50 protein-coding genes, 2 tRNA genes and 1 pseudogene (1 of these 53 only partly in view) are annotated in these 57671 nt (G+C 68.1%); 38 read left to right on the forward strand and 15 right to left on the reverse strand.

Annotated features, from left to right (window positions below; translation table 11 throughout):
* Positions 1 to 165: 165 nt before the first annotated feature.
* Together U0R18_RS10985 and U0R18_RS10990 are read left to right on the forward strand one after the other, a co-directional pair.
* Complete coding sequence (locus U0R18_RS10985) at positions 166 to 1371, forward strand: Ig-like domain-containing protein (RefSeq protein WP_526368309.1); 1206 nt, start codon at positions 166 to 168, stop codon at positions 1369 to 1371.
* An 86-nt stretch (positions 1372 to 1457) separates the two neighbouring features.
* Positions 1458 to 2648, forward strand: coding sequence for a DUF8462 domain-containing protein (locus U0R18_RS10990; protein WP_526368188.1), 1191 nt, complete (start codon positions 1458 to 1460; stop codon positions 2646 to 2648).
* 48 nt (positions 2649 to 2696) lie between these two features.
* On the opposite strand, the gene U0R18_RS10995 is transcribed toward U0R18_RS10990, so the two are convergent.
* Together U0R18_RS10995 and orn are read right to left on the reverse strand one after the other, a co-directional pair.
* Positions 2697 to 2769: transfer RNA gene (locus U0R18_RS10995), tRNA-His, on the reverse strand.
* A gap of 31 nt (positions 2770 to 2800) precedes the next feature.
* On the reverse strand, positions 2801 to 3436 hold the full coding sequence (gene orn / locus U0R18_RS11000; RefSeq protein ID WP_526368310.1) for an oligoribonuclease: 636 nt from the start codon (positions 3434 to 3436) through the stop codon (positions 2801 to 2803).
* 85 nt (positions 3437 to 3521) lie between these two features.
* Here orn and U0R18_RS11005 point away from each other — a divergent pair, with 85 nt between their 5' ends.
* Positions 3522 to 5108 (forward strand): helicase HerA-like domain-containing protein, encoded by a 1587-nt coding sequence (locus U0R18_RS11005; protein WP_526368189.1) that lies wholly within the window; start codon positions 3522 to 3524, stop codon positions 5106 to 5108.
* 4 nt (positions 5109 to 5112) lie between these two features.
* Here U0R18_RS11005 and cmrA read toward each other — a convergent pair whose 3' ends face one another.
* The gene (gene cmrA, locus U0R18_RS11010; protein ID WP_526368190.1) at positions 5113 to 5919 is read right to left on the reverse strand and encodes a mycolate reductase; all 807 of its coding nucleotides are present in this window, start codon (positions 5917 to 5919) and stop codon (positions 5113 to 5115) included.
* Positions 5920 to 5941: 22 nt separating this feature from the next.
* Between cmrA and U0R18_RS11015 the strand changes: the two genes are divergently transcribed.
* Positions 5942 to 7243, forward strand: coding sequence for an MFS transporter (locus U0R18_RS11015; RefSeq protein WP_526368191.1), 1302 nt, complete (start codon positions 5942 to 5944; stop codon positions 7241 to 7243).
* On the opposite strand, the gene U0R18_RS11020 is transcribed toward U0R18_RS11015, so the two are convergent.
* Entirely contained in the window at positions 7226 to 8065 is an 840-nt protein-coding gene (locus tag U0R18_RS11020; RefSeq protein ID WP_526368192.1) for an MmpS family transport accessory protein, read from the reverse strand. The two genes, U0R18_RS11015 and U0R18_RS11020, sit on opposite strands and share 18 nt — an antisense overlap.
* Before the next feature lie 134 nt (positions 8066 to 8199).
* Between U0R18_RS11020 and U0R18_RS11025 the strand changes: the two genes are divergently transcribed.
* The 3 genes from U0R18_RS11025 to U0R18_RS11035 all read left to right on the forward strand — a co-directional run bounded on the left by U0R18_RS11025 (position 8200) and on the right by U0R18_RS11035 (position 10584).
* Positions 8200 to 10095 carry an alpha/beta hydrolase family protein gene (locus U0R18_RS11025; protein ID WP_526368311.1) on the forward strand — a complete coding sequence of 632 codons (1896 nt, stop codon included), beginning with the start codon at positions 8200 to 8202 and terminating at the stop codon, positions 10093 to 10095.
* Between the two features lie 76 nt (positions 10096 to 10171).
* Positions 10172 to 10372, forward strand: a complete 201-nt coding sequence (locus U0R18_RS11030) for a hypothetical protein (RefSeq protein WP_526368193.1) — start codon at positions 10172 to 10174, stop codon at positions 10370 to 10372.
* A 56-nt stretch (positions 10373 to 10428) separates the two neighbouring features.
* A complete protein-coding gene (locus tag U0R18_RS11035; protein WP_526368194.1) occupies positions 10429 to 10584 on the forward strand; it encodes a hypothetical protein in 156 nt (51 codons plus the stop codon).
* On the opposite strand, the gene U0R18_RS11040 is transcribed toward U0R18_RS11035, so the two are convergent.
* A complete protein-coding gene (locus U0R18_RS11040) occupies positions 10581 to 11216 on the reverse strand; it encodes an SACE_7040 family transcriptional regulator (RefSeq protein ID WP_526368312.1) in 636 nt (211 codons plus the stop codon). The two genes, U0R18_RS11035 and U0R18_RS11040, sit on opposite strands and share 4 nt — an antisense overlap.
* Positions 11217 to 11288: 72 nt before the next feature.
* On the opposite strand from U0R18_RS11040, the gene U0R18_RS11045 reads away from it, so the two are divergent.
* The 8 genes from U0R18_RS11045 to U0R18_RS11080 all read left to right on the forward strand — a co-directional run bounded on the left by U0R18_RS11045 (position 11289) and on the right by U0R18_RS11080 (position 20766).
* Positions 11289 to 12842, forward strand: a complete 1554-nt coding sequence (locus tag U0R18_RS11045; RefSeq protein WP_526368195.1) for a carboxyl transferase domain-containing protein — start codon at positions 11289 to 11291, stop codon at positions 12840 to 12842.
* Positions 12843 to 12847: 5 nt separating this feature from the next.
* Positions 12848 to 14830, forward strand: a complete 1983-nt coding sequence (locus tag U0R18_RS11050) for an acetyl/propionyl/methylcrotonyl-CoA carboxylase subunit alpha (RefSeq protein ID WP_526368196.1) — start codon at positions 12848 to 12850, stop codon at positions 14828 to 14830.
* Complete coding sequence (locus U0R18_RS11055; RefSeq protein ID WP_526368197.1) at positions 14823 to 15983, forward strand: acyl-CoA dehydrogenase family protein; 1161 nt, start codon at positions 14823 to 14825, stop codon at positions 15981 to 15983. The genes U0R18_RS11050 and U0R18_RS11055 overlap by 8 nt, the downstream gene beginning before the upstream one ends.
* Before the next feature lie 84 nt (positions 15984 to 16067).
* Positions 16068 to 16568 carry a MaoC family dehydratase gene (locus U0R18_RS11060; protein WP_526368198.1) on the forward strand — a complete coding sequence of 167 codons (501 nt, stop codon included), beginning with the start codon at positions 16068 to 16070 and terminating at the stop codon, positions 16566 to 16568.
* Positions 16568 to 17368 (forward strand): HpcH/HpaI aldolase/citrate lyase family protein, encoded by an 801-nt coding sequence (locus U0R18_RS11065; protein WP_526368199.1) that lies wholly within the window; start codon positions 16568 to 16570, stop codon positions 17366 to 17368. The genes U0R18_RS11060 and U0R18_RS11065 overlap by 1 nt, the downstream gene beginning before the upstream one ends.
* A gap of 116 nt (positions 17369 to 17484) precedes the next feature.
* Positions 17485 to 18555 carry a pyruvate dehydrogenase (acetyl-transferring) E1 component subunit alpha gene (gene pdhA, locus U0R18_RS11070; protein ID WP_526368200.1) on the forward strand — a complete coding sequence of 357 codons (1071 nt, stop codon included), beginning with the start codon at positions 17485 to 17487 and terminating at the stop codon, positions 18553 to 18555.
* Position 18556: 1 nt separating this feature from the next.
* Positions 18557 to 19585, forward strand: a complete 1029-nt coding sequence (locus U0R18_RS11075) for an alpha-ketoacid dehydrogenase subunit beta (protein WP_526368201.1) — start codon at positions 18557 to 18559, stop codon at positions 19583 to 19585.
* Positions 19582 to 20766, forward strand: coding sequence for a 2-oxo acid dehydrogenase subunit E2 (locus U0R18_RS11080; RefSeq protein ID WP_526368202.1), 1185 nt, complete (start codon positions 19582 to 19584; stop codon positions 20764 to 20766). Before U0R18_RS11075 ends, U0R18_RS11080 begins: the two co-directional genes overlap by 4 nt.
* On the opposite strand, the gene U0R18_RS11085 is transcribed toward U0R18_RS11080, so the two are convergent.
* The 6 genes and pseudogenes from U0R18_RS11085 to U0R18_RS11110 form a co-directional block, all read right to left on the reverse strand.
* Entirely contained in the window at positions 20761 to 21618 is an 858-nt protein-coding gene (locus U0R18_RS11085) for a hypothetical protein (RefSeq protein WP_526368203.1), read from the reverse strand. The two genes, U0R18_RS11080 and U0R18_RS11085, sit on opposite strands and share 6 nt — an antisense overlap.
* A gap of 124 nt (positions 21619 to 21742) precedes the next feature.
* On the reverse strand, positions 21743 to 22498 hold the full coding sequence (locus U0R18_RS11090) for an enoyl-CoA hydratase (RefSeq protein WP_526368204.1): 756 nt from the start codon (positions 22496 to 22498) through the stop codon (positions 21743 to 21745).
* 31 nt (positions 22499 to 22529) lie between these two features.
* Positions 22530 to 22748, reverse strand: a complete 219-nt coding sequence (locus U0R18_RS11095; RefSeq protein ID WP_526368205.1) for a hypothetical protein — start codon at positions 22746 to 22748, stop codon at positions 22530 to 22532.
* A 156-nt stretch (positions 22749 to 22904) separates the two neighbouring features.
* Positions 22905 to 24038: an alpha/beta fold hydrolase gene (locus tag U0R18_RS11100; RefSeq protein WP_526368206.1), complete on the reverse strand. Its 1134-nt coding sequence runs from the start codon at positions 24036 to 24038 to the stop codon at positions 22905 to 22907.
* A 63-nt stretch (positions 24039 to 24101) separates the two neighbouring features.
* A pseudogene (locus U0R18_RS11105) lies at positions 24102 to 24215 on the reverse strand (maleylpyruvate isomerase family mycothiol-dependent enzyme); the annotation flags it as partial.
* 131 nt (positions 24216 to 24346) lie between these two features.
* Positions 24347 to 24422 (reverse strand) — tRNA-Arg (locus tag U0R18_RS11110).
* Between the two features lie 245 nt (positions 24423 to 24667).
* Between U0R18_RS11110 and U0R18_RS11115 the strand changes: the two genes are divergently transcribed.
* From U0R18_RS11115 to U0R18_RS11170, 12 genes are all read left to right on the forward strand, one after another.
* On the forward strand, positions 24668 to 25900 hold the full coding sequence (locus tag U0R18_RS11115; RefSeq protein WP_526368207.1) for an alpha/beta hydrolase: 1233 nt from the start codon (positions 24668 to 24670) through the stop codon (positions 25898 to 25900).
* Between the two features lie 91 nt (positions 25901 to 25991).
* Positions 25992 to 27461: a wax ester/triacylglycerol synthase family O-acyltransferase gene (locus U0R18_RS11120; protein WP_526368208.1), complete on the forward strand. Its 1470-nt coding sequence runs from the start codon at positions 25992 to 25994 to the stop codon at positions 27459 to 27461.
* Positions 27458 to 29095, forward strand: a complete 1638-nt coding sequence (locus tag U0R18_RS11125; RefSeq protein WP_526368209.1) for an HAD-IB family hydrolase — start codon at positions 27458 to 27460, stop codon at positions 29093 to 29095. The genes U0R18_RS11120 and U0R18_RS11125 overlap by 4 nt, the downstream gene beginning before the upstream one ends.
* Complete coding sequence (locus U0R18_RS11130; protein WP_526368210.1) at positions 29092 to 31440, forward strand: glycerol-3-phosphate 1-O-acyltransferase; 2349 nt, start codon at positions 29092 to 29094, stop codon at positions 31438 to 31440. The genes U0R18_RS11125 and U0R18_RS11130 overlap by 4 nt, the downstream gene beginning before the upstream one ends.
* Positions 31441 to 31461: 21 nt before the next feature.
* Positions 31462 to 33495, forward strand: a complete 2034-nt coding sequence (locus tag U0R18_RS11135; protein WP_526368211.1) for a bifunctional copper resistance protein CopD/cytochrome c oxidase assembly protein — start codon at positions 31462 to 31464, stop codon at positions 33493 to 33495.
* A 326-nt stretch (positions 33496 to 33821) separates the two neighbouring features.
* Complete coding sequence (locus U0R18_RS11140; RefSeq protein ID WP_526368212.1) at positions 33822 to 34271, forward strand: single-stranded DNA-binding protein; 450 nt, start codon at positions 33822 to 33824, stop codon at positions 34269 to 34271.
* A 122-nt stretch (positions 34272 to 34393) separates the two neighbouring features.
* Positions 34394 to 34654: a type II toxin-antitoxin system VapB family antitoxin gene (locus U0R18_RS11145; RefSeq protein WP_526368213.1), complete on the forward strand. Its 261-nt coding sequence runs from the start codon at positions 34394 to 34396 to the stop codon at positions 34652 to 34654.
* 5 nt (positions 34655 to 34659) lie between these two features.
* Positions 34660 to 35076, forward strand: a complete 417-nt coding sequence (locus U0R18_RS11150; protein ID WP_526368214.1) for a type II toxin-antitoxin system VapC family toxin — start codon at positions 34660 to 34662, stop codon at positions 35074 to 35076.
* A gap of 194 nt (positions 35077 to 35270) precedes the next feature.
* Positions 35271 to 36944, forward strand: coding sequence for an energy-dependent translational throttle protein EttA (ettA, locus tag U0R18_RS11155; RefSeq protein WP_526368215.1), 1674 nt, complete (start codon positions 35271 to 35273; stop codon positions 36942 to 36944).
* 60 nt (positions 36945 to 37004) lie between these two features.
* A complete protein-coding gene (locus U0R18_RS11160; protein ID WP_526368216.1) occupies positions 37005 to 41843 on the forward strand; it encodes an NAD-glutamate dehydrogenase in 4839 nt (1612 codons plus the stop codon).
* Entirely contained in the window at positions 41840 to 42256 is a 417-nt protein-coding gene (locus U0R18_RS11165; protein ID WP_526368217.1) for an acyl-CoA thioesterase, read from the forward strand. The genes U0R18_RS11160 and U0R18_RS11165 overlap by 4 nt, the downstream gene beginning before the upstream one ends.
* Positions 42253 to 42930, forward strand: coding sequence for a DUF8010 domain-containing protein (locus U0R18_RS11170; RefSeq protein WP_526368313.1), 678 nt, complete (start codon positions 42253 to 42255; stop codon positions 42928 to 42930). The genes U0R18_RS11165 and U0R18_RS11170 overlap by 4 nt, the downstream gene beginning before the upstream one ends.
* A 20-nt stretch (positions 42931 to 42950) precedes the next feature.
* On the opposite strand, the gene U0R18_RS11175 is transcribed toward U0R18_RS11170, so the two are convergent.
* Together U0R18_RS11175 and U0R18_RS11180 are read right to left on the reverse strand one after the other, a co-directional pair.
* A complete protein-coding gene (locus U0R18_RS11175) occupies positions 42951 to 43343 on the reverse strand; it encodes a globin (RefSeq protein ID WP_526368218.1) in 393 nt (130 codons plus the stop codon).
* Positions 43340 to 44353: a sensor domain-containing protein gene (locus tag U0R18_RS11180; RefSeq protein ID WP_526368219.1), complete on the reverse strand. Its 1014-nt coding sequence runs from the start codon at positions 44351 to 44353 to the stop codon at positions 43340 to 43342. Before U0R18_RS11180 ends, U0R18_RS11175 begins: the two co-directional genes overlap by 4 nt.
* Before the next feature lie 130 nt (positions 44354 to 44483).
* Between U0R18_RS11180 and U0R18_RS11185 the strand changes: the two genes are divergently transcribed.
* The 3 genes from U0R18_RS11185 (at position 44484) to U0R18_RS11195 (ending at position 45862) form a co-directional block, all read left to right on the forward strand.
* Complete coding sequence (locus tag U0R18_RS11185; RefSeq protein ID WP_526368220.1) at positions 44484 to 45122, forward strand: HNH endonuclease signature motif containing protein; 639 nt, start codon at positions 44484 to 44486, stop codon at positions 45120 to 45122.
* Between the two features lie 67 nt (positions 45123 to 45189).
* A complete protein-coding gene (ctaJ, locus tag U0R18_RS11190) occupies positions 45190 to 45402 on the forward strand; it encodes an aa3-type cytochrome oxidase subunit CtaJ (protein WP_526368314.1) in 213 nt (70 codons plus the stop codon).
* Positions 45389 to 45862 carry a DUF5130 family protein gene (locus U0R18_RS11195; RefSeq protein ID WP_526368221.1) on the forward strand — a complete coding sequence of 158 codons (474 nt, stop codon included), beginning with the start codon at positions 45389 to 45391 and terminating at the stop codon, positions 45860 to 45862. Before ctaJ ends, U0R18_RS11195 begins: the two co-directional genes overlap by 14 nt.
* An 86-nt stretch (positions 45863 to 45948) precedes the next feature.
* Here U0R18_RS11195 and pepN read toward each other — a convergent pair whose 3' ends face one another.
* Positions 45949 to 48573, reverse strand: a complete 2625-nt coding sequence (gene pepN, locus U0R18_RS11200) for an aminopeptidase N (RefSeq protein ID WP_526368222.1) — start codon at positions 48571 to 48573, stop codon at positions 45949 to 45951.
* 127 nt (positions 48574 to 48700) lie between these two features.
* Between pepN and U0R18_RS11205 the strand changes: the two genes are divergently transcribed.
* From U0R18_RS11205 to U0R18_RS11235, 7 genes are all read left to right on the forward strand, one after another.
* Complete coding sequence (locus U0R18_RS11205; protein WP_526368223.1) at positions 48701 to 49312, forward strand: DsbA family oxidoreductase; 612 nt, start codon at positions 48701 to 48703, stop codon at positions 49310 to 49312.
* 150 nt (positions 49313 to 49462) lie between these two features.
* Positions 49463 to 50854, forward strand: a complete 1392-nt coding sequence (locus U0R18_RS11210) for a purine-cytosine permease family protein (RefSeq protein WP_526368224.1) — start codon at positions 49463 to 49465, stop codon at positions 50852 to 50854.
* Positions 50851 to 51297 (forward strand): nucleoside deaminase, encoded by a 447-nt coding sequence (locus U0R18_RS11215; RefSeq protein ID WP_526368225.1) that lies wholly within the window; start codon positions 50851 to 50853, stop codon positions 51295 to 51297. Before U0R18_RS11210 ends, U0R18_RS11215 begins: the two co-directional genes overlap by 4 nt.
* 7 nt (positions 51298 to 51304) lie before the next feature.
* Positions 51305 to 52264 carry an isopenicillin N synthase family dioxygenase gene (locus tag U0R18_RS11220; RefSeq protein WP_526368226.1) on the forward strand — a complete coding sequence of 320 codons (960 nt, stop codon included), beginning with the start codon at positions 51305 to 51307 and terminating at the stop codon, positions 52262 to 52264.
* 164 nt (positions 52265 to 52428) lie between these two features.
* On the forward strand, positions 52429 to 52908 hold the full coding sequence (locus U0R18_RS11225) for a ribose-5-phosphate isomerase (RefSeq protein WP_526368227.1): 480 nt from the start codon (positions 52429 to 52431) through the stop codon (positions 52906 to 52908).
* A 6-nt stretch (positions 52909 to 52914) separates the two neighbouring features.
* On the forward strand, positions 52915 to 53724 hold the full coding sequence (locus tag U0R18_RS11230; RefSeq protein ID WP_526368228.1) for an Fpg/Nei family DNA glycosylase: 810 nt from the start codon (positions 52915 to 52917) through the stop codon (positions 53722 to 53724).
* A gap of 197 nt (positions 53725 to 53921) precedes the next feature.
* A complete protein-coding gene (locus U0R18_RS11235) occupies positions 53922 to 55610 on the forward strand; it encodes a cation:proton antiporter (RefSeq protein WP_526368229.1) in 1689 nt (562 codons plus the stop codon).
* A gap of 19 nt (positions 55611 to 55629) precedes the next feature.
* Here U0R18_RS11235 and U0R18_RS11240 read toward each other — a convergent pair whose 3' ends face one another.
* Entirely contained in the window at positions 55630 to 56469 is an 840-nt protein-coding gene (locus U0R18_RS11240; RefSeq protein ID WP_526368230.1) for a DUF1542 domain-containing protein, read from the reverse strand.
* Positions 56470 to 56648: 179 nt separating this feature from the next.
* Here U0R18_RS11240 and U0R18_RS11245 point away from each other — a divergent pair, with 179 nt between their 5' ends.
* Positions 56649 to 57671, forward strand: the start of a protein-coding gene (locus tag U0R18_RS11245) for a M4 family metallopeptidase (RefSeq protein ID WP_526368231.1). 1806 nt of this gene lie beyond the right edge of the window; only the first 1023 of its 2829 coding nucleotides appear in the window; it begins with the start codon at positions 56649 to 56651; the stop codon falls past the right edge of the window.

Below are 57671 nucleotides of genomic sequence, written 5' to 3' on the forward strand. Positions count from 1 at the left end.
TGAACTGCGAAGGCGACTTTAACAGGCTCGCGGCCGGTGAGTGAAATCCGCACGTCGCCGACGGGGTGCGGGGAATCGGCGGCAGCGGTCCCGAAAATCGGCCCATAGACTGGAGTGGATTCACAGGAAGTCACAAGCCATCGGACAGGAAGGGCGGTGCAGGTGATGCGCGTCGGTTCGACGGTCGGGTTGCGCCGAAAGGTGGCGGTGGTCCTGATCATGGCCCTGCTGGCCGGCCTGACCGGCTGCACAACCGGGCCGACGCGGCCCGACATGCAACGCATCGCCGAGAAGGGCACGCCCTACCGCGATCTGCTGCTGCCCAAACTCACCTCGTCGGTCACGGACGGCGCCGTCGGCGTCCCTGTCGACCGGCCCATCACCGTCACCGCCGAGGGCGGCGTCCTGGGTGCGGTGACCATGACGAGCCAGAACGGGACGGCTGTTGCGGGCCGGCTGAGTCCGGACGGGCTGACCTGGACCACCAACGAGCCGCTCGGCTACAACAAGCACTACACCGTCGACGCACAGTCGATGGGCCTCGGTGGGCAGACCACGCGCAGGTTCGCCTTCGAGACGCATTCGCCGGCCAACCTGACCATGCCCTATCTGCTGCCCGGCGACGGGCAGACGGTGGGCATCGGACAGCCCATCGCGGTCCGGTTCGACGAGAACATCGGCGATCGCCGAGCAGCGGAGAAGGCCGTCACCGTCACCACCGAACCGGCCGTTGAGGGCGCGTTCTACTGGCTGAGTGATCGCGAAGTGCGTTGGCGCCCAAAGGATTACTGGGCACCAGGCACGACGGTGACCGTCGAGGTGAACACCTACGGCGTGGACCTGGGCGGCGGGTTGTTCGGCCAGGACAACGCCCGATCACGCTTCACCATCGGCGACGCGGTGATCGCGACGGCCGACGACGACACCAAGACGCTGACCGTTCGGGTCAACGGTGCTGTGGTCCGGACGATGCCCATCTCGATGGGCAAGGACAGGACGCCCACCTACAACGGCACATACATCATCGGCGATCGGTACTCACACCTGGTGATGGATTCGTCGACCTACGGGGTGCCGGTGAACTCGCCGAACGGGTACCGCACCGAGGTCGACTTCGCCACCCAGATGTCCTACAGCGGTATCTACGTCCACGCCGCACCGTGGTCGGTGGGCAGCCAGGGCTACGACAACGTCAGCCATGGTTGCCTCAACGTCAGCACGGCCAACGCGCAGTGGTTCTACAACAACACCAAACGCGGCGACATCGTCGAGGTGCAGAACACGGTGGGCGCGACGTTGCCGGGTGTCGACGGCCTGGGCGACTGGAACATCCCCTGGGAGCAGTGGGAGGCCGGTAACGCGACGGCGTGAGGGCAGGCAGCGGGTTTCCCTCTCCGCCCTTTATACTTCTTTATAAATCCGCCGAAAAAGTCGGTGATCTATAAGGAAGCATAAAGTTGGCCAACGCTCAGCAGCGCAGTCCGTATACGCCCGGTTCCATTGCGCACAGACTGCCGGGCCGCGACGTTCACCTGGAGCGCGTCAATGTACATCTGACCAATCTCAGCATTTACCGACAGCTCGATGGTCGCGTTCATGTGTTCGTCGGGCCACGCGGCGTGGGTAAGACCAGCCTCCTGCGCGCCGCGCAGCGCGACGCCCAGAATCGGACCTTCACCACGGTATGGGCGACGGGCGGGGATTCGGTCTCGTTGTCGGTCGACCTCGCCAACGAATTCCACAAGCTGATCACCGCGAAGTGGACGGCCACCGCGACAGCCGCCCTCACCGAGACGTTGAAGACCGTCCGGCTCAATTTCGGGGTGGCCTCGCTCCAACTCGCGGCGGGCAAGGACAAGGACGAGCACAAGGACAGTCCCGAGTTCGTCGGCGCCGCCCGTGCCCTCCAGCAGGCCATCACCGCGGCGGCGGAAGGGGTTGTCGAGGCAGGCAGCGCGGGCCTCGTCATTTTCGTCGACGAACTCCAAGCCGCTGACCCCGTGGGGATCCGTGCCCTCGCGTATGCCTGGCAGCACATGCAAGCCGAAGCGCCCGAACTTCCCGCCGCCGTGTTCGCCGCCGGCCTGAGCCACACCCAGGACACGGTGGCAACCGCGGTCAGCTTCGGTGAGAGGTTCGAATACCGACACCTCAACAACTTGTCCAGCGACGACGCGGCGATGGCGCTGACGGCCCCCGCGCAGGACGCCGGTGTGGGATGGCAGCCGAGTGCGCTCGAATCGGTGCTCCGTGACACCCAGGGGTATCCGTACTTCATCCAGGAGTTCGGCGACAAGATGTGGGAAGCCGCTGGATACCCGGGCCCCGGCGGGGTGCTGGCGATGCAACACTACGACGCCGCACTGGCCGAATTCGAGGTCGCGCGGAACACCCTGTTTCGCTCGCGCTGGGCGCAGGCGACCACCGCCGAACAGAAATTGATCATCGCCATGGCGTCCCTGAGCGACGGGGATGTCAAACGCAAGGAGGTTGCCGAGGCGATGGGCGTCACGTCGACGGCCATCAGCATGGCGCGGCAGTCCCTCATGGACAAGGGACTGATCGAAGCGACGTCACACGGCAAGATGCGGTTCACCGCTCCGGGGCTCGCGGCGTACATCCGCGACTACGTCGACGACGACGAGTGACGGAGAAGAAAAAAGTCAGGGGCCCTCGAAAGGGCCCCTGACCTGCTGGGTGGCTGACGGGACTCGAACCCGCGACAGCCAGGATCACAACCTGGTGCTCTACCAACTGAACTACAGCCACCATTGCCACCCGATGAGCGGCGTTGACGATCTTAACCGGTCGATGGCTCCGCGGCCGAATCGTTTGGTCCGGGCGGCCCCAGCTCCGCGGCGACCGCGGCGATATCGGCCGACGACGGCCCGGGCTGCGGCACGAAGGCGGTACGCCGGTAGTACTGCAGCTCGCGGATCGATTCGTGGATGTCGGCCAGGGCGCGGTGCGCCAGGCCCTTCTCGGGCTGACCGAAGTAGATCCGCGGATACCACCGCCGGCACAGCTCCTTGATGGAGCTGACGTCGATCATCCGGTAGTGCAGGAAGTCGTCGAGTGCGGGCATGTCGCGCGCGATGAAGCCGCGGTCGGTGGCGATGGAATTGCCGGCCAGCGGTGCGGTCTTGGGCTGTTTGACGTGGGTGCGGATGTAGTCGAGGACCATGGCCTCGGCGGTCGGGACGTCGATGGTGGAGGCCTTGACCTCGTCGATCAGCCCGGAGCGGGTGTGCATGCGGGTGACCACGTCGATCATGCCGCCGAGCGCGGCGTCGTCGGCGTGGATGACGACGTCGACGCCCTCGCCGAGAATGTTGAGCTCGGCGTCGGTGACCAGCACCGCGATCTCGATCAACTTGTCCGAGGCGAGGTCCAGCCCGGTCATCTCGCAGTCGATCCACACCAGTTCGTCCCGCACAGCGCTCACAGTATGCCCACGTTAGTGCCCTGGCCTGCAGGATGGTCCGTCGCACCCCCAGGGCGGGCAAGTAAGGTCAGGCACCGTGAGCACAGAATCGGCCGGGACTCCTTCCGCCAGCGCTGCCCAGACCATTGCCGCCGGGTACGCGGTGGAAGGTCAGGCATTGGACCTCGGCAGTGTGGTCGTCGACGGCACCGTCGACCCGAGCGCCCAGATCCGCATCCCGCTGGCGACGGTGAACAGGCACGGCCTGGTGGCCGGCGCCACCGGCACGGGCAAGACCAAGACACTCCAGGTGATGGCCGAGCAGCTCTCCGCGGCCGGCGTGCCGGTGCTGATGGCCGACGTCAAGGGCGACCTGTCGGGGCTGTCCCGGCCGGGGGAGTCCAACGACAAGGTGACCCAGCGCGCTGCCGACACCGGTGATTCGTGGGCGCCGTCGGCGTTCCCGGTCGAGTTCCTGTCGCTGGGCACCACCGGGCGCGGCGTGCCGGTGCGCGCGACGATCAGCAGCTTCGGCCCGATCCTGCTGTCAAAAGTGCTGGGGCTCAACCAGACCCAGGAATCGACGCTCGGCCTGATTTTCCATTGGGCCGACCAGAAGGGTCTGGCGCTGCTGGATCTGAAGGATCTGCGTTCGGTCATCCAGTTCCTCACCAGTGACGAGGGCAAGCCGGAACTGAAGAACCTCGGTGCGGTGTCGGCGACGACGGCCGGGGTGATCCTGCGCGCGCTGGTCAACCTCGAGGCCGACGGCGGCGACACGTTCTTCGGCGAACCCGAGCTGCGGCCCGAGGACATCATGCGAGTCGCCGGTGGCCGAGGGGTGATCACCCTGCTCGAGATCGGGGATCAGGCCTCCCGTCCGGTGATGTTCTCGACATTCCTGATGTGGGTGCTGGCCGATCTGTTCACGTTCCTGCCCGAGGTCGGCGACCTCGACAAGCCCAAATTGGTGTTCTTCTTCGACGAGGCCCACCTACTGTTCACCGACGCATCCAAGGCGTTCCTGGAGCAGGTGGAGCAGACCGTCAAGCTGATCCGCTCCAAGGGCGTCGGCGTCTTCTTCTGCACCCAGTTGCCCACCGACGTGCCCAACGAGGTGCTCTCCCAGCTCGGTGCCCGCATCCAGCACGCACTGCGGGCGTTCACCCCCGACGACCAGAAGGCCCTGTCGAGGACGGTGCGGACCTACCCGAAGACCGATGTGTACGACCTGGAGTCGGCGTTGACCTCGCTGGGCATCGGTGAGGCGATCGTGACGGTGCTCTCCGAGCGCGGCGCGCCGACGCCGGTGGCCTGGACCCGGCTGCGTGCACCGCGGTCACTGATGGACACCATCGGACCGGACGCCATCGCGGCCGCGGCGAAAGCCAGTCCGCTGCAAGCGATCTACGGCCAGACGATCGACCGCGAATCGGCCTACGAGATGCTGGCCGCCAAACTAGCCCCGCCGCCCGCGGCCGCGCCTGCGCCCGCGCCCGATCTGCCGCCGGCGCCGGCGCCGGTCGACGTTCCGCCGATGCCGCCACCGGCCGCTCCGCCGCAACCCGGCTTCTTCGACAAGATGGTGGACAGCCCGGCTTTCAAGAGCGCGATGCGCTCGGCGGGCACGGTGTTGGGCCGGGAGATCACCCGCAGCATCTTCGGCACCGGCCGGCGGCGCTGAGCCCTCAGTCTCCGCCGAGCTTCTTGTAGACCGCGCCGACGATGGGTGCCACCACCGCGCGCGGCGCGTAGCCGCTGGCGACCGACATGGCCTTGGACGTCAGGCCGGGTACCACCCGCATCCTGTTGTGCTCCAGGGCATCCAGCGACACCCGGGCGGTGTACTCGGTGTCGATCCAGAGGAACTCCGGGATGAGCTTCTCGACCAGCGAACGCTCCGAGGCGTCGGGCAGTTCGGTGCGGACCGGACCCGGCGCGAGCAACGTCACGTGCACGCCGTCCTTCTTCACCTCTCCGCGCAGCGATTCGCTGAAGGTGTTGGCGAACGCCTTGCTGGCGGCGTAGGTGGCGTTGTTCGGGATCGGTGAGTTTCCGGCCGCCGATCCCGAGATCAGGATGCCACCGCCGGCCCGGCCGATCATCCCCGGCAGCACCGCCAGGGTCAGGTCGTGCACGGCATTGACGTTGAGCGCCACCTGATCTCGTTCGCCCTCGGGGTCCAGGGCGGCCACGGGGCCGAAGGTGGCGGTGCCGGCGTTGTTGCACAGGATCGAGATATTGCGTTCGGCCAGTTCGTTGCCGAGGTCGCGCCGGGCGTTGGGGTCGGTCAGGTCGACGGGACGGATCTCGACGGTGACGCCGTAACGCGCGGTGATGCGATCGGCCACCGTCTGCAGCACGTCGCCGCGGCGCGCGGTGATGATCAGATGATGTCCGCGGGCAGCGAGCTCGTTGGCGAGCGCTTCGCCGATACCTTGCGAGGCCCCGGTGACGACCGCGCGCGCGTCCGGGCTGGGTGAGGGTACGGGCATGCGGTCATGGTAGACAACCGGCATGAGCAGTCCCACCAGGTCCCGGATCGCGGCGTGGGCGTCATGGGACTGCGGCGCCACCGGCATGTCGGCCATCGTCACGACATTCGTGTTCTCGGTCTACCTCACCGGGTCGGTCGGCGTACACGTGCCCGGCCAGCCGTCGCCGGCCAGTTGGCTGGGCCGGGCGCTGGCGTTGGCCGGGTTCGTCGTCGCCGTGCTGGCACCCGTTACCGGCGTCCTGGTGCAGGCCGCATCGCGGCGCCGCACCGCCCTGACCCTGCTGACCCTCTCGGCCGCCACGCTCACCGCCGCGATGAGCCTGATCCGGCCGCACCCGTCGTATCTGTTCGCCGGGCTGGCGCTGCTGGCGGCCACGGCTGCCTGCCTCGATCTGGCGACCGTGCCCTACAACGCGATGCTGCGCCAGCTCTCGACGCCGCTGACATCCGGCCGGATATCCGGATTCGGTGCAGCGGCAGGCTATTTCGGCAGCGTTCTGCTGTTGCTGGTGGTGTACTTCGGATTCGTCGTCGGCTCCGGTCCGCACCGCGGGCTCCTGGGAATCGCGGCTGACGACGGCCAGAACGTCCGGGCCGCGATGCTCCTGACGGCCGCGTGGCTGCTGATATTCGCGACGCCGCTGATGTTCACCGCGCACCGCATCGGCACTCCGGATGCCGTTCCGGCCGAACGAATCGGGCTGATGGGCGCCTATCGGAAGGTGTGGGCCGACCTGATCGCCGAGTGGCGGCGTGACCGCAACCTCGTCTACTACCTGATGTCCAGCGCCATCTTCCGCGACGGCCTCACCGGCGTCTTCGCCTTCGGGGCGGTCCTGGGCGTGAGTGTGTACGGACTGTCGCAAGCCGATGTGCTGCTCTTCGGCGTCGCGGCGTGCGTGGTGGCGGCCGCCGGTGCGGTGGTGGGCGGCCACGTCGACGACCGCGTCGGCTCCAAGCCGGTCATCGTGACGTCGCTGATCTCGATGATGGTCATCGGTCTGATTCTGCTGACACTGTCGGGTTCGATCGCGTTCTGGGTGTGCGGGCTGTTGCTGTGCCTGTTCGTCGGCCCCACCCATTCGGCAGCCCGCACGATGCTGCTGCGAATGTGCGCCCACGGCCGCGAGGGGGTGGCGTTCGGTCTGTACACGATGACCGGGCGGGCGGCCACATTCCTGGCGCCCTGGATGTTCTTCACCTTCGTCGACGCCTTCGGTACCGACCGGGCGGGCCTGGCGGGGCTGCTGGTGGTGCTGGGCACCGGACTGATCGCGGTGCTGTGGGTACGTTCGCCCGCTCGGCTACCCGCCGATCGATGAGCAGATGGTCAGTCCGCTACCCGAGCGCTGCTGGGTCTGGGCACCGTTCAGCGTTATGCTGCAACTGATTTCACGCCCCACGTTGATGACGGTGACGCTTGCGGCCTTGACGGAGGACGGCGTCAGCGACACTTCGCGGGTCCACGGCAGGGCCACGTTGAATTCCATCTGCAGGATCCCGCCGGTGTCGACGTAGGTGATGCTGATGGCCCGGCCCTCACCGGTGACGTTGTAGACGACGGACTCGGTGGCGGCTTCGTCGGTGGTGGTTGTTCCCGGTACGCCGGGCGCCGTTGTGGGTTCGGTGGCCGATGGTTCGGTGGTCGGCGGCGTCGTGGTGGGTCGCGGCGTCGTGGTCCGGGTTGTCGTGGTCTGCGGAACGGTGGTGCTGGGCTCGGGCATCGGAGGCAACGGCGCGATGGCCGTGTCGTCGCGGGTGGAGCTGTAGGCGACCACCAGCGCGATCACCAGGCCGATGACGAGCGCGACGGCGCCGCCGGCGACCAGCCACAGCCAACGGGGCGACCTCGGCGGCTCGGGCGGCTCATCGGTGGGCGGCGGAGGCGGCGGTTGGTACTGCGTCTGGGTCCAGTAGGGCGGCAGGACCTGGGTTGGGTCGGGCGGGAAGGTTCCCGTTGGGTCGGGCGGGAAGGTTCCCGTCGGGCCGGACGCGGGCGGCGGATAGCTGGGGTAGGTGTACTGGCCGCCGTAGGCCGGGTCGACGGGTGGGTAGGGGACACCCATCTGCTCGGTCGGTTGTGACCATTGCGGCTGGTTGGGGTCGGGGCCCCCGGGGCCAAAGCTGCTCCGTGGATCGCTCATGCCCACCTCATGCCCTGCACGCTACCTGCGGATCCGCTCGAACTGGAGGCCGGTCGGCGAACCCGCAGGTCAGGGGTTCCTGGAAGCGGCCGTCGCGTCTTGTCGTTACGGTCGTGACCGAGGAGGTTCCCACCATGGACGCAGCGGCGCCGCCGCGCGCACCGCAGGTCAGGGCGATCTACGGGGCGTCGCTGGCCCCGGATGCCACCGCCGTCGCCCACCTCGTCGACGACGGCGGCTATCCCCGTGCGGTACAACGCTTCCTGCGCGGCTGGCGGGCCAGCTCATGGCGGGACGTCGATCTGCCGGTCGTGGGGCCGGTGACCAAGGTGCTGCATTCGGCCGACGGCCACTGGCTGGCCTGCGAGGTCGCACCCGATGGTGGCTCACGCACCCAGCTGTGGGTGGTCACCACGGACCCCGACGACCGCGCGGCCCGGCGGATCGATTCCGGCGGCGGGCATTCCGCGGACCACAGCACCGCCGAGCTGATCGCCTGGGACGGCACCCTGGTGGCCGCCATCCTCACCGGTGACGACGGCGTCGGGATTTCATGCCTGATCGATCCGGCGACCGGCGAACAGACCGTGCTGGACCGCCGGTCGGCCGGACGTCTGGTCGACGCGTGGGCGGGATCGGCACTGATCCGCGTCGGGCCGCGGGGCTACCGGGACTTGCTCATGCTGCACGGTGGGACCGAAATCGCGCTGCTCCCTTACGATCCGGGCTCCACCACCGACTTCGGGGTGATCCTCGACGACCACGTGCCACGGCGGCTGCGGCACGGGACGGAGGGCGAGGCCACCAGGCTGTACAACCCGTCGTACATGCACGGGCCCGGCAGTTCCGAGGGCTTCGTGCGCGCGCTAATCCGCAGCGACAACGGTACCGACCACGCCCGGCTGCTCGAGGTGACGGTCACCGCCGACGGCGTTTCCTACCACGTCGTGGCCGAGCGTCCCGGCTTCGAACTCGACGAGTTCGTCGTCAGCGACGATCTGTCAACGGTCGCGATGTTGTGGAACAACCATGGCTGCAGTGAACTTCAGGTCCTGCAGTACGGCGACAACACCCTGCAGCCGCCCATTCCGCTGCCCGGGCTGGTCGCCGGTGAGCTCTCCATCAGCGCCGGCGGCTCGATGGTCGCGTTGACGGTGGAGGGCCCGGCGCAACCCCGCAACGTCGAGCTCGTCGACACCCGCACCTGCGAATGGGAGCGGGTCGACCGCGAACCGATGCGCGGTCCGCGCGCCGGATCTCCGGTGCTGGAGATCATCACCGCCCGGGATGGCATGACGTTCTCGGGGTGGCGCTATCCGCCGCCACCCGGGGTGGCCGAAGTGGGCGCCATGATCTACCTGCACGGCGGACCGGAGGGGCAGTCCAGGCCCGGCTACAGCGAGGTGTTCCCGCGCCTGCTCGACGCAGGCATCACGGTCCTGGCACCCAACGTGCGCGGGTCGGGCGGGTTCGGGCGCACGTTCATGCACGCCGATGATCGCGAGAAGCGTTTCGCGGCAATCGATGACGTCGCCGACTGTGTGCAGCACCTGATCGAGAACGGGTACGCCGAGCGGGAGCGGATCGCGTGTGCCGGCTGGTCCTACGGCGGCTACCTGACGTTGGCCGCGTTGACGTTCCACCCACGGTTGTTCGCCGCCGGGGTGAGCATCTGCGGGATGAGCGACCTGAACACGTTCTACCGCAATACCGAGGCGTGGATCGCCGCGGCGGCCTACCCGAAGTACGGGCACCCGATCTCCGATCAGGACCTGCTGGACGAACTCTCGCCGCTGTCCCGGGTGGATGCCGTGAGGGCGCCGCTGTTGTTGATCCACGGCGGGCATGACACCAATGTCCCGGTCGGCGAATCCGAACAGATGCTGCGGGCGCTCCAGCGCCGGGAGCGTCCGGTGGAATACCTGCTGTTTCCCGACGACGGACACGACATCGCCAAACGTGAGAACAGGACCGTGATGGCGGCGGCGATCCGGGACTGGTTGCTGGCCGCATTCTCCGAGCAGCGCTGACCGGGCCGGGATGTTTGGAAATTTTGCCGCGGGGTAAATCTCTGTCCGCCAGCGGTGCGGAAGAACGGAGGGTGCCATGCGTCTGATCGGCATCATCGCGGTGGTCTGGCTCCTGATCGGAGTCTTTGCCACCTATCAACGCGGTTACTTCAGCAACACCGAAACAAATTGTGCCACTTCGGGTTCGATTGCCCTGACCGTCCTGGCCGGGCCGTTGAACTACGCGGGGGTCAATCCGAAAGTGGAGGCGTGCAACCTGCCCCAGCCCAGTCCGTGATCCCTAGGGATCTGCTCGGTTATTCGCGGTAACTCACTCTTGGAAATGGAGTCGACATGATTGTCCTGGGAGCTATTCTGCTCATCCTCGGCTACGTCCTGCACATCAGCATCCTGTGGACCATCGGCGTTGTCCTGCTGGTCATCGGCGCGGTGCTGTGGATCCTGGGCGCCGTCGGCCGTCCCGTCGGCGGCCGAAAAGTCTGGTACTAGTCGCGCGCGGTCAGTGCGGCCAGCGCCATCGACCGCAGCACCGCGCGTGAGCGCACGCCGGCCGGCTTTCCACCGGCCGGCTTCGTGCTGTACGGGGTCGAGTTGAGCAACCCGAATGCCGCATGCGCCATGAGCCGGGCGTCGGACTCCGCCAGGTGGCAGTTGATCTCGCGTAGCACCCGCACCCAGATCTCGACGTACTGACGCTGGCTGGTGCGCACCTGCCGCAGGGCAGCGGGGGGCAGTTGCGTCAGGTCACGGTCCTGGATGCGGATCAGTTCGGGCTCGTTGAGCGTGAAGTCGAGGTGAAAGTCGATCAGGTCCTGCAGCGCCGAGGCCGGGTCGGCCGCCCGCTCGAGGACGTCACGTCCTCCGGCCAGCAGTCGCGTGCTGATCTCCACCAGCAGTTCGACGAGCAGCGCCTCCTTGTTGGGGAAGTGCCGGTAGATCGCCGGGCCGCTGACGTCGACCGCCGCACCGATGTCCTCGAGGCGGACGGCGGCGAATCCGCGCTCGGCGAACTGGCGGGCGGCCGCGGCGAGCAGCCGGGATCGGCGGTCGGACTTCAGCAGGCTGCGCCTGGTCGGTTCGGGTTCGGCGGCGACCACTGGGTGACCTCCTCCTGCCGACATCGACGATCGGGTGTGGACAATCGAGTTAATGGTGATTAACATACCACGAGTTAGCCGTCATTAACTGATCTGATGGGCGGTCCGATGACCTCGAACCGGCAGGCGCACCTGGCGTTGGTGGAGCAACTGCGCGCCAAGCTCGCCGTCGCCGCGCTCGGCGGCCCCGAACGGGCCCGTGAGCGCCACGTCGCCCGGGGCAAGTTGCTGCCGCGCGACCGGGTGGACGGACTGCTCGACCCGGGCAGTCCACTGCTCGAGGTCGCCCCGCTGGCCGCCGACGGCATGTACGACGACGAATGTCCCGGCGCGGGAATGATCGTCGGCATCGGCCGGGTGTCCGGGCGCGAATGCATGATCGTCGCCAACGACGCCACCGTCAAAGGGGGCACGTACTACCCGGTCACCGTGAAGAAGCACCTGCGCGCGCAGGAGATCGCGCTGCAGAACCAGCTGCCCTGCATCTATCTGGTGGACTCGGGCGGCGCTTTCCTGCCCAAGCAGGATGAGGTGTTCCCCGACCGCGAACACTTCGGCCGCATCTTCTTCAACCAAGCGACCATGAGCGCCAAGGGAATTCCGCAGATTGCCGCGGTGCTCGGCTCGTGTACCGCCGGCGGCGCCTACGTGCCGGCCATGAGTGACGAAGCCGTCATCGTGCGCAACCAGGGCACCATTTTCCTCGGCGGCCCGCCCCTGGTGAAGGCCGCCACGGGTGAGATCGTCACGGCCGAGGACCTCGGCGGCGGGGACCTGCACTCGAAGGTCTCGGGCGTGACCGATCACCTGGCCCACGACGACCGGGACGCCCTGCGCATCGTGCGGCGGATCGTGGCCACGCTGGGGCCGCGCACACCGCGGCCGTGGGAGGTGGCCGCGACGGTCGAGCCGGTCGCCGACCAGCGCGAGCTCTATGACGTGGTGCCGGTTGACGCCCGGGTGCCCTACGACGTCCACGACGTCATCACCCGCATCGTCGACGGGGGCGAATTCTCCGAGTTCAAGGCCGAGTACGGCACCACCCTGATCACCGGGTTCGCCCGGATCCACGGCCATCCGGTCGGCATCGTCGCCAACAATGGCGTCCTGTTCGGCGAATCCGCCCTCAAGGGAGCGCATTTCATCGAGCTGTGCGACAAGCGCACCGTCCCGCTGCTGTTCCTGCAGAACATCACCGGCTTCATGGTGGGGCGCGATTACGAGGCAAGCGGGATCGCCAAGCACGGTGCCAAGATGGTCACTGCCGTGGCCTGCGCCCGGGTGCCCAAACTCACCGTCGTGATCGGCGGATCCTACGGCGCGGGAAACTATTCGATGTGCGGGCGGGCGTATTCGCCGCGCTTCCTGTGGATGTGGCCCAATGCGCGGATCTCGGTCATGGGCGGCGAACAGGCCGCGTCGGTGCTCGCGACGGTCCGCGGCGACATGACCCCCGAGGAGGAGGAGGCCTTCAAGGCGCCGATCCGGGCCCAGTACGAGGATCAGGGGAACCCCTATTATTCGACGGCTCGGTTGTGGGATGACGGCGTGATCGATCCCGCGGACACCAGAACCGTTCTGGGGCTGGCGCTCTCGGCGGTCGGCAACGCACCGGTGGAACCGGTGTCCTACGGCGTCTTCAGGATGTGAGTGGCGTGTTCGACACAGTATTGATCGCCAACCGCGGCGAGATCGCCGTGCGGGTCATCCGCACCCTGCGCCGCATGGGCATCCGTTCCGTCGCGGTGTACAGCGAGGCCGATACCGGTGCCCGCCACGTCGCAGAGGCCGATATGGCCGTCCTGGTGGGGCCCGCGCCGGCCCGGCAGAGCTACCTGAACATCCCGGCGGTGGTCGAGGCCGCTGTGCGCACCGGCGCCCAGGCCGTGCACCCCGGCTACGGATTCCTCTCGGAGAACGCCGAGTTCGCGGCCGCGCTGGCACGGGCCGGCATCGTTTTCATCGGCCCGCCGGCGTCGGCCATCGCCACGATGGGCGACAAGATCACCGCCAAGGACACCGTCACCCGCTTCGGTGTTCCGGTGGTGCCCGGTATCTCGCGGCCCGGACTGAGCGACGACGACCTGATCGCGGGGGCGGCTGAGGTCGGCTACCCGGTCCTGGTGAAACCGTCGGCCGGTGGTGGCGGCAAGGGCATGCGGATGGTCACCGAGCCCGGTGAGCTAGCGGCCGCCCTCGCCTCCTCGCGCCGCGAATCCGCGGCGGCCTTCGGTGACGACACATTGTTCCTCGAACGATTCGTGTTGCGGCCCAGGCATATCGAGGTGCAGGTCCTCGCCGACACGCACGGCAGCGTGATCCACCTCGGTGAGCGCGAATGCAGCCTGCAGCGCCGCCATCAGAAGGTGATCGAAGAGGCGCCGTCGGCCCTGCTGGACGCGCTCACCCGGGATCGGATCGGCCGGGCGGCCTGCGACACCGCCCGCAGCGTGGACTACGTCGGCGCCGGCACCGTCGAATTCATCGTGTCGGCCGACCAACCCGACGAGTTCTTCTTCATGGAGATGAACACCCGCCTGCAGGTCGAGCATCCCGTCACCGAGATGGTGACGGGATGGGACCTGGTCGAGTGGCAGGTGCGCATCGCCGCAGGCGAACCGCTGACCGCCACCCAGGGCGACATCGAACTGACCGGCCACGCCATCGAGGCGCGGGTGTACGCCGAGGACCCGGCCAACGGATTCCTGCCCACCGGCGGCACGGTGCTGGAACTTATTGAGCCAGAAGGCGTTCGGGTTGATTCCGGCATCTACACCGGGACCGTCGTCGGCAGCGAGTACGACCCGATGCTGGCCAAGGTGATCGCCCACGGCGACGACCGCGATCAGGCGCTGCGCGGACTGGACCGGGCGCTGGCGGATACCGCGGTACTCGGCGTCGTCACCAACGTCGACTTCCTGCGCTTCCTGCTCGCCGACGCCGACGTCGCCGCCGGGCGACTGGACACCGGGCTGCTGGACCGCCGGGTCGGCGATTATCGGGCCGTCGCCGGGACCGACACCGACCTCATCGCCGCGGCCGCCTACCGCTGGGTGCAGCGGTGGGCCGGAGCCGCCGATGACCTGTGGACCAGGCCGACGGGCTGGCGGATGGGTGCGCACGCACCGACGCTGATCCGGCTGTGCTGTGGGGACCGGACCGATCATGTCGGCATCACCGGTACCCCGACGACGGCCCACGCGCGCATCGAGGACGGCGAAATGCGTTCGCTGACAGCAACACTCGGCGGTGACCTGCTGACCGTCGTGGTGGACGGTCTGCGCACGGAGTACCGCGTCGCCGACGCCGGCCATCAGATCTGGCTGGCCGGGCCCCACGGTGTCGCGGTGGTCGATGAGGTACGCGAGGCGCCCGTGCGGCCCGACGACGAGCACGCCGGGGACGCCGAACTGGTCAGCCCGATGCCCGGAGCCGTCGTCGCGGTGAACGTCACCGACGGCGCCGAGGTGACCGCCGGGGCCGTTGTCGTCGCGGTCGAGGCGATGAAGATGGAGCACTCGCTGAAATCACCGGTCGACGGTGTGGTGGAACTACTTGTCGCCGTGGGCGATCAGGTCAAGGTGGGTCAGGCGCTGGCCCGTATCAGAGCAACCGACGGGAAGACCACAGATGACTGACTACCTATCGACGGGCAATCTGCCCGATGAGTATGCCCAACTGGCGAAGACGGTCCGTGAATTCGCGCAGAGCGTGGTCGCGCCGGTATCGGCCAAACACGATGCCGAACACAGCTTTCCGTACGAGGTTGTCGCCGGAATGGCCGACATGGGCCTGTTCGGACTGCCGTTCCCCGAGGAGTACGGCGGCATGGGCGGCGACTACTTCGCGCTGTGCCTGGCCCTCGAGGAGCTGGGCAAGGTCGACCAGAGCGTGGCCATCACGCTCGAGGCCGGTGTCTCCCTGGGGGCGATGCCGGTCTACCGGTTCGGCAACGATGCGCAGAAGCAGGAGTGGCTGCCGCTGCTGACCTCCGGCAAGGCGCTGGGCGCATTCGGTCTGACCGAGGCGGGCGGCGGCAGCGACGCCGGCGCCACCAAGACCACCGCGAAGCTCGACGGGGGCGAGTGGGTGATCAATGGCTCCAAGCAGTTCATCACCAACTCGGGCACCGACATCACCCGCCTGGTCACCGTCACAGCGGTCACGGCGGGCTCGCCGGACAAGCCCGAGATCAGCACCATCCTGGTGCCCGTTCCGATCGCGGGCTTCACGGCCGAACCCGCCTACGACAAGGTCGGCTGGAATGCGTCGGACACCCATCCGCTGAGCTTCGACGACGTCCGGGTGCCCGCGGAGAACCTGCTCGGAGAGCGCGGTCGCGGGTACGCCAACTTCCTGCGGATCCTGGACGAGGGCCGCATCGCGATCGCCGCGCTGTCGGTGGGCGCTGCGCAGGGCTGCGTCGACGAGAGCGTCAAGTACGCCAAGGAGCGCCAGGCGTTCGGGCAGCCGATCGGCAGGTACCAGGCGATCGAATTCAAGCTGGCCCGGATGGAGGCACGGGCGCAGGCGGCCCGGGCGGCCTACTACGACGCGGCGGCACTCATGCTGGCGGGCAAGCCGTTCAAGACGCAGGCGGCGGTCGCCAAGCTGGTCTCCAGCGAGGCCGCAATGGACAACGCCCGCGACGCCACCCAGATCCACGGCGGCTACGGTTTCATGAACGAGTACGCCGTGGCCCGGCACTACCGCGACAGCAAGATCCTCGAGATCGGCGAAGGGACATCCGAAGTGCAGCTGATGATCATCGCCCGGCAGTGGGGGCTGTGACGATGCCGGCGAGCGTCCGCGTTTGTCCGCGTGACGCAGCGTGTCACCGTACAAACACGGCCGCTCGGCGGAAAGGGGCGGTCGGTGCCTGAGGAGTCCGACGAGAAGGTCGTGCGCCAGCGCGGGCTGTGGTTCGAGGAACTCGAAGCGGGCGTGCGCTACGTGCACGCACCCGGACGGACCATCACCGAGGCGGACAACGTCCTGTTCACCACCGTCACGATGAACACCCAGGCGCTGCACCTGGACGCGGCGTGGTCCGACGAGCAGCCACCGTTCAACCAGCGGTTGGTCAACTCGATGTTCACGCTGGCCACCCTGGTCGGTCTGTCGGTCACCCAGATGACCCAGGGCACCACCGTCGGCAACCTCGGTTTCTCCGACATCGCGTTCCCCAAGCCGATGTTCCACGGCGACACGCTCTACGCGGAGACGACGGTCATCGACAAACGGGAATCCAAGAGCCGGCCCGGCGAGGGCATCGTGACCTTCGTGCACACCGGCCGCAATCAGCACGGCGACATCGTGGCGACCGCCACCCGGAAGGCGATGATGCGCAAGAAGCCGATGGAGGACACCAACTAGTGGCGCTCGACAACGCCGGTCCGGCGTGGATCTTCTGCCCGGCCGACCGCCCGGAACGCTTCGAGAAGGCCGCTGCCGCAGCCGATACCGTCATCCTCGACCTCGAGGACGGGGCGGGCGACAAGCCCAGGGCGCGATCAGCCATTGTCGATACCCCGCTGGATCCGGCGCGCACCGTCATCCGGATCAACGCCGCCGATTCCGGCGAGCAGCAGGCGGATCTCGCCGCGCTCGCCAAGACCGCGTACACGACCGTGATGTTGCCCAAATGCGAAGCAGTCGACCAAGTTACCGCGTTGGCACCGCTGGATGTCGTGCTGATCGTCGAAACGCCGCTGGGCGCGCTGAAGGTGGATCAGACCGCGGCGGCCGCAAACACCCTGGGGGTGATGTGGGGCGCCGAGGATCTGTTCGGATTCCTGGGTGGAACCGCGAATCGGTTCGCCGACGGCAGCTACCGCGACGTGGCGACGTATGTGCGTTCCCGGTCGCTGTTGGCCGCCAAGGCCTATGGCAAGCTCGCCCTGGACTCGGTCTACATCGACATCAAGAACCTCGACGGTCTGCGGGCCGAGGTGGACGACGCGGTGGCCGTCGGATTCGACATCAAGGTGGCGCTGCACCCCACGCAGGTGACCGTCATCCGCGAGGGTTACGCACCGTCGCCGGAGCAGGTGGACTGGGCGCGACACGTTCTGGCCGCCGCCGCTGATCACCGGGGTGCGTTCGCCTTCGAGGGCATAATGGTGGATGCGCCAGTGCTACGGCGAGCAGAGCGAATCGTGCAACTCGCGCCCTGACCCCGGGACGCCGCTGCCGACCGCCACAAGCGGGGCTGCTCCGCTGGCCCGGCTCTGGAGCTGACCTACAGGTCTGACGGCGAAACATGCCGGACAGCGACCTCGAGGAGGCTGCCATGGGTGTGTCCGCTGCCGGTCCGGTGCAACTCGTCGCCCCCGACGGAACCCCGACTTCCGAGACGCGATTCGATCGTGAGCTGCCGCCCGAGACACTGGCGTGGCTCTACGAAATGATGGTCGTCACCCGTGAACTCGATATCGAGTTCGTAAATCTTCAGCGTCAAGGTGAACTCGCCCTGTACGCGTCGTGCCGTGGCCAGGAGGCCGCGCAGATCGGCGCCGTGGCCTGCCTGCGCAAGACGGACTGGCTCTTCCCGCAGTACCGGGAGATCGGGGCCTTCCTGATCCGAGGCATCACGCCCGCCCAGATGGGTGCCGTGTGGCGGGGCAGCTGGCACGGCGGCCTGGGCTTCACCGCCAAATGCGTCGCGCCGATCTCCATCCCGATCGGCACCCAGCAATTGCATGCCGTCGGTGCCGCGATGGCCGCGCAGCGGCTCGGCGAAGATTCCGTCACGGTGGCGTTCCTGGGCGACGGGGCCACCAGCGAGGGCGACGTCCACGAAGCGCTCAATCTGGCAGCGGTGTTCTCGGCACCGTGCGTGTTCTACGTCCAGAACAACCAGTGGGCCATCTCCGTTCCGGTCGACCGGCAGGTGGCCGGGCCGTCGATCGCCCAGCGCGCCGACGCCTACGGCATGCCCGGCATCCGGGTGGACGGCAACGACGTGCTGGCCTGTTATGCCGCGATGTCCGAGGCGGCCGAGCGGGCGCGTTCCGGTGCCGGCCCCACCCTGATCGAAGCGGTCACCTATCGCATGGGGCCGCACACCACGTCCGATGACCCCACCCGTTACCGCGATGCCGACGAACTCGCCGAGTGGGCCGCCCGCGACCCGATCTCGCGCTACCGGATCTACCTGCAGAGCGTCGGGGTGTGGACCGAACGCGTCGAACAACGCGTCGGCGCCCATGGTGCCCGATTGCGTACCGAATTGCGGGACAACATCTTCGGTGCCCCTGATCCCGACGTGCTCGAGATGTTCGACACCGTCTACGCCGACATCACGCCGGAACTGGCGGCCCAACGAGAACGGCTGCGCACCGAACTGACGAGGGAGGCGTGACATGACGCAGATATTCGAGCGGCCGCCCCTGCTGACGCCGGTGCCCACCGCCACCAACCTCACGATGGTGCAGGCGATCAACCGGGCCCTGCACGATTCGATGGCCACCGATGACCGGGTGCTGGTTTTCGGGGAAGACGTCGCGCGCCTCGGCGGGGTGTTCCGGGTGACCGACGGGTTGAGCGAAACCTTCGGTGAATCACGGTGTTTCGACACCCCGCTGGCCGAATCTGCCATCATCGGCATCGCGATCGGGATGGCGGTGCGGGGCCTGGTGCCAGTGCCGGAGATCCAGTTCGACGGGTTCAGCTATCCGGCATTCGACCAAATGGTGTCGCATCTGGCCAAGTACCGGATGCGCACCCACGGCGACATCGACATGCCGGTGACCGTCCGCATCCCGTCCTTCGGCGGCATCGGCGCCGTCGAGCATCATTCGGAATCCACCGAGACCTATTGGGCGCACACCGCTGGTCTCAAAGTCGTTGTGCCGTCGAATCCCTCGGATGCCTATTGGCTGCTGCGGGAGGCGATCGCCAGCCGTGATCCGGTGATCTACCTCGAGCCGAAGCGGCGGTACTGGACCCGCGGTGACGTCGACACCACGGTCGCCGCCCCGCCGATGGGGCAGGCGGCAGTCGTGCGGCCGGGTGCCGACGTCAGCGTCATCACCTACGGCGGACTGGTCACGACGGCGCTGAACGCGGCGCAGGTGGCAGCCGAACATCACGGGTGGGACCTCGAGGTGATCGACCTGCGCTCGCTGAACCCGCTCGACTTCGACACCATCGCCGATTCGGTCCGCAGAACCGGGCGGTGCGTGGTGATGCACGAAGGTCCGCGGACCCTGGGGTTCGGTGCGGAGTTGGCGGCCCGGATCTCCGAAGAGCTGTTCTACGATCTCGAGTCACCCGTGCTGCGCGCCACCGGATTCGACACCCCGTACCCGCCGGCGCGGCTGGAGAAGCTGTGGCTGCCCGGGGTCGACCGGCTACTCGATTGCGTCGAACGCGCAATGGACATGCCATGAACGAGTTCCTGGTGCCCGACCTCGGCGAGGGCCTCGAGGATGCCACGGTGTCGAGCTGGTGCGTCGCGGTGGGCGACACGGTGGAACTCAACCAGACGCTGTGCACGCTGGAAACGGCCAAGGCCGAGGTCGAGATTCCCAGCCCGTACGCCGGGCGGGTGAGCGAACTCGGCGGTGCGGTCGGCGATGTTCTCCCGGTCGGGTCGGTGCTCGTGCGTTTCGACATGGCGCCGACGGCGACGGCGGAGTCAGGAGCGCCGGCACCGGTCAATACCAATGGGACGCAACGCAATCCCGTTCTCGTGGGCTACGGCACCGACGCCACCGCCGACTCGAGCCGCCGCCGGGGACCCCGCGGACCCCGTGCCAAGCCCGCGGTGCGCAAGCTGGCGGCCGAACTGCTGGTCGACCTGGCCGACGTGCCACCCGGACCCGACGGGATCGTCACCCGCGAGGCCGTACTGGCCGCGGCCGGTGTCCATGGTGGGCAGCGGCCCGGCATCAGCCATGACGTCCTGCCGGTCCGCGGTGTCCACGCCGAGATGGCCAAGCGGATGACGTTGTCACGCAATCAGATTCCGGATGCACACGCCGTCGTCGACGTCGACGGCACCCGGCTGGTCGAGTTGCGGGACGCGTTGGGCGTGACTCCGTTCGCGTTGACGATGCGGTTGCTGGTGCTGGCGCTGGCCAACCACCGGATCCTCAACTCCACGTGGGTCGACGGACCCGACGGACCGCAGGTGCACACCCGGCACGCGATCCACCTCGGTGTCGCGGTGGCCGCTCCGCGCGGTCTGCTGGTTCCGGTGCTCCGCGATACGCAGGAGATGACCACGCGACAGCTGGCCGATGAGCTGACTCGGGTGATCGACGCGGCGCGTGAGGGCACGCTCCGTCCCACGGAGTTGGCCGGTTCGACGTTCACGGTATCCAACTTCGGTGCGCTCGGGCTGGACGAGGGCGTGCCGGTGATCAACCACCCGGAGGCGGCCATCCTGGGCATCGGATCGTTGCGGCCGCGAGCGGTGGTGGTCGACGGTGCACTGGCGGTGCGCTCGACGATGAAGCTGACGTGCGCGTTCGACCACCGGGTGGCCGATGGGGCGCAGGTCGCCGGATTCCTGACGCAGTTGCGCGATCTGATCGAGACGCCGGAGTCCGCGCTGCTGGATCTATAGCGCCGACGGACCGGTGGTGGGCTGCAGGAGCCTTCGGGTCTGCGCGCTGACGGCGTCCAGCAATCCGTCGGGCGGGTCCAGGTCGAGCACGGCCGGTTCCAGTTCGATGTCGCCCTTCAGATAGGGCAGCAGCTCCTGCGCCTGCGCGACCCGATCACGCAATGTCACCATGAAGGTGTCCATGTCGACGAGCGGGTGCAGGAAGTACGCCCAGGCGTCGTGGGCAAGGCTGACGGCCTCGGTCTCGACGCCCAGCGTGATGCAGACCTCCGTTTGCTCCAACAGGTCATCGTGATGGTCCATCAGCCGATTGGCCATCTGCACGATCGCGTCCGGATCCGCGTCATCCCGATCGCCGTCGTACCCGAAGGCCGCCCGGAAGCCCGGGCTGGACATGAACCGCTCCATCTGCCGGAGCAACTCGAAACGGTCCAGCAGCAGTTGGCTGATCAACATCGCATAGGCCCGCGCACGCATCGGGTCGCCGGTCGGCTGATATCCCAGGGAGCACGTCCGCAGGCGATCTCGAACTTTTTCCCGACGCTGCAACAGCACCGAGGTGAACAACGCCCACTGCCAGAATTGGGGTTTGTCCGTGCGAAGCTCCGCGATGTCCGCGGCGGTCGATGCGATGTGGGCGATATCGGGGTTGTCGTGGATCGGCAGGAGCCGTGCGGGCATCGGATCGATCCGGCGGCCGAGCCGTCCGACGGCGTCGAAGTAGTCCTGCGGCCAGTCCCACGGCGGCAATTCGACTGGTTCGACTGGTTTCGTGCGGGAGGCCGCCAGGCCGATCAACAGCGCACCCACCAGTACGACGATGGCCACCGGGATCCACCAGGACCCGGACACTCCGCGGAGAACCAGTATGAGGAGGAAGAGCCACCCCAACGTCGCGCCGACGCTCTGAGGCTTTGCACCTGATCTGGACCCACCCATGCCGGGATGCTAAGCGCGGCCCCCGACAGGTAACGTGTCAGCGCTGCTGGGCGGCCCGCAGACGTTCCTGGAACTCCGGCGACTGGATCGACGTTGCCTGCGGGCCCAGCTCGATGCGCATGGCGTTGTAATGCAGATCGGCGTCGACGGAACCGGGTGCATAGGTGGCCCGCATGCTCGCCTTGGTGGCCAGGACCACCTCGCGGGGTGCGGACGCCGGGCCGGCCGCCAGCTCCAGCGCCACGGCGACCGGGTCGTCGGCCTTGCTCAGCGCCAGCCCGTGTGCCACGGCGGTGTCGGCGTCGAAGCGCATACCGAACAGCAGTGCGGCTCGGGCGACCTGAGGTCCGACCCCGCGCTGCAGCATCCACGTCGCGCCGCCGCCGGGGTGGATGCCCAGTTTCTGGAAGCGGGGATCGAACAGTGCGTGCGGGCCCGCGATGCGGACGTCGGCGGCCAGCGCCAGATTCAGGCCGGCGCCCACCGCTGCGCCGTTGACCGCGGCGATGGTGGGCAGGACGCAGTTCGCGACCGCCATGAAGCCGTCGTAGATCCGCAGCAGGCCCTCCTCGGCGGCCGCGCCGAGAGCGCTCAGATCCGCTCCCGCGCAGAACGCCTTCCCGGCACCGGTGATCACGACGGCGTGCACGTCCTGGTCGGCCTCGGCGTGCTGCACCGCGGCCCGCAGCAGCGCGGACATTTCGTCGGTGACCGCGTTGCGGCGGTCGGGGTCGTTGACCGTGATCAAGGCAACCCGGTCGGTGACGGAGTAGCGGACGAGGTCGTTGGACATGGCTGGCAGGCTACTCCGCGCACCTGGTCGATCAGCGGTACTGGCCCTGGGCATGGTGGCGGTTGGGCTTCCGGAAGTGCGGCGTGCCGGGCTCGGTGGGCAGCTTCGTGTTGGTGGGGACGGTGACGTAGTTGCCATTGTTGGTGACGGTGGTCTCGGCGTGACTGGTGCCGGCGACGCCGATGGCGATCAGGGCGGGCGCAATGGTCACGGTGGCGGCGGCGGCGATGCGGCGGGCGATGGTGTTCATGTGAATCTCCTTGTGTGAGTGTGTTTCTGGTCTGTCCGCCGGTGTTCTTCGGCGATGACTCAACAATGCCGCGGCACAGGGAGGATCGGGATCGGGTGAACGGGGGATGCGTCGGAGGAATCGGGTGTCCCCCGATCGGTGGAAATCCCGCGATGGTCAGCGGATGGTGGCGAAGAACGCGCGGACGTCGTCGACGAACAAGTCGGGCTGTTCGAAGGCGGCGAAGTGCCCACCGCGGGGCATATCGGTCCAGTGCGTGATGTGATAGCGGGACTCGCACCAGTTGCGCGGAACGCGCAGGATCTCCTTGGGGAAAGACGCCACACCGGTGGGTAATTCGACGCGGCCGTCCTCGAGCACCGAACTGCGGCGGAAGCTCTGCCAGTACATCCGCGCGGAGGAGGTGGCCGACGCGGTCAGCCAGTACAGCATCACGTTGTCGAGCATCTCGTCGCGGGTCAGGACGTTCTCGGGATGCCCGTCGCAGTCGGTCCAGGCCCAGAACTTCTCGACGATCCACGCCAACTGACCGGCGGGGGAGTCGGTCAGTCCGTATCCCAGCGTCTGCGGCCGGGTGGCCTGTTGCTTGGAGTAGCCGGAGTCCCATTTGTCGTAGTGCACGGCAGCGGCCAGGGCGTCCCGTTCGGCATCGGTCGGATTGTCCAGCGCGCCCGGCCGGCCCAGCGGCATGTTGAGGTGAATGGCCGCGCAGTGCCCGCCGTTGATGCCGATCGCCGTGGTGACCGCCGCACCCCAGTCGCCGCCCTGGGCGCCGTAGCGCTGATAGCCGAGTCGGGTCATCAGCGTTTCCCATGCCCCGGCGACCTTCTCCACGCCCCAGCCGGTTTCGGCCGGCTTGCCGGAGAAGCCGTAGCCGGGCAGTGCGGGGCACACCACGTGGAAGGCGTCGTCGGCACGGCCACCGAAGCGGGTGGGGTCGGTCAGCGGCTCGATGACCTTGTGGAACTCGACGATCGACCCCGGCCAGCCATGGGTGATGATCAACGGGAAGGCATCGTCGTGCGGAGACCGTTGGTGGATGAAATGAATTGGCAGACCGTCGATCTCGGTGGTGAATTGATCGAAGCGGTTCAGTGCCCGTTCGCGGGCTCGCCAGTCGTAGGTATCGGCCCAGTAGGTGGCGAGGTCCTTGGTGTAATCCAGCGGGATGCCCTGGCTCCAGTCGTCGACGCATTCACGTTCGGGCCAGCGGGTCCGGTGCAGGCGCTCGCGCAGATCGGTCAGGTCGGCGTCGGGGATCGCGATGCGGAAGGGCTGCACGGCAGACATGGCGTAACCGTAGCGGTAGGTATCTCTCCGCTCAGCGGCTTCGGGCCTGTGCGAACGCGGTCATCAGCGCAGTAGATGCAGCCCTGGTCCGTCCAGTTCATCGGCGACTGCCGCATGCCTCCCTGTCATTGCCAACAGCAACGCCTCGCCCGTGCCACACACTTCAGGACCTCGGCCACGAGGCGCAGGCCGGGAGTGCGGCGCGCGCCGCCGATTACGGGGATGCTTTCGCCGAGCGGGCCGGACGGCGAGGCTGAACGGGCGATCACGCTGAGCCAGTGCTGTCGCCGATGTCCTGAGACATCACATGGCGCCCCCGGCAGGATTCGAACCTGCAACCTACGGAGTAGAAATCCGCTGCGCTATCCGTTGCGCCACGGGGGCAAGAAAAACCGCGACGCATGATCACAGGCAATGACCAGTTGTCAGCCACGTAATTTACATGTGGTTGGCCTCCTTCTCCCACAGCACCAGCCCAGTCCATGGGGGCGACCGGTACTCGCCACACGCGCACGCAGGATGCTGCACTCCCAACCGAATTTTGGCTATCGTGTGACCCGCGACACAGCCCGAGAGCCGTCGCGGTGTGGGGCAACGGTGCCCGATGACCTGCAAAGGTGCGAATTGCGATGAGCATGGCGAGCGACCTGACCGAGCGCTGCTCGACGGTGGGCGCCCAGGCACTACGTCTGGCCGCCGACCCGGCCGACACGGTGCGCGCCGCGGCCATGCTGCTGCGCACCTGCCCGTCGCTGGCGATCTGGCTCGTGGGCTGGGCGTTCACCGAACTCCCGCTGCACGTGCTCGCCGGGCATGTTCTCAGTGCCGTCAATGCTCCCGTCGTCAACGGATTCACCTTCGGATTGGCCGCGCAGCGGGCTGACCGGGTGCTGCGCGACGCCCTGGTGGAAGCCCACGGCGAGGACTACGCCTTGCAGGTGCACCATCCCGGGTCCGACGTGGCGACCCCGCGCCGCAGCATCGCCGGCCTCTGGCACGCCACGCAACACAACCGCCGGTACGCGGTGGCCACGGACGTGTCCTACGGCCCGGCCGGCCGAGACCATCTGCTCGACATCTGGCGCCGGCCGGGAGCCGATATCGGTGGCCCCGCGCCGGTACTGCTGCAGGTGCCCGGGGGCGCCTGGGCCCTGAGCGAGAAGCGCGGTCAGGCCGTGCCACTGCTGAGCCGGATGGCCCAGCTGGGCTGGGTCTGCGTGCGGATCAACTACAGCCGCGTGCCCGCCAGCCCCTGGCCGGCGCACATCATCGACGTCAAGCGGGCGATCGCCTGGATCCGCGCCAACATCGCCGAATACGGCGGCGACCCGGACTTCATCGCCGTCACCGGCGGCTCGGCCGGTGCCCACATCGGGTCGCTGGCGGCGCTGACCGCCAACGATCCCGCGCTGCAACCGGGATTCGAGAACGCCGACACCACCGTGCAGGCCGCCGTGCCGTACTACGGCGCCTACGACCTGACCGATCCGACGCACATGTGCGACCTGATGATGCCGTTCCTGGAGCGATTCGTGATGCGCGCGTCACTGGCCGACCGGCCCGAGCTGTTCGCGGCCGCGTCGCCGATGACCTACGTGCACCGCGACGCGCCGCCGTTCTTCGTCCTGCACGGCCGCAACGACGCGATCATCCCGCGCGGGCAGGCCCGCGGCTTCGTCGACGCGCTGCGCACCGCCGGCGCGCGCACCGTCGGCTACGCCGAACTCCCCAACGCCCACCACGCGTTCGACGCGCTGGCCACGGTACGTGCTCAGATCGCGGCCGATGCGGTCGCCGACTTCCTGGGCATCGCCTACGGTCAGCGACACCACCTGTCCTTCTCGACGGCCCGCACCGGCTGACGCACGCGCCGCGAATCGTCCCCGCCGACCCGGCGAGCGGACTAGCGTGGTTGCCGGTAATCGGTGGGACGGGCCCGCAGTGGAGGACGGTGTGACGAGCGAGACCGCAGATCGGCGGCTACCCGACCAGTTGGGTGCGGTGGACCATCTGCTGCACCGCGGCGAGGCGAACCCGCGCACCCGATCGGGGATCATGGCGCTCGAGGTGCTCGACACGGCGCCGGACTGGGAGCGATTCCGGACCAATTACGAATACGCCTCGCGCCGGGTCGCCCGGCTGCGGCAGAAGGTCGTCACCCCCACCTTGCCCACCGCGTCGCCGCGGTGGGTGGTCGATCCGGATTTCAATCTCGACTTCCACGTCCGCCGGGTGCGGGTGCCCGAACCCGGCACGCTGCGTGAGGTTTTCGACCTGGCCGAGGTCATCCTGCAGTCTCCGCTGGACATCTCCCGGCCGCTGTGGAGCGCCACCCTGATCGAGGGCCTGCGCGATGGGCAGGCGGCCCAGCTGCTGCACATGAGCCACGCCGTCGCCGACGGCCTGGGCTTCGTCGAGATGTTCGCGCAGATCTACGACCTGGAACGCGATCCGGAGCCGGGATCCGTGCCGCCACTGCCGATTCCCGAGACCCTGTCGCCCAACGACCTCATGCGCGACGGCCTCAACGCCATCCCCGGTGCGGTGGCCGGCGGAGTCCGCCACATCGTCAACGGGGCGGTCGGCGCGGTGGGACGGGCGGTCTCCCAGCCCGGCTCGATCGTTGCCGGCGCGATGGAGTACGCCACCTCCAGTGCGCGGATGATGCGTCGCGCGGCCACCCCGTCGCCGCTGCTGAGCATGCGCAGCCTGTCCAGTCGGACCGAAGCGATCGACATCCGGCTGGCGGATCTGCACCGCGCCGCCAAGGCGGCGGGTGGCTCCATCAACGACGCCTACCTGGCCGGCTTGTGCGGGGCGCTGCGGCGCTATCACGATGCGTTGGGGATACCGATCGCGACGCTGCCGATGGCGGTCCCGGTGAACCTGCGTCACGATTCGGATCCGGCGGGCGGAAACCGATTCGCCGGGATCAACCTCGCGGCACCGATCGGAACCGTCGATCCGACGTTGCGAATCAAGAAGATTCGCGCGCAGATGACGCAGCGCCGTGGCGAGGCCGCCATCGACGTCATCGGGGTGGTTGCCCCCTTGCTGTCGGTACTGCCCGATGCGCTGCTCGAGGCGATGACGGGCAGTGTGGTGTCCTCGGATGTGCAGGCCAGCAATGTACCGGTGTATCAGGAGGACACCTTCATCGCCGGGGCCAAAGTGCTGCGCCAGTACGGACTTGGCCCGCTCCCAGGGGTCGCGATGATGGTCGTGCTCGTTTCGCGCAGCGGGTGGTGTACCGTCACGGCGCGCTATGACCGGGCCGCGATCACCGACGTATCGCTGTTCGCACAATGCCTGCAGGAAGGTTTCGACGAGGTGCTCGCGTTGGCAGAAGACCCTGTGCCGCATGTGATTCCGGCGTCATTCACCGCGGGCGACGACGTCGCTGACGGGCCGGAACGGTCATGACGGACAAGATGCGGTTGCCGGGAACGGTGGCCGAGGTGATGGCCAGCCCGCCCGGGCCGCACATCGGTGCCTTCTTCGACCTGGACGGCACCCTGGTGGCCGGGTTCACCGGGGTGATCCTGACCCAGGAGCAGTTCCTGGCGCGGCAGATGGGGATCGGCGACTTCATCGCGATGATCCAGGCCGGCCTCAATCATCAACTCGGGCGCGCGGAGTTCGAGGACCTCATCGGCACGGCGGCCAGGGCGATGCGGGGCCGTTCGCTCAGCGACCTCGACGAGATGGGGGAGCGGCTGTTCCGGCAGAAGATCGAAGCCAAGATCTACCCCGAGATGCGAGACCTGGTGCGCGCGCACATGGATCGCGGCCACACGGTGTGCCTGAGCTCGTCGGCACTGACCATCCAGGTCGAGCCCGTCGCACGGCATCTGGGCATCACCAACATGTTGACCAACCGCTTCGTGGTGGACGAGCACGGCACGGTCAACGGCGCGATCGTCGAGCCGATCCTGTGGGGCTCGGGCAAGGCCAACGCCGTGCAGAAGTTCGCCGCCGAGCGCGACATCGACCTGGCCGACAGCTACTTCTACGCCGACGGCGACGAGGACGTCGCGCTGATGTATCTGGTGGGTAATCCGAGACCGACCAACCCCGAGGGCAAGATGGCCGCGGTGGCCCGCCAACGAGGTTGGCCGATAACAAGATTCAGCAGCCGTGGCGGTACCGGGATCACCAGTACCGTGCGCACCCTGGCCGGTGTCGGGTCGATGTTCCCGATCGCCGCCGGCGCCATCGGCTGGGGGATGCTGACCCGCAATCGTCGCCGCGGTGTCAACTTCTTCACCGGCAACTGGGGGCCTGCGTTGCTGGCCGCCAGCGGAGTCAAGCTGAATGTACTGGGCCGGGAGAACCTGACCGCGCAGCGTCCCGCGGTGTTCATCTTCAACCACCGCAACAACTTCGACCCGATCATCACCAGTGTCCTGGTCCGCGACAACTTCACCGGCGTCGGTAAGAAAGAGCTCGAGAGTGACCCGGTGGTGGGCACCCTGGGCAAACTGTTGGATGCGGTGTTCATCGATCGCGACGACGCGAAATCGGCGGTCGCGGAGCTCGGTAGGGTGGAAGACCTTGCCCGCAAGGGTCTTTCGGTGGTCATCGCCCCCGAGGGCACGCGGCTGGACACCACCGAGGTGGGGCCGTTCAAGAAGGGGCCGTTCCGGATCGCGATGGCCGCGGGTATCCCGATCGTGCCGATCGTCATCCGCAATGCGGAGGTCATCGGTTCGCGGGACTCGTCGCTGATGAATCCGGGCACCGTGGACGTCGCGGTATTTCCGCCGGTCTCGGTCGCCGACTGGACGGTCGACGACCTGGTCGAGCGCATCGCCGGCATCCGGCAGCTCTATCTGGACACCCTGAAGAACTGGCCGGCCGACACACTGCCGGACATCGCGAAGTATCTGCAACCCGATGCGACGGCCCCGGCCAAGACGGCCACCACCAAAAAGGCCCCGGCCAAGAAGGCCGCTGCCAAGAAGGCCCCGGCACGAAAGGCCGCCGCGAAGAAGGCTGTCGCGAAGACGCCCGCCAAGAAGGCACCGACCAGGGAAACCCCGCGGGGCAGGCAGTGAAGGACCCGGCGAACCTAGAGGCCTACGAGGTCACCGGCGATTCGCTGGTGCTCGCCTCGGTGTCCTCGCCGGCCGAGGAGAGTCTGCTGGCCGAGTGGGTGTCCGCACAGCGCCGCGCTCACCCCGAGGCGGAGATCGAGGTGCTGCAGCTTCCGCGCGGCGACGAACCGCCGTCCGGTGTGGTCGCACAGTTGGTCCAGCAGCTCGAAGCCGGCGGCGAGGACCGCTCCGTGATCCCGGTGCGCGTCTACTGGGTGCCCGGTGGCCTGCCCACCCGCGTCAAGGTCGTCGGCCTGATCTCCGGCCGGGATTCGTATCGGCCGCCGGAGCTGATCCAGCGGCGGATACTGCGCCGCGACCCCAGCCGCGCGCGGGTGGTTGCCGGCGAGCCGGCCAAGGTGTCCGAACTGCGCCAGCAGTGGTTGGAGCACACCACCGGCGAGAACTCGCGGGAATTCGCGCGGTTCGTCCTGCGCCGGGCGCGGCTCGCGATCGAACGGATCGAATTGCGGCTACTGGGGCCCGAATACAAGTCGCCCCACCTGATCAAGGACGAGATGCTCGCATCGTCCCGGTTCGTCGAGGGCCTCGCCCAGATCCCGGGTGCTACCCCGGAAAAGGCCGGCGAGATGCTGGACGAACTTGCGACGGGCTGGAGCAGGTTCTCCGTCGACCTGCTGCCCAACCTCGGCCGCTCGGTGTTCAGCCGCGGATTCGACCCGAACATCGACTACGACCACACCGAGGTCGAGACGATGCGGCGCGCGCTCGAGACCCATCCGGCGGTGCTGCTGTTCTCGCACCGGTCGTATCTGGACGGCGTCATCGTTCCGGTGGCGATGCAGGAGAATCACCTGCCGCCGGTGCACACCTTCGCCGGGATCAATCTGTCGTTCGGAGCGATGGGCCCGTTGATGCGGCGCTCCGGGGTGATCTTCATCCGTCGCAAGCTCGATGATCCGCTCTACAAGTACGTGCTCCGGCAGTTTGTCGGCTTCATCGTGCAGAAACGATTCAACCTGACGTGGTCGATCGAGGGCACCCGCTCGCGGACCGGAAAAATGTTGCCGCCCAAGCTCGGTCTGCTCAAGTACGTCGCCGACGCCTACCTCGACGGGCGCAGCGACGACATCCTGTTGCAGCCGGTGTCCATCAGCTTCGACCAGTTGCACGAGACCCGCGAGTACGCGGCGTACGCCCGGGGTGGGGAGAAGACCCCCGAGGGCGTCAGCTGGCTCTACAAGTTCATCAAGGCCCAGGGCGAACGCAACTTCGGCAAGATCTATGTCCGCTTCCCGCAAGCGGTTTCGATGAAGCAGTACCTGGGTTCCCCGCACGGCGGCCGAGCGCCCGACGAGCCCGCCGAGAAACTCGCCCTGCAGAAGATGGCGTTCGAGGTGGCGTGGCGCATCCTGCAGGCGACCCCGATCAACGCCACCGGTCTGGTCTCGGCGCTGCTGCTGGTGACCAACGGGTTGGCGCTGACCCTCGACCAGGTGCATCACACCCTGCAGGACTCGCTGGATTTCCTCGAGCGCAACGGGATTCCGATGAGCGAGAGTGCGCGGCGGCTGCGCACGCTGGAGGGCACCCGCGCGGCGCTGGACGCGCTGTCGGGCGGTCACCCGGTGACCCGGATCGACAGCGGCCGCGAGCCGGTGTGGAACATCGCCGAACAGGACGAGCACGAGGCCGCGTTCTACCGCAACAGCATCATCCACGCGTTCCTGGAGAGTTCGATCCTCGAACTGTCACTGGCCTATGCCGACCGCGTCGACGGTGACCGGGTCGAAGCGTTCTGGTGGCAGGCGATGCGGCTGCGCGATCTGCTGAAGTTCGACTTCTACTTCGCCGACTCGGCGGCCTTCCGTGAGCACCTGGTGGGCATGCTGGCGCAGATCCCGGACTGGGAAGCGCGGCTGGCCGCCGGCGGGTCCGAGATCGACGCGATGTTGCAGACCAAGCGCCCGTTGATGTCGCATGCCATGCTGCGGCCGTTCTTCGAGGCCTACGAGATCGTCGCCGACGTGCTGCGCGATCTGCCCGCCGAGGTCGACGAGAAGGAGCTCACCGCCCGTGCGCTCGGCGTCGGCCGGCAGTACGCCGCCCAGCACCGGGTGCGCAACGCCGAATCGGTGTCGGCGCTGTTGTTCGCCACCGCGCGTCAGGTGGTGGCCGATCAGGGTCTGTTGGAGCCCGCGCCCGACCTGGCCGAGCGCCGGCAGGCCTTCATGGACGAGCTGCGCACGATTCTCGCCGACATTGACCGGATGGGACTGGTGTCGACGCGGCAGTTCCGCGAGCGTGAGACCTCCGCCCGTGCGTCCGGCCGTGAGGCGTCGTAGGGCCCGCAATACGCTGGAGCCGTGACAGTCTCCGTGCCGGTGCGCCGTTCGGCGGTGTGGCCCGTGCTGCTCGGGGTCGCCCTGCTGGCCGGATGCACCGCCGCCGGACTGGCTGCGCTCTCACTCGCGGATGCGCTGACGGCCACGGGCCTGCCGGACCCGGGGCCGGTCACGACGTTGGGCCTGCCGTTCGTGCGGGCGGCCGGTGAGATCGCCGCCGCCGTCGCGGTGGGTTCGTTCCTGTGCGCGGCCTTCTTCGTCCCCCCTCAGCAGAACGGCGTGCTCGACGCCCCCGGCTATCGCGCGCTGCGGACCGGAACGCTGGCCGCCGGGGTGTGGGCGGTATGCGCGGCAATGCTGGTTCCGCTGACGGTGTCCGATGTGTCCGGCCAACCGCTGGGAGAGCATCTGAGTCCGCGGGCGATCTGGTCGGCGGCGGGTCTGGTCGACGTCGCCGGGGCGTGGCGCTGGACCGCGTTCCTGGCCGCCGTCGTCGTGATCGCGAGCATCCCGGTGCTGCGCTGGTCGTGGACGCCGGCCTTGTTCGGCGCGTCCTTGGCGACGCTGATCCCCCTGGGGTTGACGGGGCACTCGTCGGCGGGCGGTGCGCACGATCTGGGAACCAACAGCCTGCTGATCCACCTGTTCGCCGCCGCGGTGTGGGCCGGTGGTCTGCTGGCCCTGCTGGCCCACGCGCTGCGCGGGTCCGAACACGCGGCGCTGGCGGCACGCCGGTTCTCCGCGGTCGCATTGTGGTGCTTCGTGGCAATGGCCTGTTCCGGTGTTGCCAACGCATTGGTGCGGATGCGGGTCAGCGATCTGTTCGACACCCGGTACGGCTGGCTGGTGCTCGCGAAATTGGCGGCCCTGTGTGCGCTCGGTCTTCTCGGCTGGCGGCAGCGACGGATGGGAGTGATTGCGCTGCAAGCCGATCCATCCAACGGTGCCCCACTGATCCGCCTGGCGCTGGGCGAGGCCCTGATCTTCGGGCTGACCTTCGGCGTCGCCGTCGCGCTGGGGCGCACGCCGCCACCGCCGCCCCGGCTGACCGATCCGTCGGCCGTCGAGGTGGCCATCGGGTACGACCTGGCCGGCCCGCCGACGGTGGCCAGGGTGTTCTTCGACTGGCGATTCGATCTGCTGTTCGGGACGCTGGCACTGCTGTTCGCCGCGGTGTACGTCGCTGCAGTGCTGCGCCTGCGCCGGCGCGGTGACGACTGGCCCACCGGGCGCCTGGTGGCCTGGCTGCTGGGGTGTGCGGCGCTGCTGTTCGCGACGTCGTCGGGCATCGGCCGGTACATGCCGGCCATGTTCAGCATGCACATGGCCGCGCACATGCTGTTGTCGATGCTCGTGCCGATCCTGCTGGCGTTGGGGGCGCCGACAACCCTGGCGCTGCGCGCCCTGCCGGCGGCCGGCCGCGACGATCCGCCGGGAATGCGCGAATGGGTGTTGGCGGCGCTGCACAGCCGCTGGTCGGTGTTCTTCACCAATCCGGTGGTCGCGACCATCATGTTCGTCGCGGGTTTCTACGGGCTCTATTTCGGTGGCCTGTTCGACGCCGCGGTCGGCAGCCACGCCGGTCACGTCGCGATGAACATCCACTTCCTGATGTCGGGGTATCTGTTCTATTGGGTGGTCATCGGGGTTGACCCGACGCCGCGGCCGATCCCGCCGCTGGGCAAGCTCGGGATGGTGTTCGCCTCACTGCCGCTGCACGCGTTCTTCGGAGTGGTGCTGATGGGCACCCGTGAGGTACTGGGGGAGGGCTTCTACAGGTCGCTCCAATTGCCCTGGCACACAGATCTTCTGGGTGATCAACAGCTCGGCGGCGGAATTGCGTGGTCGGCCGGCGAGGTGCCGCTGGTGGTGGTGATGATCGCGCTGCTGGTTCAGTGGTCGCGCAGCGATCGACGCACCGCCAAACGGTTGGACCGGGCCGCCGAGCGCGACCACGATGCCGATCTGGCCGCCTACAACAACATGCTCGCCCAACTCGCGCGCGGCGATCGAACCCACGCCGAAACGGACGTTTCGGCGAGAAGAGGCGAGTAGACGCCGCCCAAACGTCGGGTTCGGCGAGCGGTGTGGTTCTGCGAGCGCGAGGCCCGGCGAGCATGGGTCGGTCGGGTTCGGCGAGCGGTGTGGTTCTGCGAGCGCGAGGCCCGGCGAGCATAGGTCGGTCGGGTTCGGCGAGCGGTGTGGTTCTGCGAGCGCGAGGCCCGGCGAGCATGGGTCGGTCGGGTTCGGCGAGGCGCGCCCACTATCCACAGTTCCGTGGCCATCCACAGCGACGGCCGTCCGGCGGCGCCCCGGGGCCCGTTTGTCGGTGCCTTCCGGCGAGGTGGTGTCAGCAGAACACCCACCCGAAAGGAAGCACCATGTTCGAGACACCGATCACCGTCGTTGGGCATCTGGCCAACGATCCGACCCGCCGCGCCGCCGGGGAGCACGACGTCGTCAAGTTCCGATTGGCCAGTACCGCGCGGCGGCGCACGGCCGACGGCTCCTGGGAGTCGGGCGACACGCTGTTCGTCAACGTCAACTGCTGGGGCCGGCTCGTGACCGGTGTCGTCGCCAGCCTCCGCAAGGGCGACGCGGTGATCGTCGTCGGCAACATCTACACCAACGAGTACGACGACCGCGACGGAAATCGGCGTCAGTCGCTGGAAATGCGCGCACAGGCCGTCGGCCCGGACCTGTCGCGCTACATCGTCAAGCTGCAGCGGCTCGAGGCTCTGCGCGATACCGAGTCGCCGTCCACCGCGGTCGCCGCCGAGACGGGTGATGCCGATGCCACCGAGGACGGCCCACTGCCGTTGTCGGCCTGACGGGTTCGGGCGGCCCCGGCCTACCGTGCCGGGTTGCCGGGCCGCCCGAACGCAACCGGCGGCGTTGTCACGCTCATTCGATCCCCAGGGTAGAAAGTACCTTGGATAGGTACCATTCAACCATGGCCCTGAACATCAAGGATCCTGAGGTCGACCGACTTGCCGCGGAGTTGGCTGCGCGATGGGACACCACGAAGACCGACGCGATCCGGCGCGCGCTGAACCTTCAGCTGTCGTCGATGCAGACTCGACGGACCGACCAGGAGGACGCGCTGCAGGAGGTGTTGCGCACCGAGATCTGGCCCCTGCTCGACGATCGTCGGCCCGTGTCGAAGGGCGAACGCGAGAAAATTCTCGGCTATTCGCCCGGCGCCGGGGTGTGACACCGGTGATCGTGGATGCATCGGCCTTGATCGCGCTCATCGAGGACGAGGAGCCGTATTCGCCGGCGGTGATCAACGCCATTGCTGCGCACCGAGCGGTCCGGATGGGTGCGCCGAGCATCGCGGAATGCTTGATCGTCCTCACGGCGCGGCATGGTCCGGCCGGTCGGACGGTGTTCGAGCGGCTGCGAAGTGAAATCGGGTTGGGAACAGTCGATTTCACTGCTGAGCACGCGATCGCAGCGCAGCGCGCATTTGCCCGTTACGGCAAGGGCCGGCACCGCGCTGCCCTGAACTTCGGCGACTGCATGGCCTACGCGGTGGCGGCGGTGGCCGGCGAACCGCTGCTGGCGATCGGAAACGACTTCGCGCATACCGACCTCGAGTTCGATGGCGGCGTGGTCGGTCACTGGCCGTCCTGACCGAGCAGCTCTCCGGCGGATCGTCGCCCTGCCCGGCCGAATTGTCGGGCTCCTCACCGCCGGATCTCCGGCGGATCGTCGCCCTGCCCGGCCGAATTGTCGGGCTCCTCACCGCCGGATCTCCGGCGGATCGTCGCCCTCCCTAAGATGGGGCGCGAGTAATTCCGATAGCGACCAGAAAAGAGTGCTGCCGCATGGCTGAGTTCATCTACACGATGAAGAAGGTCCGCAAGGCCCACGGCGACAAGGTCATCCTCGATGACGTCACCCTGAACTTCCTGCCGGGCGCCAAGATCGGCGTGGTCGGCCCCAACGGCGCCGGTAAGTCCAGCGTCCTGCGGATCATGGCCGGCCTGGACAAGGCCAACAACGGCGAGGCCTTCCTGGCCACCGGCGCCACCGTCGGCATCCTCATGCAGGAGCCGGTGCTCGACGAGACCAAGACGGTCCGCGAGAACGTCGAAGAGGGCGTCCCGATCAAGGGCAAGCTCAACCGGTACAACGAGGTCGCCGAGTTGATGGCCACCGACTACTCCGATGAGCTCATGGAAGAGATGGGCAAGCTGCAGGAGGAGCTCGACGCCGCCGATGCCTGGGACATCGACTCGCAGCTCGAACAGGCGATGGACGCCCTGCGCTGCCCGCCGCCCGACGAGCCGGTGACGCATCTGTCCGGCGGTGAGAAGCGCCGGGTTGCGCTGTGCAAGCTGCTGCTGTCCAAGCCGGACCTGCTGCTGCTCGACGAACCCACCAACCACCTCGACGCCGAGAGCGTGCTCTGGCTCGAACAGCACCTGGCGTCCTACCCGGGTGCCATCCTGGCCGTCACCCACGACCGCTACTTCCTGGACAACGTCGCCGAGTGGATCCTCGAACTCGACCGCGGCCGTGCCTACCCGTACGAGGGCAACTACTCGACGTACTTGGAGAAGAAGGCCGAGCGTCTCGAGGTCCAGGGCAAGAAGGACCAGAAGCTGCAGAAGCGCCTCAAGGACGAGCTGGCGTGGGTGCGCTCGGGCGCCAAGGCTCGACAGGCCAAGAACAAGGCCCGCCTGCAGCGCTACGACGAGATGGTCGCCGAGGCCGAGAAGACACGCAAGCTCGACTTCGAGGAGATCCAGATCCCGGTCGGTCCCCGGCTGGGCAACACGGTGGTCGAGGTCGAGCACCTCGACAAGGGGTTCGGCGGCCGTCCGCTGATCAAGGATCTGTCATTCACGTTGCCGCGCAACGGAATCGTCGGTGTCATCGGCCCCAACGGCGTCGGCAAGACCACGTTGTTCAAGACGATCGTCGGCCTCGAGGAGCCCGACAGTGGCACCGTCAAGGTCGGTGAGACCGTCAAGCTGAGCTACGTCGACCAGAACCGCGCCGGCATCGACCCCAAGAAGAACGTCTGGGAGGTCGTCTCGGACGGGCTGGACTACATCGAGGTCGGACAGAACGAGATCCCGTCGCGGGCCTACGTCTCGGCCTTCGGTTTCAAGGGACCCGACCAGCAGAAGCCGGCCGGGGTGCTCTCGGGCGGTGAACGCAACCGGCTCAACCTGGCGCTGACCCTCAAGCAGGGCGGCAACCTGATCCTGCTCGACGAGCCCACCAACGACCTCGACGTCGAAACGCTCGGCTCGCTCGAGAACGCGCTGGAACAGTTCCCGGGTTGCGCGGTCGTGATCAGCCATGATCGGTGGTTCCTGGACCGCACCTGCACGCACATCCTGGCGTGGGAGGGTGACGACGACAACGAGGCCAAGTGGTTCTGGTTCGAGGGCAACTTCGGGGCCTACGAGGAGAACAAGGTCGAGCGTCTCGGCGCCGAGGCAGCGCGTCCGCACAGGGTCACCCACCGAAAGCTCACACGGGACTAATGTTGTCGGCTGTGCCCGGCCAACGGCGCCTGGCGTACAGCTGACCCAGGAGTCGATCCGATGACGGTGAATTCCGGTGCGCCCTCTCCTATCGACTGGACGAGCTTGTCACCGGATCAGGTCGACAAGCTGCGGCAGGCCTACCTGGGCACATACCGCGGCGCTCATCGCGAGAACCCGAACGGAGACAGCGCCACCGGGACACTGCCACCGGGTATCGACGGGGAGCTGGCGGCTCTGCTGCGCGCGCAGTTCGAACTGGCCGGCCGGCGTCTGCCGGGTGAAACGCCGATCGCGGTGTACGACGGCGATCACGCGGGTGGCTTCGGCCCGGCCCTGCAGATCGTCGCCGACGCCGGTGAAGCGCTGATGGACTCGGTCACCATGCTGCTGCACCGGCTCGGCGTGCCGTACGAGGCCATCATGAATCCCCGATTCATCGTCCGCCGCGGCGCGGCCGGTGAACTGCTCGACATCACCCCCAGCGCCGACGATGCAACCGAGTCGTGGATCCACATCCAGCTGGCACCCACCGTCGGGCGGCGTGCGCTCGCCGAGGCCCAGCGGATACTCCCCGACGTCCTGGCCGACAGCCATCAGGTGACGGTCGACTCAGCGGCCATGAACGCCCGGCTGATCGGCTTGGCCGACGCGCTCGACGCCGACTCCGGCACCCACTTCCCGGGCCCTGACCGACGCGACGTTGCCGACCTGTTGCGCTGGCTGGCCGACGGGCACTTCGTGCTTCTCGGTTACCAGTCCTGCCCGGTGCGTGAGGGCCGGTCGTCGGTCGAGCAGGACAGCCGACTGGGCGTCCTGAAGTTGCGCGACGAGGACCTGCCCCAGCTCACCGACAATGACGAGTTGCTGGTCCTGGCGCAGGCAACGATTTCCAGCGACCTGCGCTACGGCGCCTACCCCTACATCGTGGTCGTGCGTGAGGAGCGGGCCGGCAACGGCGGGACCCTGACCACCGAGCACCGCTTCGTCGGGCTGTTCACCGTGGCTGCGATGAATGCCAACGTCCTCGAGATCCCGCTGATCTCCCGGCGCGTGTACGACGCCCTGGCGATGGCCGACAAGGACCCCAGCCAGCCCGGGCAGTTGTTGCTCGACGTGCTGCAGACCGTTCCCCGTTCGGAGCTCTTCGCGCTGAGCGCACAGCAGCTGCACGACATGGCGATTACGGTCGCCGACCTCGGATCGCGCCGCCGCACGCTGCTGTTCACGCGCGCCGACCAGTTCGGGCACTTCGTGTCCTGCCTGGTGTACCTTCCCCGCGACCGCTACACCACGGCGGTCCGACTCGAGATGCAGGACATCCTGGTCCGCGAGTTCGGTGGCGTCAGCATCGAATACGCGGCCCGAGTCAGCGAATCGCCTTGGGCGCTGGTTCATTTCACGGTGAAGCTGCCCGACGGCACGTTGCGGCAGGACGTCGACGTCTCGATGGCCAACGAGGACCGGATCCAGGAACTGCTCACCGCGGCAGCCCGGACCTGGGGTGACCGGCTGCTCGGAGCGGTACCCTCGGGCTCGATCGACCCGGTTTTCGCCGAGCACTACGCCACGGCTTTCTCCGAGGCCTACAAGCAGGTGGTCAGCCCGCTCGAGGCGATCGACGACATCGCCATCATCCAAGAGCTGCACGGGGATTCGGTCAGGCTCGTGTTCTCCGACGGCCGCGACGGCGAGGACGCCCGGCTGACGTGGTACCTGGGCGGGCGCTCGGCATCGCTGTCCGAACTGCTCCCGATGTTGCAGTGCATGGGTGTGGTGGTGCTCGACGAACGTCCGTTCACCGTCACCAAGCCCGATGGTCTGCCCGTCTGGATCTACCAGTTCCGGGTGGCGCGGCTGCCTACGATCGCCGCCGCGTCCGACGGTGAACTCGATGACGTCGCAAGACGATTCGCCGATGCGGTGACCGCGATCTGGCAGGGCTGGGTCGAGGTCGACCGGTTCAACGAGCTGGTGCTGCGCGCCGGGTTGACCTGGCAGCAGGTGGTGATCCTGCGGTGTTATGCGAAGTACCTGCGGCAGGCGGGTTTTCCGTACAGCCAGGCCCACATCGAGTCGGTTCTCAACGGTCACGCGGGCACTGCCGCGTCGTTGGTCGAGTTGTTCGAGGCCGTGTTCGACCCGGCCATGGACGAGTCTCACAGACTCCAGCGCGCGCAGGCCGCTGCCGCCGCCGTCGCCGCTGATATCGACGCGCTGGTGAGTCTGGACACCGACCGCGTGCTGCGTGCCTTCGCCTCCATGGTCCAGGCCACTTTGCGCACCAATTACTTTGTCACCAAGACCAATTCGGCCCGTGCGCTCGGCGCCGTCTCGATGAAGCTCAATCCCGGACTGATCGACGAACTGCCGCTGCCGCGGCCGCGGTTCGAGATCTTCGTGTACTCACCGCGGGTCGAGGGCGTCCACCTGAGGTTCGGGGCGGTGGCCCGTGGTGGGCTGCGTTGGTCGGATCGCCGCGAGGACTTCCGCACCGAGATCCTCGGCCTGGTGAAGGCGCAGGCCGTCAAGAACGCCGTCATCGTGCCCGTCGGCGCCAAGGGCGGCTTCGTGGTGAAGAATCCGCCGTTGCCCACGGGCGACCCCGCCGCCGACCGCGACGCTGCCCGCGAGGAGGGGGTGGCCTGCTACCGGCTGTTCATCGCCGGCCTGCTCGATGTCACCGACAACGTCGAGAAGGCCTCGGGCGCCATACAGCCGCCGGCACAGGTGATTCGCCGCGACGGCGACGACGCTTACCTGGTGGTGGCCGCCGACAAGGGCACGGCGACGTTCTCCGACATCGCCAACGGTGTGGCCGACTCGTACGGCTTCTGGCTCGGTGACGCCTTCGCCTCGGGCGGCTCCGTCGGCTATGACCACAAGGCGATGGGCATCACCGCCAAGGGCGCCTGGGAGAGTGTCAAGCGCCACTTCCGGGAGATGGGGGTCGACACCCAGACCCAGGACTTCACCGCGGTCGGCATCGGCGACATGGCCGGCGATGTGTTCGGCAACGGCATGCTGCTGTCGGAGCACATCCGGTTGATCGCCGCCTTCAACCACATGCACATCTTCTTGGACCCCGACCCGGATCCGGCAGCCAGCTTCGCCGAACGCCGGCGCATGTTCGACCTGCCACGCTCGACCTGGGACGACTACGACAAGTCGCTCATCTCTGCCGGCGGCGGGGTGTTCAGCCGCGAGCAGAAGTCGATCCCGATCAGCCCCGAGATCCGGGCCGCCCTCGGTCTCGGCGACGGCGTCACCGAGCTCACCCCGCCCGCTCTGGTCAAGGCGATCCTGATGGCGCCCGTCGACCTGCTGTGGAACGGCGGCATCGGCACGTACGTCAAGGCGGAAATCGAGTCCGACGCCGCTGTCGGCGACCGTGCCAACGACCTGGTTCGTGTGAACGGAAACCAACTGCGCGCCAAGGTGATCGGCGAAGGTGGCAACCTCGGCGTGACGTCCCTGGGGCGGGTCGAATTCGATCTGGCCGGTGGACGGATCAACACCGATGCGCTCGACAACTCCGCCGGCGTCGACTGTTCCGACCACGAGGTGAACATCAAGATCCTGGTGGATTCGCTGGTGACGCACGGACGTATCGGGCGCAAGGAACGCATCGCATTGCTCGAGTCGATGACCGACGAGGTCGGCAGCCTGGTGCTCGCCGACAACATTGCCCAGAACGATCTGATGGGAACCAGCCGCGCCAATGCGGCCAGCCTGCTCAATGTGCACGCCCGGCAGATCCGGGAGCTCGAATCCACCCGCGGGCTCAACCGTGAACTCGAAGCGCTGCCCAGCGACAAGGAGATTCGCCGCCGCACCGACCTGGGCCTCGGTCTGACGTCGCCCGAACTGGCCACGCTGATGGCGCACGTCAAACTCGCGCTCAAGGACGAGGTGCTTGCCAGCGATCTGCCGGACCAGGAGGTGTTCGCCGCCCGGCTGCCGTCGTACTTCCCGGCCCAGTTGCGCGAACGGTTCGGGCCCGAGATCCGGGGCCACCAACTTCGTCGCGAGATTGTCACCACCATGCTGGTCAACGATCTCGTCGACACGGCGGGAATCTCGTTCGCCTACCGGATCTGCGAGGACGTCGGCGTCGGCTACGTGGACGCGGTACGCACGTATGTAGCCACCGATGCGATCTTCGGTGTTGGCCGGCTGTGGCGCCGGGTCCGGGAAGCGGGTCTGGCCAACGACATTCGGGTCGACATCTCCGACCGCATGACGCTGGATCTGCGCCGCCTGATCGACCGCGCCGGCCGGTGGCTGCTGAACAACCGCCCGCAGCCGCTGGCGGTCGGCGCCGAGATCAACCGGTTCGCCACCGACGTCGCCGCGCTGACCCCCCGGATGATGGACTGGCTGCGCGGCGACGAGCTCGCCATCACCAGGCAGGACGCAACTCACTTCACCGACAACGGGGCCACCGAGGAGTTGGCGTACGCGGTGGCCACCGGGCTGAACCAGTTCAGTCTGCTCGACATCATCGACATCGCCGACATTCTCGAGCGGGAGCCCGCCGAGGTGGCCGACACCTATTTCGCGCTGATGGATCATCTGGGTACCGAGGGCCTGCTGACGGCCGTGTCCGGGCTGCCGCGAGATGATCGTTGGCATTCGTTGGCGCGTCTGGCGCTTCGCGACGACATCTACAGTTCGGTACGGACGTTGACCCTCGATGTGCTGGCGGTCGGTGAGCCCGACGAGACGGGGGAGCAGAAGATCGCCGAATGGCAGCAGACCAACGCCTCGCGGCTGGACCGGGCCCGTCGCACGCTCGAAGAGATCTACGCTGACGAGGAACGCGATCTGGCGACACTGTCGGTGGCCGCACGCCAGATCCGCAACATGACCCGGACCAGGACAGGGAGCAACACTTGAGCAAGCCCGGGTTCGTCACCCCCGTGCCGGTGCGCTGGTCGGACATCGATATGTACCAGCATGTGAACCACGCGACCATGGTCACCATTCTCGAAGAGGCGCGGGTCCCGTTCCTGGCCGATGCGTTCGGCCCGACGATCACCACGGTCGGCCTGCTGATAGCCGAGGTCAAAGTGGGCTACAAAGGCCAACTGCGCCTTATTGATTCGCCGTTGCGGGTGACCATCTGGGTCAATCGGCTACGGGCGGTCGACTTCACTCTGGGCTACGAGGTTCGTGGGGTGAACGCGGATCCCGACTCCCGGCCCGCGGTGATCGCCGAGACGCAGTTGGCGGCCTTCGACATCGACGAGCAGAAGCTGGTGCGGTTGTCCCCGGCCCACCGTGAGTACCTCGAGCGGTGGTTGAGATAGCCGAGCGGGGCCTCTGGCTGCCTGACGAGGCCGACCGCGCCGACCTCACGACATTCGCCGTGCGGGCGCGCCGACTCGACGATGCGGCGGTCCTTCGACTGCGGGCCCGTGACGAGGAAACCGTGGTCGCTTGGTTCGCAACGGGATTCGACGTGCTTGCGTGCCGGGTGGTGCGCGGCCGGCTGCGTCCGGACGATCTGTCGGCCGGCGCCGACGCCCTGCTCCAGGGTCTGGCCGCCGGTGAGCGCTCCGGGTATGTCGATCCGGGATACGCGATGGATTCGGCCTGGCGCGGAGTGCTGCCGCCCCGGACCGGCTTCGTCCACCTGGACGACGTGCCGGCGCGGGTGATGCTCGACCTTGCCGAGCGGGGTAAGGCACTGGCCGGCGAGCACGGAAGTGCGCAGGGACCGCCGGTGTCGCTGCTGGATCAGGAGGTGGTCGAGGTCACCGCCGGCGGCCATGCGGTCGGCGTCCCGATGCGATGCGTATTCGCCTTGACCGCAATGGGTTTCCTGCCCCAGCGGACCGACGCCGCCGACGACTTCTCGCCCGGTTCCGTGCCCGTCGACGAAGTGGTGCGGGTCCGGGCGACACCGACCTGGCTGCGCATCGACGCCCGGTTCGGCTCGCTCTACCGCCGCCGCGGCAACCCCGCCGTCGTCCTGCGCTGACCCGGTCGAACTCGGCTACGTCAGAACGGGGAGTTCATCATCGAGTCGGCGGCCATCTCGAGGTAATCGAGCAGCGCCCGCCGGTGCGCGTCGTCGAGCGTGGTGGCGTCGATCTCGGCGATCGCGGTGTGCATGCAGCGCAGCCACGCGTCGCGCTCGATCGGACCGATGCGGTACGGCACGTGCCGCATCCGCAGGCGCGGATGTCCACGCTGATCGGAGTAGGTGCGCGGCCCGCCCCAGTACTGCTCCAGGAACATCCGTAGCCGGTCCTCGGCTCCGGTCAGATCCTCTTCGGGATACAGCGGGCGCAGAATCTCGTCATCGGCCACCTGCTCGTAGAATCGCGCCACGATCCGGCGGAACGTGGGCGCGCCGCCGACGGCGTCGTAGAAGGACTGCGGCTCGGTCATCCCGGGATCCGGTCCAGCATCCGGTCGGCGATGGTGGCGGGTTCGTCGCCGAGCTGCTTTGCCAGCACGCTGATATCGATGACGATGTTGCCCCTGGCGGCGAGGATGCGGTGCTGGGGCAGACCCTGGTGCGCGGTCAGGGTGTTGTGCAGCGTCACCCGGTTCCCGGACGTGACGGGCGTGCCGAGGTCCCAGGTCAGCGCGGGGCTGTCCGACGAGGACAGGGTGAACGTCTTGCCGGCGCACCGGGCCCACAACTCGGCGTTCTCGGCGACGAACTTCTTGGCGTCGGTGGCGGTCGGGAACGAGGCCGCAACCTCGTCGACCAGCGTCGCGGTGGTCGGGTCGCTGTAACCGGCGCGGGCGTAGTCGGTGGCGCCACTGTGGTCATAGACGGTGTTGAGGCCCGCGGCCACCGCGGTTGCGCACTCGGCCGGGTCGGCCTTGGCGTCCTTGGAACTGCTCGACTCGCCCTTGCTGGACTTCGTCTCGGTCAAACCGGGGGTGTGCAGGATGGCCCCGAGCTCGTCCGCACCGAGCAGTACGCCGGAAAGATCGCCGGAAATGCCTGGGGCAGAAGGTGTTTCGGGATGAGCAGGGTCGGCGACCGTGCCGCCGGGCGAACTGGCGACCATGGTGTCCCGGGAGTCGGCGTCGGTGACGATCCACACGGCCAGCGCCGCCACCGTCAGGACGATGAACGCGTACGACAGCGTCAGGCCGATCAGTGCGAGGTCACGCCCACGCTGCAGGCCCTGCTTGATCTGGCTGAGCGCAAGATGGCCGAACACCGCGCCCAGGGGAGCGAACACGAACGCGAACGCGATGGAGAGGATGGCCAGCCACTGGGGCCGCGCCGGCGGCGTGGGGCCAGTGGGGGGCGGGTAGTAGCCCGGCGGATAGGGACCACCCGGGTAGGGCGCCCCGGGGTAGGGCGCGTAGCCGCCCGGTGGGGGCGGTGCATAGGGGTAGCCGCCGGGGTATTGCGGGCCGTGTTCGCCGTAGGTCATCACCTCCATTGAAGCGGATCGGTGATCCGGGGCCGTCGTCACCCGTTGTTCACGGGATTGACCAGCGAACACGGACCAAATTGCCGTGCGATTGCCGCCGATCCGTGGTGGACTGTCCGCTGGAGGGCGAATGGCGCAGCGCAAGCGGAACCCTACGAATATCAGCAGCCATCGCGCCGCGACAGGTCTGGTCGCGGCGGGAACCTCGCTTTCCCTGCACAGCGTCGACACGCCACCCGACGGTGGATCGGTGTGGGGACGCCGCCGGGTACTGCTGCTCAACTCGACCTACGAACCGCTCACCGCGCTGCCGATGCGACGGGCGATCATCATGCTGCTGTGCGGTAAGGCCGAGGTCGTCCACGACGACCCCACCGGACCCGTGATCCACTCGGCCACCCGGTCCATCTCGGTGCCCTCGGTGATCCGGCTGCGGGTCTTCGTGCGGGTGCCCTACCGGGCCCGCATCCCGATGACCAGGGCCGCGCTGATGCACCGCGACCGGTTCCGGTGTGCGTACTGCGGTGGCAAGGCCGACACCGTCGACCACGTCGTCCCCCGGAGCCGCGGCGGGCAGCACAGCTGGGAGAACTGCGTGGCGTGCTGTTCGGCCTGCAATCACCGCAAGGCCGACAAGCTGCTCTCCGAGCTGGGCTGGGCACTGCGGTCCTCGCCGATGCCGCCGAAGGGGCAGCACTGGCGGCTGCTGTCGACGGTCAAGGAACTGGACCCCGCGTGGGTGCGCTATCTGGGCGAAGGCGCCGCCTGACGGCACGGCGACCGTTGCCGCACTCCCCGGGCAGGCGTGCGCTAGGTTTACCGGCGTGAGTACCGCGATGACGCACTCCCTCATCGGGGGAGTCCCGCTGCTGATTGCGGCGGTGTTTGCCCTGCTGACCCTGACGAAGAAGAGCCCGCATCCCAAGGCGTACGCGCTGTCCGAGCAGTGGACGTACGGCCCCATCCTGTGGGCGGCCACCGACGAGAACGTCGGCGACGCGCACGGACACGGATTCGAAGTTGGAGGTGGCGCAAGTGGCCGGTGGTGAACATGCGGTAGCGACGGTCGATCCGGCGTCGCTGCCCCGCGGATTCGTGGTCACGTCCTCCGGGCGGGTCTCGGGTGTCACCGAGCCCGGTGAGTTCTCGGAGAGCTACCCGTTCTCGATCAGCGACCGGGTCGCCCTCGACGAGGCGCTGAAGTACGGTTCGCGTGCCTCCAAGGCGCGCTTCGCCGTGTTCATCGGCGACCTCGGCGCGGACACGGCCGCGTCGGCCCGTCAGATCCTCGGCCGCGTACCGACGCCGAACGACGCGGTGCTGTTGGCGGTGTCCCCCAACCAGCGCGCCATCGAGGTCGTCTACGGCTCGGCCCTGCAGGGTCGCGGCGCGGAGTCGGCGGCACCGTTGGGTGTTGCGGCCGCGGCTTCGGCCTTCCAGGACGGCAATCTGATCGACGGTCTGGTCAGTGCCATCCGGGTGCTGAGCGCGGGGATCTCCCGCCCGTAGCGGTCGGCTTTTCTCTCCGCGAGCGGGCAGCTGTACGCATTTGCGGGCCGCCGAAATGCACATCCGTGCACCCTCGCCGGGAGAAGTTACCCGTTGTCGAAGGCGCGCGCCTTCAGTGACCGTTCGATGCCGGCGCGGCCCTCGACCACCAGCCGGCGCAGCGCGGGCGGTACCTCCGGGTCGGCCAGGAACGCGTCCGCGGCGCTGATCGCGGCCGGGCTGATGTCCCACGACGGGTACAACCCGATCACGACGGTCTGCGCGACCTCGCTGGACCGCCGCTCCCAGACACCGTTGATCGACGCGAAGTAGCGCGCTGTGAACGGCGCAAGCACCTCACCCTGACCGGGGGAGTTGAACCCGGTGATGATCGAACGCGCGGTGATGTTGGCCAGGGTGTCGTCCTCGATCACCTGCTGCCACGCGGCTTCCTTGACCGCCGGTTGTGGCCGGGACGCCGACGCGGCGGCGGCATTGCGCTTGCCGGCTGCGGTGTTGTCCCGTGCTGCCTCGGCGTCGATGAACGGTGTGGCGGTGCCGTCGGCGTCGAGATGACCCGACCGGGCCAGTGCGGTCACGATGCGCCAGCGCAGATCGGTGTCCACCTGGAGGCCGGGTAGGCCGTGGGGTGTCGGGTCGCGGTCGAGGTCCAGGCCGGACAGACCTTCCCGCGCGGGATCGTTGCCGAGCAGGTCGGCCAGGACCACCACGTGCCGGGTCGACAGCACCGACGTGCACAGTGCGTTGACGAACGCCAGCTGGTGATCCGATCCCGGCTCCGCGGCGCGCGCCAATTCCAGGAGCCGGTCGGCGAATGCCGGCCAGCCTTCGTTGATCGCCCACCCGGGCTCGGCGTAGGAGCCCAGCGCGGTCTGCGCCTGCAGCAGGAGGCGTTGGGCCACACCGACTTCGGTCTCGGCGTGGATTCCCTCGTTGACCAGCGCGACGAAGTCGCGGGCCTTGAGCTCAGCGTCGCGGGTCATCTCCCAGGCCGCCGACCAGGCCAGCGTACGGGGGAGCGAGTCGGCGATGTCGGCGATCCGGGTCAGCAGGGTCTCGAGCGATGCGGGATCCAGCCGTAGCGAGCAGTACGTCAGGTCGTCGTCGTTGACCAGGATCAACTTCCCGCGTGAAACTCCCTGCAGGGCAGGAACATCCGTCGTCGGACCATCGACGTCGAGTTCCTCCCGGTGCACGCGCACCAGCTTGCCGCCGTCGTCGTCGTAGATGCCGACGGCCAGCCGGTGCACCCGGGTCTCCCCGGCGCCCGGGGCGGCCCCGCCCTGCTCGATGGCGAATCGGGTGAACCTGCCGTCGCTGTCGACGTCGAAGTCCGGCCGCAGCGTGTTCAGCCCGGTGGTCTTGAGCCACTGGCGGCCCCAGTGCGACAGGTCGCGCCCGGACGACTTCTCCAGGGCGCCCAGCAGATCCCCGAAGGTGGCGTTGTCGAAGGCGTGGTCGCGGAAGTAGTCCCGCAACCCCGACAGGAATGCGTCCAGCCCGACGTAGGCCACCAGTTGCTTGAGGACACTGGCGCCCTTGGCGTAGGTGATGCCGTCGAAGTTCACCTCGACGGCGTGCAGATCGGGAATCTCGGCGGCAACCGGATGCGTCGACGGCAACTGGTCCTGCCGGTACGCCCAGGACTTCTCGACGTTCGCGAACGTGGTCCAGGCGGTGTCGTATTCGGTGGCCTCGGCCTGGCACAGGACCGAGGCGAAGGTGGCGAAGGACTCGTTGAGCCACAGGTCGTCCCACCACCGCATGGTGACCAGGTCGCCGAACCACATGTGCGCCATCTCGTGCAGCACGGTCTCGGCCCGCCGCTCGTAGGAGTACCGGGTGACCTTGGACCGGAAGACGTAGTCCTCGAGGAACGTGACCGCGCCGGCGTTCTCCATTGCGCCGGCGTTGAACTCGGGCACGAACAGCTGGTCGTACTTGCCGAACGCGTACGGCGTGCCGAAGTTGTTGTGGTAGAAGCCGAATCCCTGTTTGGTCTCGGTGAACAGCCGCTCGTCGTCCATGTATTCGGCCAGCGACTTGCGGCAGAAGATGCCCAGCGGGATCTCGCCGTGCTCGTCGGTGTAGACGTCGCGCCACACGGCGTAGGGCCCGGCGATCAGGGCCACCAGGTAGGTGCTCATCCGGGGAGTGGTCGCGAAGGTGTGCACCGCGACGTCCCCATCGCGCTCGGCGGAAACGGTGGCCCCGTTGGAGATCACCTCCCAGTGCGCCGGCGCGGTGACGGTGATGTCGAAGGCGGCCTTGAGATCGGGCTGGTCGAAGCAGGCGAACATCCGCTTGGCGTCGGCGGTCTCGAACTGCGAGTACAGGTAGACCTCGCCGTCGGCGGGGTCGACGAAGCGGTGCAGGCCCTCGCCGGTGTTGGTATAGCGACAGTCCGCGTCGATGACGACGACGTTGTGGGCGGCCAGGCCGCGCAGCGCGACACCGGTGGATTCGTCGTAGGCCGACACGTCGATGTCCTGGCCGTTGAGCGTGGCACTGCGGATGGCATCCGCGGCCAGGTCGAGGTAGGTGTCGGCACCCGGCGTCGCGTCGAACTCCACGGTGGTCACCGAACGGAACGTCTTCTCGCCGGGCTTGCCGGCCCCGTCGGTCAGGTCGAGGTCGATGCGGTAGCTGTCGACGGTCACCAGCGCGGCGCGCTCGGCGGCCTGGTCCTGGGTCAAGTTGGGAAGTGCCACGGTCGCCAACAGTAGTCGGCTTCGGCGCTCACGCAGGGGTTGGTTGGCTCTGGACGCCGACCGGGAACACGGGTTGGCTGGAGGCGGTTGTGCTACCCGGAACCCGCCCGCACTCGAAAGGCTGCCCATGTCCGAGAAGTCCCGCGCCGATTTCTGGTTCGACCCCCTGTGTCCGTGGTGCTGGATCACCTCGCGGTGGATCCTCGAGGTGGAGAAGGTTCGCGACATCGACGTGAATTTCCATGTCATGAGCCTCGCGGTGCTCAATGAGGGCCGGGACAACCTGCCCGAGCGTTACCAGGCGATGATGAAGACCGCGTGGGGACCGGTGCGGGTGGCCATTGCCGCCGAACAGCTGAAGGGCCCGGAGATCCTGGCGGCGCTGTACACCGCGATGGGCACCGAGATTCACAACAAGGACAACAAGGATCTCCCCGATGTCATCGCCAAGGCGCTGGACGAGGTCGGGCTGCCCGCCGAGTTGGCGCAGGCGGCCACCTCCGACAAGTACGACGAGGCGCTGCGCAAGAGTCACCACGCGGGCATGGACGCCGTCGGCGAGGACGTCGGGACTCCTACCATCCACGTCAACGGGGTGGCGTTCTTCGGGCCCGTGCTCTCCCGCATCCCGCGCGGCGAGGAGGCCGGCAAGCTGTGGGACGCCTCGGTGACGTTCGCGTCGTTCCCGCACTTCTGGGAGCTGAAGCGGTCGCGCACCGAGGCGCCCGAATTCGACTGAACCCACGCGGCATTTGCCGCGAACGTGCGTGTTGGTGCGCCGACACGCCGGTCCTGGCGTACTTCTGCGCACGCTCGCCCGGAGCGTCCGTGCGACGCCGAAGGCGGCGTTTCGGTTGCGGGACGGTCGGCGCGGGGCCACAGTCTTCGCATGACAGCTGAACCCACCACCGACGGCAGCTACCGCGACCGCATCGTCGCCGTCGAGCCCGGCGGCAACGAGTACATCGCCGAAGCGGACCGGCACGGCAGGCCGAGCCAGCTGTTCTGGACGTGGGCGTCGCCGAACCTCGAGTTCGCGACGATCTTCGTCGGCGTGCTCGCGGTGACGTACTACGGCATGACGTTCTGGCAGGCCGTGCTGGGCATCGTCGTCGGGACGGGGCTGGGCGCGATCGCGCACTACGTCCTGTCCGCCCGCGGTCCGCTGCACGGGGTTCCCCAAATGGTGCTCGGCCGGCTGCCGTTCGGGTTCAAGGGCAACGCTGTACCCGCGGTGCTGATGTCGGTAACGGCCGGGCTGGGCTGGTTCGCCACCAACAGTGTCAGCGGTGCGTTCGCCCTGTCGACGCTGTTGCACATCGGCCCGCTGCTGGCGCTCGTGCTGATCGTGCTGCTGCAGACCGGGCTGGCGTTCTTCGGGCACAACCTGGTGCAGGCCTTCGAGCGCTGGGCGTTCCCGGTTCTGGCGGTGATCTTCGCGATCACCTCGGTGGTGATCCTGTCCAAGTCGCACCCTGGGGCGCCGGTGGCCGAGGGCGGGGTCGGCGGCATGGGCGGATTCCTGCTGACCGTGGGCACCGCGTTCGGCTATGCCGCCGGCTGGACGCCGTACGCCGCCGACTACACGCGGTACCTGCCCAAGGCGATGGCCGGTCGGGCAACCGGATTCTTCGCTGCGGCAGGGCTTTTCGTGTCATGCGTGATCCTCGAGGCGGTGGGGGCGGCGTCCGTCACCATCGGGCCGGCGGCCTCGGACAATCCGACCGAGGCATTCACCGCCGAACTCGGCTCATGGCTGGCCAAACTTACGCTGCTGGCCATCGCGATCGGGGCCGTCGCCGCCAACGCCATCAACGTCTACTCGGGAGCGATGGCGTTCGTCACGATCGGCATCAAACTGCCCCACCACATCGCCCGCGCCCTGGTGACCGTGTTCTTCGGCGTGGTCGGTTTCCTGATCGCGAAGTGGGCGCTGGCCGACGCCGCCGCCAGCTATGAGGCGTTCCTGTTGTTGATCGCGTACTGGATCGGACCATGGCTCGGTGTGGTGTTCGCCGACCAGTACCTGCGCCGCGGCCAGGACATCGATGGGTTCCTCTACGACCGGTCCTACGCCAACTGGCCGGGACTGCTGAGCTTCGTCATCGGACTGGTGGTGTCGGTGCTCTTCTTCTGCAACCAGGCGAAGTTCGTCGGCTATCTGGTGCGCGCGGTGCCGCAACTCGGTGACGTGACGTTCTTCGTCGGCTTCCTGCTGGCCGGCGGCTGCTACCTACTGCTGTGCCGGTCCAAGATCGACGCCGAGCGCGCCCTGGTATGACACCGGAGGAGATGCTCGACGTCGCCGTCGCCGAGGCCCGAAAAGGCCTGTCGGAGGGCGGTATTCCGATCGGTGCCGCGTTGTTCCACGCGGACGGCACCCTGCTGGGCAGCGGCCACAACCGGCGGGTGCAGAACGACGATCCGTCAGTGCACGGCGAGACCGACGCATTCCGCAACGCGGGCCGGCAGCGTGACTACCGCTCGACGATCATGGTGACCACGCTGTCGCCCTGCTGGTACTGCAGCGGACTCGTCCGGCAGTTCAACATCGGCGCGGTGATCATCGGTGAGGCGCGCACGTTTTCCGGCGGTCATGACTGGTTGGCCGAGCACGGTGTGCGGATTACGCTGCTGGACGACCAGCGCTGCGTATCCATGATGACGGACTTCATCGCGGCCAATCCGGCGCTGTGGAACGAGGATATCGGGGTTAGCGAATGAGGTGCTGATGAGTGCCATTGCCACAGTGGATATTTCGCGCTGGCGATCCGGCGGGGCCGAGGCCGATGCACTGGCCGTGGAGGTCGACGAGGGCCTGCAGCGGGCCGGGTTCATCGTGGTCACCGGCCACGGCGTGGACCCCGACCTGCCGGCCCGGGTGCGGGGCGCCAGCCGGAAGTTCTTCGCGCTGCCCGACGACGTCAAGGGGCGGTACTCGGTACCGGTGGGTGGGCACGGCTGGATCGGGCCGGGTGCCGAGGCCAACGCCTACGCCGAGGGCACCGAGACCCCGCCGGATCTCAAGGAGAGCTACAGCCTGGGTGCGGAAACCGCCACCGGTGATCCCGATGTGGACCGAATCTGGTTCGCGCCCAACGTCTGGCCCACCGAGGTGCCCGAACTCGAGGCACTGGTCAACGAGTACACCGCGGCGATGCGCCGGGTGTCCGACGACCTGCTGGCACTGTTCGCCCGCGCGCTGGATCTGCCGGAGAACCCATTCGCCGCGATGGCCAGCCGGCCTACCTGGACCATGAACATCAACCACTACCCGCCCGTCAGCGTCGTCGGCGAACCCGAGCCCGGGCAGTTCCGCATCGGCCCGCACACCGACTTCGGCACCGTGACGGTCCTGGACCGCGAGCCCGGTGCCGGTGGCCTGCAGGTGTATTCCGAACAGGCGGGCTGGGAGGACGCACCGTGGGAACCCGGCTCGTTGACGGTCAATATCGGTGACCTGCTCGAGTACTGGAGCGGACGGCGCTGGCCGTCGGGCCGGCACCGGGTGCTGCCGCCGCAGCCGGAGGCGCCGGAAGAGGATCTGGTGTCGCTGATCTACTTCTATGAGGCCAACCACGACGCGGTGGTCACACCGCTGGAACCGCCGCTGGGCAAGGTATCGGGCCTGGAGCCGGTGACCTCGAGCGCCTTCATCAAGGAACGCCTCGACGCCATCACGGTCGGATAGGAGCGCCGTCATCCCCGCGAGCTGATCCTCCAGCGGTGCCGCGGCGCTGCGTGGCTCCGTAGGCGATGCGCACCGCCCGATGCCGGTCCGCCACGCCGCGCGTTCCGGCGAAGTCATGTGCACCCTCGGCGGTGGTGGTGCACCGCGCAGTAGGGTTACCAGCCATGCGCGTCTACCTCGGCGGCGACCATGCCGGATACGAACTCAAGCAGGCCATTATCGAACACCTGACGGCCACCGGGCACGAGCCCGTCGACTGCGGCGCCTTCGATTACGACGCCGAGGACGACTACCCGGCGTTCTGCATCGCCGCGGCCGTCCGGACCGTCGCTGACCCGGGCAGCCTGGGCATCGTCCTCGGCGGTTCGGGCAATGGTGAGCAGATCGCGGCCAACAAGGTGCCGGGCGCGCGGTGCGCGCTGGCCTGGAGCGTCGAGACCGCGAAACTGGCCCGCGAGCACAACAACGCCCAGCTGATCGGCATCGGCGGGCGCATGCACTCCACCGAGGAGGCACTGGCGATCGTCGACGCCTTCCTGAGCACGGCATGGTCGGAGGCGCCGCGCCACCAGCGTCGCATCGACATCCTGGCGGACTACGAGAAGACACACGTTCCGCCCGCGGTCCCCGGCGACCCCGAATAGTCCCCGGTGCCCGAGGGCCACACGCTGCACCGGCTGGCCCGGCTGCATCAACGCCGCTACGGCCGGGCACCGGTACGCGTCGGCAGCCCGCAGGGCAGGTTCACCGACGGGGCCGCGCTGGTCGACGGCCATGTCCTGCGCACCGCCGAGGCCTACGGCAAGCACCTGTTCCACCACTACTCACGTCCCGGCGGCGGGGAGCATGTGGTGCACATCCATCTCGGGCTGTACGGCACCTTCAGTGAGTTCGACACCTCCGACATCCCCGATCCGGTGGGGCAGGTCCGGATGCGCATGGTCGGCGCCGAGTACGGCACCGACCTGCGCGGGCCGACGCGGTGTGAGGTGATCGACGAGGCCCAGGTCGCTGACGTGGTCGCCGGACTGGGTCCCGACCCGCTGCGCGCCGACGCGGACCCGGCCCGGGCCTGGCGGCGAATCACCAAGTCCCGCAAGGCAATCGGTGTGCTACTGATGGACCAGTCGGTGCTCGCCGGGGTCGGTAACGTGTACCGCAGTGAACTGCTGTACCGGAATCGCATCGACCCGTTCCGGCCCGGCACCACCATCACTGCCGCCGAGTTCGACGCGATGTGGACCGACCTGGTGGCGCTGATGAAGGTGGGCGTGCGGCGCGGGAAGATCATCGTGATGCGGCCCGAGGACGACCACGGCGCGCCGTCGTACGGACCCGGTCGCCCGCGGACCTACGTCTATCGTCGCGCCGGCGAACCGTGCCGGGTCTGTGGCAGCGACGTACGCACGGTCGTGCTCGAGGGCCGCAACCTGTTCTGGTGCCCGACCTGTCAGTGCTGATCGCCGAACCCGACGATTCAGTTGTCGCCGGGCCTCTTGCTCGCGGAACTGCACCGCTCGCCGAACCCGACGATTCAGTTGTCGCCGGGCCTCTTGCTCGCGGAACTGCACCGCTCGCCGAACCCGACGAAATTGCGGATTCTTCTCGGACTTTTCCGCCCGTTTGAACGTTCGGGCGTGGTGGGGGAAACTTCGGCGTGGAACTGATCCTGGTCGTCGTCGGCGCCATCGTCGTCACCGCCATCGCACACCGCCGCGGGCTCGAGCCGGCGTTGATCATTGTGGTGATCGGCATCGCCGCATCGTTCCTGCCCGGTTTCGAGGCACCCGAACTGGATTCGGGGATCCTGCTGACGGTGGTGCTGCCGCCGCTGCTGTACTCCGCGGCGCTGGCCTTCTCGTTCCCGACCTTCCTGCGCAACATCAAACCCATCCTCGGCCTGGGGGTGGGACTCGTCGTCGTCACCGCATTCACCGTCGCCGCGATCTCGGCATGGCTGGTGGTCGTGCCGCTGGCGTTCGCGACCGCCCTGGTGCTCGGTGCGATCGTCGCCCCGCCCGACGCGGTCACCGCGGTGGCGGTCGGGCGCAAACTCGGCCTGCCCAAACGCGTGATGGCGATCCTGACGGGCGAGAGCCTCATCAACGACGCCGCCGCGCTGACGTTGTTCTCCATCGCCGTTGCGCACGTCGCCGGTAGCCACACCTTCATCGAGAACCCGGTCCTGCTGTTCGGTTACTCCGCATTGATCGGTCCGGTGGTCGGTGCGACGCTCGGCTACCTCACGTTGTGGATCCGGCGACGGCTGGCCAACCCCGGCCTCGAGACCGTGCAGGGCCTGCTGGTGCCGTTCGCCGCGTTCATCGCCGCGGAGCACCTGCACGCCTCCGGGGTGCTGGCCGTCGTCGTGGCCGGATTCGTCGTCGGCGCGGGAACCCTGGACGCCGGCTATCAGACGCGCTTGCAGGAGCGCTACGTGTGGAATTCCGTGGACGTGCTGCTCGAGGCGTTCGTCTTCGCCTACATCGGTCTGCATCTGCGGTTCGTGCTCGAGGATCTGCGCGAAGCGCACGAGTCCCTGACCGAGGTCGCGGTGGCCTCCGCCGTGGTACTGGCGATCGTGCTCGTCATCCGGCCACTGTCGGTGTTCGCGATGTTCGGTCGCGGCGTGCTGTCCCGGCAGGTGGACCGGCGGCTGAGCGTGCCCATCCCGGATGGTGGCGGCCGCGGGGCGTTGGGGACCCGCAAACGGTCCCGGCCGCCGGGCAAGTGGCGGTCCCGGATCGACAACCGGGCGCTGAGCTGGGCCGAGAACGTCGTCGTGTCGTGGACCGGGATGCGCGGCGTGGTCACGCTGGCCGCCGCCGCGGCGATCCCGACCGTCACCGCTGCCGGGGAACCGTTCCCGGAGCGGGCGACCATCCAGGCCATCGCGTTCGTGGTCAGCGTCGGCACGCTGCTGCTGCAGGGGTGGACATTGCCGTTGCTGATCCGCCGGCTGGACCTGTCCGCCGACGACGAGCTGGCATACGGCCATCGGGAGACCGAGAAGGCCGAGCGGCTGGTGCGCGACGCCGCGGGGACGGTGCTCGCCGAGTTCGAGGCGAACCCGCCGGCCGGCCTGTCGCCCCGAGTGGTCGGTGAGATGGTCAGCGTCATCTCGCGGCATGCCCAGGATGCCGACGAGATGCCCGACCCCGAGGCGCACACGCTGCGCGCCGAGGTGTTCTCCGCGCTCTACCGCGAGGTGCTGTCCGCGCAGCGCGGCGCGCTGATCGTCCGGCGCGACGCCGGCGACATCGACGAGGAGGCGGTTCGGGCCATGCTCGAACGCCTGGATCTGCAGGAGGCCGGCGTGTCCGCGCGGCTGGAGAGCCGCTTCTGACTTTCGCCGAACCCGAGGGTCAGAAGTCGAAGCCCCCGAAGTCCCCGCCGCCGAAATCGCCGCCGCCCGAGTCGCCGAACCATCCGCCGCCATCGGCGCCACCGCCGGAATCCCAGCCGCCGCCGTCGAACCCACCGCCATCGGCGCCGGCGTCGAAGTCGCCCTGTCCCGCGTCGAGGCCCGCGTCATAGCCCTGGTCGAATCCGGAACCGTAACCGCTCTCGAAGGCGTTCGAGTCATAGCCGACTCCGTGCATGCCGGAGAACATCGCATCGAAGAGCATCACCGAGCCCAGGCCCCAGGCGCCGGCCACCAACGCCGGCTTCCACCACGGCTCGGAGTACCAGCCGGCGGGCACCGGCCGGCCGGCGACCCGACCGCCGGGGTAGTAGTTCGGGGTGCGCTGCGACGGCACCGGCGAGGCCTCGATCTCGCGGCCCTCGAAATTCACGCGGCGATCCTCGGTCACCGACCCGGCCGACTTCTGGCCATGCAGGCCTTCGAGTTCCGGCCCGGGATCCATCCCCATCGCGGTACGCGCGGCGCGGACGTAATAGAGGCCCTCGAGAGCGCTTTCCTTGGCCAGCAGCGCCTGCTTGGCGGTGGTGGCCTGCTCGATCTGGGCGGACGCCGCGGTGTAGCGCTCCGACGCGTCGGCCATCGCCTGCTTGGAGGCGTCGTCGGTACCGGAAATGTTGAGGACCTGCCCACCGAGCCGCTCGATCACTCGGCGGGCGTCGGCCTTCGCGTCGGCCAACGAGGACTCGTTGCGACGGCCCGTGGCGCGCGAGGAGCTGAACATGACGAACCCGAGACCAACCACGACCAACAGGATCAAGATCAACAGGCCGGTATTCATGGCGCCCAGCGTACCCACAGGAACCAAGTCGGCCCTTTTCGGCAAACCGGTCTGCTAAATTGACGCACGGTCAAACCGCGGCCGACGTCACCGTGCAAACACGCACTCGCGACGCCACGCACAAGCCCCAGGGGGTGCGCTTGGCACTTCGCGATCTTTGCGCGCCGTCGGCGCCGCTCATGCGCATCGGTGTCGCCACTGCCGGCGTCGCTGCCGTCATCGCACTCGGTCAGGGAACCGCCGCCGCGACGCCGTCCGATCCGGCCGACACCGCGGGGAGTTCCAGCAGCGGTGCCGAATCCGCCGGAACCGCTTCATCTTCGGCCACCGGCGCCGGCGCCGCCCAGACCGCGGACACCGGAAAGAGCACCGACCCGGAAACCGGCCAGCCGTCGGCGGCCGCGACCGCCACGCCCGGGGCTGCCGACGATGCGGACGACGCCGACGAACTCGGGTCGGCCGCCGCAGACCCCACGGCGACCGCCGAGCCGACGACCGAGGACAAGTCCGAGGCGTCCACGGAACCCACGGCCGCGGATTCCGAGCAGGTCGCTCCGGACGGCGCCGGGCAGGATAGCGAAGCGGTTCAGCACACCGGGCACACGCCCGCGGCCACCCCGTCGGCTGCCACCGCGCGGCCCACGGAAACGGCGTCGGCGGACGCGGACACGACGCAACCGGCTGCCGGCACGCGCACCGTTTCGGTGGCCGCGACGACCTCGGCGGTCGCACCGGAAGTGGCGGAAACCGTTGCCGTCCGCAGCCCCGAGGCTTCGGCCACGTCGGTGGCAACCCTGAGCGCGGCCCCCGCCGCGCCGCGCGTGACCGTCAAGAGCATGGTCACCGATGTCCTGACCTGGATCGGCCTGGCGCCGCTGGCCACCGACCTCCCGATTCCGGAGACGCCCGTGTCGGCGATGATCCAGTCGCTGTGGCTCGGTGTGCGGGAACTCCAGTACTACTTCAACAATCAGCGCCCCACCGCCGCGCCCACCCTGAGCGGGCAGGGCCTGGGCGGGACCATCGCCGGCGGCCTGAACGCCACCGACTACGACGACGCCACGCTGACCTACAACGTGGTGTCCGGGCCCAAGCGCGGCACCCTGACCGTCGACGCGCAGGGCAACTTCACCTATACCCCCAACGCCGCGGTCGCGGCCGGCGGCGGCACCGACACGTTCACCATCTCCGTCGACGACAAC

This window comes from Mycobacterium sp., from assembly GCF_046330795.1.
Taxonomy (GTDB): domain Bacteria; phylum Actinomycetota; class Actinomycetes; order Mycobacteriales; family Mycobacteriaceae; genus Mycobacterium.

Bases quoted from the DNA above. Each gene is read 5' to 3' on its own strand.
- U0R18_RS11055 (WP_526368197.1), top strand. From the start codon at position 14,823: ATGACTGACTACCTATCGACGGGCAATCTGCCCGATGAGTATGCCCAA.
- U0R18_RS11160 (WP_526368216.1), top strand. From the start codon at position 37,005: ATGACGGTGAATTCCGGTGCGCCCTCTCCTATCGACTGGACGAGCTTG.
- U0R18_RS11215 (WP_526368225.1), top strand. From the start codon at position 50,851: ATGACACCGGAGGAGATGCTCGACGTCGCCGTCGCCGAGGCCCGAAAA.
- U0R18_RS11025 (WP_526368311.1), top strand. From the start codon at position 8,200: ATGGACGCAGCGGCGCCGCCGCGCGCACCGCAGGTCAGGGCGATCTAC.
- U0R18_RS11035 (WP_526368194.1), top strand. From the start codon at position 10,429: ATGATTGTCCTGGGAGCTATTCTGCTCATCCTCGGCTACGTCCTGCAC.
- U0R18_RS11240 (WP_526368230.1), bottom strand. From the start codon at position 56,469: ATGAATACCGGCCTGTTGATCTTGATCCTGTTGGTCGTGGTTGGTCTC.
- U0R18_RS11205 (WP_526368223.1), top strand. From the start codon at position 48,701: ATGTCCGAGAAGTCCCGCGCCGATTTCTGGTTCGACCCCCTGTGTCCG.
- U0R18_RS11220 (WP_526368226.1), top strand. From the start codon at position 51,305: ATGAGTGCCATTGCCACAGTGGATATTTCGCGCTGGCGATCCGGCGGG.
- U0R18_RS10985 (WP_526368309.1), top strand. From the start codon at position 166: ATGCGCGTCGGTTCGACGGTCGGGTTGCGCCGAAAGGTGGCGGTGGTC.
- U0R18_RS11080 (WP_526368202.1), top strand. From the start codon at position 19,582: ATGAACGAGTTCCTGGTGCCCGACCTCGGCGAGGGCCTCGAGGATGCC.
- U0R18_RS11115 (WP_526368207.1), top strand. From the start codon at position 24,668: ATGAGCATGGCGAGCGACCTGACCGAGCGCTGCTCGACGGTGGGCGCC.
- U0R18_RS11180 (WP_526368219.1), bottom strand. From the start codon at position 44,353: ATGACCTACGGCGAACACGGCCCGCAATACCCCGGCGGCTACCCCTAT.
- U0R18_RS11015 (WP_526368191.1), top strand. From the start codon at position 5,942: ATGAGCAGTCCCACCAGGTCCCGGATCGCGGCGTGGGCGTCATGGGAC.
- cmrA (WP_526368190.1), bottom strand. From the start codon at position 5,919: ATGCCCGTACCCTCACCCAGCCCGGACGCGCGCGCGGTCGTCACCGGG.
- U0R18_RS11145 (WP_526368213.1), top strand. From the start codon at position 34,394: ATGGCCCTGAACATCAAGGATCCTGAGGTCGACCGACTTGCCGCGGAG.
- U0R18_RS11090 (WP_526368204.1), bottom strand. From the start codon at position 22,498: ATGTCCAACGACCTCGTCCGCTACTCCGTCACCGACCGGGTTGCCTTG.
- U0R18_RS11175 (WP_526368218.1), bottom strand. From the start codon at position 43,343: ATGACCGAGCCGCAGTCCTTCTACGACGCCGTCGGCGGCGCGCCCACG.
- U0R18_RS11140 (WP_526368212.1), top strand. From the start codon at position 33,822: ATGTTCGAGACACCGATCACCGTCGTTGGGCATCTGGCCAACGATCCG.
- U0R18_RS11125 (WP_526368209.1), top strand. From the start codon at position 27,458: ATGACGGACAAGATGCGGTTGCCGGGAACGGTGGCCGAGGTGATGGCC.
- U0R18_RS11030 (WP_526368193.1), top strand. From the start codon at position 10,172: ATGCGTCTGATCGGCATCATCGCGGTGGTCTGGCTCCTGATCGGAGTC.
- U0R18_RS11020 (WP_526368192.1), bottom strand. From the start codon at position 8,065: ATGAGCGATCCACGGAGCAGCTTTGGCCCCGGGGGCCCCGACCCCAAC.
- U0R18_RS11075 (WP_526368201.1), top strand. From the start codon at position 18,557: ATGACGCAGATATTCGAGCGGCCGCCCCTGCTGACGCCGGTGCCCACC.
- ctaJ (WP_526368314.1), top strand. From the start codon at position 45,190: ATGACGCACTCCCTCATCGGGGGAGTCCCGCTGCTGATTGCGGCGGTG.
- U0R18_RS11045 (WP_526368195.1), top strand. From the start codon at position 11,289: ATGGGCGGTCCGATGACCTCGAACCGGCAGGCGCACCTGGCGTTGGTG.
- pdhA (WP_526368200.1), top strand. From the start codon at position 17,485: ATGGGTGTGTCCGCTGCCGGTCCGGTGCAACTCGTCGCCCCCGACGGA.
- U0R18_RS11100 (WP_526368206.1), bottom strand. From the start codon at position 24,038: ATGTCTGCCGTGCAGCCCTTCCGCATCGCGATCCCCGACGCCGACCTG.
- U0R18_RS11225 (WP_526368227.1), top strand. From the start codon at position 52,429: ATGCGCGTCTACCTCGGCGGCGACCATGCCGGATACGAACTCAAGCAG.
- ettA (WP_526368215.1), top strand. From the start codon at position 35,271: ATGGCTGAGTTCATCTACACGATGAAGAAGGTCCGCAAGGCCCACGGC.
- U0R18_RS11210 (WP_526368224.1), top strand. From the start codon at position 49,463: ATGACAGCTGAACCCACCACCGACGGCAGCTACCGCGACCGCATCGTC.
- U0R18_RS11040 (WP_526368312.1), bottom strand. From the start codon at position 11,216: ATGTCGGCAGGAGGAGGTCACCCAGTGGTCGCCGCCGAACCCGAACCG.
- U0R18_RS11185 (WP_526368220.1), top strand. From the start codon at position 44,484: ATGGCGCAGCGCAAGCGGAACCCTACGAATATCAGCAGCCATCGCGCC.
- U0R18_RS11095 (WP_526368205.1), bottom strand. From the start codon at position 22,748: ATGAACACCATCGCCCGCCGCATCGCCGCCGCCGCCACCGTGACCATT.